The organism is Geopsychrobacter electrodiphilus DSM 16401, assembly GCF_000384395.1.
In the GTDB taxonomy this organism is placed as follows: Bacteria; Desulfobacterota; Desulfuromonadia; order Desulfuromonadales; family Geopsychrobacteraceae; genus Geopsychrobacter; species Geopsychrobacter electrodiphilus.
Map to the genome: position 1 here is coordinate 4,178,212 of NZ_ARWE01000001.1, position 55,973 is coordinate 4,234,184.

A 55,973-nucleotide genomic window follows, 5' to 3' on the forward strand; every position below is an offset into this window, starting at 1 on the left:
TGGTCGGATCCGGATTTAAACATGCGGGCAACCTCGTTCAGCAACGGCACCCGGTCTACAGCCATTGCCAGCGTCCAACGTTGCCACTTAACTTCCCGCAAGCAACAGCTGCAGCCCGGATACCTTGTCGTGGTCCGCTGACAGGATCGTCCCGTCAAAGGAGTGGAATTGATGCTTAGCAAGACACAAGATTTTATGACCGACTGGCAGCAGAGCTACCGTTCACGGATCACCACGCCAGAGGAGGCGGTCAAGGTCATCAAGTCCGGTGACCGGGTCTTTCTGACCGGCAATGCCTCGGTCCCTCTGCCGCTGCTGGACGCTCTGGTCAAGCGCGCACCCGAACTGCGGGATGTTGAGGTCTGTCACCCGCTGACGATCTGTCCGGCTGACTATGTCGCCCCGGCGATGGCGGGGCACCTGCGCATCAATTCGATGTTTATCAGCGCCAACGTCAGAAAGGCGGTTAACGAGGGGCGGGCCGATTTCACCCCGGTCATGCTCTCTGAGTTTCCCCTGCTCTTCAAAAATGGCCATCTGCCCCTGGATATCGCCCTGATCCATGTCTCGCCACCGGACAGGGACGGCTTCTGTTCTATGGGCGCGGAATCCGGCCTGACCATCTCGGCGGCCGAGGTCTCCAAAATTGTCATCGCTCAGGTTAACACCCAGATGCCGCGCACCCTGGGTGACACCGCCATGCATATCGATAAAATGCATCACATCATCCCATGCGATACCCCACTGTTTGAAATGCCGATGGGGGAGGATGCCGATCAGGCGATCGTCGAGCAGATTGCGGCGCATATTGCCTCGCTTATCCCCGATGGTGCCACCATGCAGCTCGGGATCGGCGCGCTGCCCAATGCCGTACTGAAATTTTTGTTTGATAAAAAGGACCTCGGCATTCATTCCGAACTGATCTCGGACGGCGTCATCGATCTGGTCGAAGCGGGGGTGGTGAACGGGTCGCGTAAAAGTCTGCACCCCGGCAAGATCATCTGCGGCTTCCTGCTCGGCACCAAACGGCTCTATGACTGGGTCGACAACAATCCGCTGGTCGAACTGCACCGCACCGAATACGTCAACGACCCCTTTGTGGTCGCGCAGAACGAGCGGATGGTAGCGATCAATTCGGCCATTGAAGTCGATCTGACCGGCCAGGTTTGCGCCGACAGCATCGGACCGAAGATGCACTCAGCGGTTGGCGGTCAACTGGATTTCATTTTCGGCTCCTCACGCTCCAAGGGCGGGGTGCCGATTATCGCCCTGCCGAGCACCTCGACCCTGCGCGACGGTACGGTCATCAGTAAAATTGTGCCGATGCTGAAACTCGGCGCGGGCGTGGTCACCAGCCGCAATCATGTGCACTTTGTCGTGACCGAATATGGGGTCGCGGATCTCTATGGCAAAACCGTTCGGCAGCGGGCCGCCGCCCTGGCCGACATCGCCCATCCGCGCTTCAGGGATGAGATCAGGGCGCAGGCCCGCGAGTTGAACTACCTTCAGGGCTAGCTGAACCGAAGGGAGAGGTAAAGATCAGGGGGGGGCGATTCTGCAGATCCGATGCGCCGCGATTGCGCACGGAGGCGGACTATTCAAATGTCAGGAAAGGGAGCAGATCATGGCGTGGAGTAAAGAGGAGACGATCAGTCGCGACGAGATGCAGGCGCTGCAGCTTGCGGGACTGCAGAAGACGGTCAGCTATGTTTATGAAAAAAATATCCATTATCGGCAGAAGCTTGATCATTTGGGGATTAAACCGGGTGACATCAAAAACCTGAATGATATCAGTTTCCTCCCCTTTACCACCAAACAGGAGCTGCGCGACAACTATCCTTTTAAAATGTTTACCGCCCCGTTGGTAGATATTATCGAGTATCACGCGACCTCCGGCACGACAGGCAAGCCGATTGCGGTCGGTTATACCCGCGAAGATCTTGATATCTGGTCCGAGGCGATGGCTCGAACCTATACGGGGGCCGGCATCGGCAGTACCGATGTGGTGCAGAACATCTTTGGTTACGGCCTGTTTACCGGCGGGCTGGGTGCCCATTACGGGGCGATCCGGGTCGGGGCGGGGGTTATTCCGATCTCCGGTGGCAATACCCACAAACAGATCATGTTGATGGAGGACTTCGGTACCACCGCGCTGACCTCGACGCCCTCTTTCTTGATGCATATCTTTGAAACCGGCGAGCAGATGGGGGTCGATTTCAAAAAGCTCAACCTCAAGTGGGCCCTCTGCGGGGCCGAGCCCTGGAGTGAATCGATGCGGCATTCGATTCAGCATCTGTTCGGCATCAAAGTCTGCGATATTTACGGCCTCTCGGAAATCACCGGGCCGGGGGTCTCTTTTGAATGTCATGAAGAGCAGAACGGTCTGCATGTCAATGAAGACTTTTTCTACCCGGAGATTATCGATCCCGTTACGGGCGAGGTTCTGCCGGCGGGGGCAGAGGGGGAACTGGTCTTTACCACGATCAACAAGTATGGGCAGCCGCTGCTGCGTTACAGGACCCGGGACATATCGCGATTGACCTATGGCGTCTGTTCCTGTGGTCGGACCCTGGTGAAGATGGCGCGGGTGAGCGGCCGCAGCGATGACATGCTGATTATCCGCGGGGTCAACGTGTTCCCCTCGCAGATCGAAGCGGTGATCCTCAAGCGCGAAGGGGTCTCCCCGCACTACATGGTGGTGATCGAGCGCAAGGGGGTGATGGATTCCCTGCGGGTCAAGGTCGAGGTCACCGAGGAATTCATGCTCAAGGCTGCTGCTGATGTGCTCAAGGGTGCCGAATACGATATTCTCGAAGATGTAACTGCGGTGCGCAGCAAGGTGAAAAACCTGCAGCACGATATTAAGGATATTATCGGCATCAGCGTCGAAGTTCATCTGGTGCCGCCGGGAAGCATTCCGCGCAGCGAAGGGAAGGCCAAGCGGATCGAAGACCGTCGGCCGAAATAGCTACTAGCGTCGTCAAGTCCGAAATCTTGACACTTTATCCGGCGCCCCATGGGCCGCCCATGACAAAGGTAAGTTTTGATGAAAAAAATAATTTCAGGCAATGAGGCCATCGCTCTGGGTTTTGGAGACGCGGGCGGGGTTTTCGCCTCCGGCTACCCCGGGACCCCCAGTACCGAAGTCCTCGAAGAGGTCGCGCGACTGGGCGAGGTTTACTGCGAGTGGGCGTCAAATGAAAAAGTCGCTCTGGAGTCAGCGATAGGCGGTTCTATTGCCGGCGGTCGGGCGCTCTCGACCATGAAACATGTTGGGGTCAACGTCGCGGCCGATGCGCTCCTGACCCTCTCCTATACCGGGATCAACGCCGGACTGATCCTGATGGTCGCCGATGATCCGGGGATGCATTCCTCACAGAACGAGCAGGACAGCCGCAACTACGCCAAGTTCGCCAAGGTGCCGATGCTTGATCCTTCGAACTCACAGGAAGCTTACGACATGGTGCGGGTCGGCTTCGAGATCTCAGAGCAGTTCGACACGCCGCTGATGCTGCGCACCACCACGCGGATCTCCCATGCCAAGGGGGTTGTGGTGCCGCAGGAGAAGATCGTTTCCCAGGTCAAAGCCTGGGAGAAGAACGTCCCCAAGTATGTCATGCTGCCCAACTTCGGCAAGCTGAAGCATATCGAGGTCGAAGCGCGTCTGCTCAAGCTGCAGGAATACGCCGAAACTACCCCCTTGAACCGGACTGAAATGCGCGATACCGAGATCGGCATTATCACCTCGGGAGTCGCCTATCAGCATGTACGTGAAGCCTTTCCGAATGCCTCGATCCTGAAGCTGGGGATGGTGCATCCGCTGCCGGCGCGCAAAATTGCCGAATTCGCAGCTCAGGTCAAGCGCTTGATGATTGTTGAAGAGATGGACGCCATCTTTGAAGAACAGATCCGGGCCATGGGGATCGCGGTTGAGATCGGCAAGAACAAGCTGCCGCTCTGCGGTGAGATCAGCGCCGACATCCTGCGCTTCGCCATTGGCGGCATCAAGAGTGAGACCAGCGCCCCGGTCGTCGGCCTGCCGCAGCGGCCGCCGGTCTTCTGTCCCAGCTGCGCACACCGCGGCCTGTTTACCATCCTCAGCAAGCTCAAGGTCTTTGTCTCCGGCGATATCGGCTGCTACACCCTGGGTGCGCTGCCGCCGATGAGTGCCATGCATTCGGTCATCGACATGGGCGCCAGCATCAGCGCCGCCCACGGCATGGCCAAGGTCAATGCCCTTGCCGGGCGGACCGAAAAGCCGGTGGCGGTGATCGGTGATTCGACCTTCTTCCATTCCGGCATGACCGGGCTGATGAGCATGGCCTATAACGGCGGCAACGCCCTGGTTATCATCATGGACAACCGCACCACCGGCATGACCGGTGGTCAGGAGAATCCCGGCACCGGCAACACCCTGCAAGGGGTGCCGTGTCGTCAGGTCGAGATGGTGCCGCTGGTCAAGGCGCTGGGGATCGATAATGTGTTCGAATTGAACGCCTACGATCTCAAGGAGACCGAAGCCGCAATCAAGAAGGGGCTCGAAACCCCGGGGCCCTACGTGCTGATCGACAGGAATCCCTGTATTCTGCGTTATAAAATCCGCAAGCAGGCGATGCATGTCGACCAGGAGAAATGCACTGGCTGTCGCGCCTGCCTCAAGGTGGCGTGCATGGCCCTGGGGCTGACTGCCTCCGGGGAAAAGCAGAAGGTGCGGGTCGATCCCAATGTCTGTAACGGCTGCGGGGTCTGCAAGCAGATGTGTAAATTCGATGCAATGCACACCATAGAAGGGGCCAACAATGCAAATCTTTAATATCGTTATTGCCGGTGTCGGTGGTCAGGGCGTGCTGATGGCCTCCAAAGTCCTCGCTGAAAGTGCGTTGGTCAGCAACATGGACGTCAAGCAGAACGAAGTCCACGGTATGGCCCAGCGTGGTGGCAGCGTCATCAGCTTTGTGCGCATCGGCGATGAGGTCGCTTCGCCGGTGGTCATGCCCGGCACCGCCGACATGCTGATCTCCTTTGAACCGCTGGAGGCGTTGCGCTACATCCATTATCTCAAGCCGGGCGGACGGCTGGTCTACAACAAGATCTCGATCAACCCGAGTACCGTGGCCGCCGGCATGGCAATCTACCCGGATGATGTGGAACAGCAGATTGCCGCTATCTGTCCGGACGCGCTGGGGATTGACGCCCTTGCCATCGCCCGTGAAGCGGGCAATGGCAAGGCGATGAATATGGTGATGGTCGGCACGGTGATGGAGCATCTACCCTTTAAGGATGAGGTCATTACTGCGGTCGTCAAGCAGATATCAAAAGGCAAAGGGGTCGAGGTTAACCTCAAGGCGCTGGCTGGCGGTGCTGCCGCTTGAGATTGATTTGTTGACTTGAGCAAACCGTTCTGTGTTTCGGTGAAGGCATCTGGGCAACCGCCGGCACCTGCGTCCCAACGTTGCCACTTGACTTCCCGCTGGCACCGGCGGTAGCCCAGATGCTGCAAGAGTCGTTATGGGTGCTGGAACATTTTCCAAAAAGTCGTTGTAACCGGGAGGGGGCAAGGGAGTCGCTTATGAAACTGAAGCAGATATCGATATTTCTCGAAAATTCCCCCGGGCGCCTGTACGCGGCGACCCAGGCGCTGGGCGAGGCCGGACTCAATCTGAGATCGCTCTCGATCAGTGACATTTCCGGGTTCGGGGTGCTGCGCGTGCTGGTCTCCGATGTCGCCAGGGCGCGTCAGGTGATCATGGCGAAGCAGCTCCCGGCGAGGGTTGACGAGGTGGTCGCAGCCGAGATTGACGATACCCCCGGCAGTCTGGCCCGAGCCCTTAAGGTGTTGATGGAGAGTAAGGTCAACGTTGATTATATGTACGCCCTGGCGGGGACCTCTTCGGGAAAAGCGGTCATGGTTTTTTGCTTCAGCGACAATGATCTGGCGATCAAACTGCTGCAGGAGCATAAGATCAAAATCCTTGATGCCGAATCTTTCGGAATTTTAGAAGGCCCGGTTTAGGCGGCCCACTCAGGGAGGTTGTGAGTATGGAGAAGTCAGATTATCGTCCGAAAAAATTTGCTGTCATCGGGGCTGGCCCCGTCGGTGGGATCGTGGCAGCCTTTCTGTCCAGGGGGGGCTACGAGGTCACGCTCTGTGATATTGTCCCGGCCCTGCTGACGCCAGCGCTGGCACCCGGGATTCTGCTCGAAGGTGCCGATAACTTTCAGGCCCGGGTGACGCGCACTACCACCAATATTGACGACTTGATCAATGATCCGCCCGACGTGATTTTCATCACCGTCAAGGCCACGGCTCTGCCCTTGATCGCCTCGGCTCTGGAGGGTTTTGTCGGCCCAGGGCGCTACGTGATCAGCTGGCAGAACGGCATAGACACCGAGCTGGAGCTGGCGAAGCATCTGGGGAACAAGGCGGTGATGCGTGGGGTGGTCAATTTTGGCTGTGTCCCGCTCAGCCCGGGGCATATACGTCTGGCTTTTCATAACCGTCCCCATTATTTACAGGAGCTCGATCCCGAATCAAAGGCTGCCGCCGAAGGAATTTGTCAGGTTTTGACCGAGTGCGGGCTTGATACCCTGCACACTGACCAGATTACCGACATGGTCTGGCGTAAGACGGTCTTGAATGCCTGCATGAATCCGATCTGTGCGGTGGCCGGTATGACCATGGGCGAGATTATTAATGATCCGGTCACCTTCAATCTGGTGGATGCGTTGATCAAAGAGGGGATCGCGGTGGCCCGTTTCAATGAATTTTCGCTGGGCTCGAACTATTACCCCTATGCGATCAACTACATCAAAAATGCCGGTAATCACAAGCCATCGATGCTGCAGGATATTGAGGCCAAGCGCCGCACCGAGGTCGATTTTATTAATGGCAAAATTATTAAATACGGGAAGCAGGTGGGCCTCCCTACCCCCTATAACGAAATGATTCGCGGGCTGGTCAAGGCGCTGGAACCCAAATAAGCCGAAGGATTGATTTTATGCCAAGGAAGTTATCCATGAAATTACAGCAGCTCTCCATCCCGCTTGAAAATTCCCCCGGTCGGCTGCATGAGGTCACCCGGGCGCTGGGGGATGCCGGGATCAACCTGCGGGCGCACTGTATATGCGACTCGGCCCACGATTTCGGCGTGCTGCGGATTCTGGTCTCGGATCTGGCGGCGGCGCGCGCGGTCATCATGGAAAAATATATTCCGGCCCGAGTTGAAGATGTAGTCGCGGTCGAGATTGAAGACGTCCCCGGAAGTCTGGCGGATCTGCTCGGTTTTTTTCTGGGGACCAGAGTCAATGTGGAATACATGTACGCCGTCGCCGGAGCGAATCTGGAAAAGGCCGTGATGGTTTTTCGGTTCAATGCCATCGATCAGGCGCTCGAAATTCTGCAAAAGAATGGGATCAGACTGCTCGATGCAAAATCGTTCGGCATTCTGGTGAAATAGGTTAACGATTTCAAGGATAGAACTTTTGCCACAGAATCGACGGGCCAGGTCTTGATCGCCTTTTTGATTCAGGGAGCTAGCAATGCAGGATAAAAGCAGTTACAGACCGCAGAAGTTCGCTGTTATCGGCGCTGGTCCGGTGGGGTGTATCGTGGCTGCGTTCCTCGCGCGCGGGGGCTACCAGGTGACGCTCTGTGATATTCAGCCGAGCCTGCTTGAGCCCGCGCTGAACCCTGGAATCGTTCTTTCTGGGGCCGAAGATTTTCAAGCACGGGTGACAAAAACCCTGACCCGGGTAGATGCCCTGGCCGAGGATCCCCCCGATGTGGTGATTGTAACAGTCAAGGCCACGGTGCTGCCGATCATCGCCTCGGCCCTGGAAGCGGTGGTCGGACCGGGACGTTATGTCGTCAGCTGGCAGAACGGAATCGACACCGAACTGGTACTGGCGGAACGGCTGGGGAAAAAACATGTCATGCGTGCGGTGGTTAACTACGGCTGCATCCTGGAGGGGCCGGCTGAAGTCAGGCTCGCTTTTCATCATCGGCCGCACTATCTGCAGGAGTTGGCGGCGGAATCGCGCGAGGCGGCTCTCGGGATCTGTCAGGCCTTGACCGCCTGTGGACTCGACACCCTGCACACCGACCAGATTCGCAACATGGTCTGGACCAAGACGGTCAATAACTCCTGCATGAATCCGGTCTGCGCCGTCACCGGCAAGACCATGTTCGAGGTCATCAATGATCCGATTGTCTTCAGTCTGGTCGAGGCGTTATTGAAAGAAGGGGTCAGGGTCGCGCGGGCGAATGAGCTTTTGCTGGGTGCGGATTTTTACCCGGAATGTCTCGACTATATCAAGGAGGCCGGTCAGCACAAACCGTCGATGTTGCAGGATATTGAAGCGAAACGGCGGACTGAAATCGATTATATCAATGGCAAAATCATGGAATACGGTGAACGGGCCGGGGTGCCGACCCCCTATAACATGGTCTTGCGCAGTCTGGTCAAGGCGCTTGAACCTTAGTCCGCAGGGGATAAACCACTGGCTTGAATGGAACGGTAATGACCATTCAGCAAATCTTAATGGTGAATCAAAACATACGGTTTAATTGACTAAAAATAAATAGAACGGGGTTATTTTCAAGTCCGGCATTCCTTGACGCAAGGGAGTTTTAACGCTACTCTTGCCGATATTTGAGCTTGTTTACGGTCTGTATGTTTGAGGATCAAACCCAACTTTCACCAATTCGTGGTGAAAGACTCACCACCCCGTAGGAGGTGTCCGATGAAGAGAACATTCGTTTTGTCCAATCTGCTTGCCCTGCTGATCGTCTGTTTGATGGCCAGCACGCTGTTCGCGGCTGGAGCGAAAAAAGATCCATTGGCCAACTGGAAGACAAAATTTGATTATTCGAAGGCCGAATATACCTATATTTTGTCGAATATTTCTCACCCGGTGATTGAAGGGGTTGCGAACGGTTACAACATTCGCGACTCATTGTGGAAAAAATCCAATGGCCGTATCTATGTCGACTACCGCCCGCTGGCCCAACTCGGTGGTGAGAAGGATGTTATCTCCAAACTGAAAATCGGTGCGGTTCAGGGGATGCTGGCTTCCTCAGTGGCTTCGGCCAACATTGCCGAGAAACTTGGCGTCGTCAACCTGCCTTATGTTGTCGATACCTATGATAAGCTCGACCAGTTTCGCGCTGACCCAGAACTCTGGGGGCCCTACAGCACCAGCGCTCTGTCGGCCGGGCTGATGGTGGTGGATATTGTCAATTATGGCGAGTACGGCTGGGCGACCACCACGCCGGTGCGTAACCTTGAGGATGCCAAAACGGTTAATTTCCGGATTGCCGAAGCACCGGTTAACATCGATGTTTATAAGGCCTGGGGCCTGAAATTTACCGTCATGCCCTGGCCGGACGTGCCGCAAGCCCTGCAGACTGGCGTTATCAACGGTCTCGACCATACGGCCATTGTCTGCAACATCACCAAAAAGTTTACCATCGCCAAATACTTTACCGAGTTGAACTACGCGCAGGGACTCTTTGTTCATCTGGTGAACAAGCGCTGGTTCGATAAACTGCCTGCCGACCTGCAAAAGATTTTCCTGGAAGTTGTCGCCGAGGAAAGCGCCAAGACCCGTGCCCTGACCCGTGTCCAGCATGATACCCAGATTGCCAAAGCCAAAGCGGCAGGGGTGGAATTTTTTCAACTCTCGCCAGCCGATAAGACAACCCTGATTAAGGAAGCGGCTCCAGTTTATGCCTCCTGGGGCAAGAAAATTGGCCCTGACTATCTGGCCAAAGTTCGCAGCAAGTTGGGCGATAATTAAACACTGAACTTTTTCGATTATCTGCTTGGGACCGGGGAGGATTGCTCCCCGGTCCCAAGCAGCCAGGGTGATGCCGCATGCTGAAAAAAACGTTTGAGACAATCGACCGAGTTTTCGGTTGGATCGAAGACTGGTCACTCCTGCTGTCGGTCATCATTGCGCTGCTGGTGGCCATGGCCAACGTATTGCTGCGCAAGTTCACCGCCGACTTCAACCTCTACTGGTCGGACGAAGTAGTACGCAAGACCATCTACGTCTCCACCTATATCGGCTGCGTTGTGGCGATCCGCAACCGTTCGATGATCCGCATTGATGCCCTGCCGCAAATGGTTCCCTGGTTAAAAAAACCGCTGACCGTGTTTTCCCATCTGGTCGTTCTGCTCTTCTCTGCCTGCATGATCTATCTGGGGGGAATGATGACCCATATGCAGTATCTGGATATCTACGCCAAAACATCCAGCCTGCGAATCCCCGAATGGATCTTTTATGCGGTGTTGCCGATGATGGGGGTGATGATGTTCGTACGCACCCTGATGGTGCTTGCCGACGACTGGAAGGAGGGGGCGAACAGCTGAGGATGGCCCGCCATCCTGACTGACCTGCCCGAACCCTTATGGAAACCTCTTACCTGCTTATTCTCGTATTACTCCTTGGCCTGATGGGAGCAACCGTCCCTGTTTTTATGGCCCTGTTTTTCACCGGCACCGTTGGCCTGGTTTTTTTACTCGGCATTGATCCGCAGATCGTGATCGAGGTGCTCTATCGCAGTATGGACAAGTTCGCCCTGGTGGTGGTGCTGTTCTTCATCCTCTGTGGCAATATCATGACCACCGGATCCATCGTCCAGAAACTGATCAAAACCGCCAACTGCCTGGTCGGGTTTTTACCCGGCGGACTGGCGATGGCGGGCATCCTGGCCTGCGGTTTCTTCGGTGCCATCTCAGGCTCGACGGTCGCCACCGTGGTCGCCATCGGCGGGTTCATGATCCCGGCGCTGATCGACAACGGCTACGATGAGCAATTCTCGGTTGGTATCATGACCACCGCGCCCAACCTGGGGATCATCATTCCGCCGTCGATTGCGATGATTTTGTACTCGATGGTCAGTAATGACCCGCTTGAGGCGTTGTTTCTCACTGGCTTCATCCCCGGCATCCTGATCATGGCAGCGATGAGCCTCTACGCCTACTTTTACTGCAAGCGTCGGAAGTACCCCACAATCCCGCGCCCCAGTTTTAAAGAGATTCTCGCTGTCCTGCGCGAGAGCGTCTGGGCGCTCTGCCTGCCGGTCTTGATTTTCGGTGGTATTTACTCGGGGCTGTTCACGGCCAACGAGGCAGCGGTGGTCGCCTGCTTCTATGCTTTTTTTGTTGAAATGTTCGTCCATAAAGACCTCAAACTGTCCGACGTGCGCAAGATCATCGTTTCTTCGTCGGTGACCTCGGCGACCCTGCTTTCGATTGTTGCCGGTGCCTCGGTCTTTGGTGAATACCTGACCTTCGAGCAGATTCCCAACAAGATCGCCAACGCCGTCGTCGATCAAATCCATTCCCCCTGGGTGTTTTTGCTGGCGGTCAATATTCTGCTGCTGATCGTTGGCATGTTTATGGATATTATCTCGGCCACCCTGATCCTGACCCCGATCTTTTTGCCGATGCTCGGACCTTTCGGCATCAACAGCATGCATTTCGGGCTGCTGATGACCATCAACCTGGGGATCGGGTACTGTACGCCACCGCTGGGGGTCAGCTTGTATATCTCCGGCGCGGCGGTCAACCGCAACCTGCTTTATGTCTCCCGAGCGGTGATGCCGACCCTGCTCATCCAGATCGCCGTTCTGTTAGTTTTGACCTATTGGCCAGATCTTGTCCTCTTCTTGCCGCGTCTGGTTTACGGCTGATGGTGTCGCAAAAAGTTCGTTTTGCAGCGTTGCCGCAGTTTTTTGATAGGGTCATTAAGAGAATTTCTCCACCAGGGAGGCGCAGATGAATGCACGAATTCTGATTCCGGTCGATGACACTGAAACCACCGAAAAGGCGATCAGCGGTTTTCTTCGCAACCAAACACATTTTGCGGACAGTGTGATTCTGCTGCATGTGCTGGAGGACAAACTCGCGTACCGGATGATCCCGCCTGAGCAGATTAAGATGATTCAGGAACGCTCCCGACAGGCTGCGCAGCAGATGCTGGAGCACTTCAGTGAGCGCTTCAAGGCCGCCGGATTTCATCCCGAACTGCGCATCAAAAGTGGTGATCCCATCGCGGTCATCAGGCGGATTATCACCGAAGAGGAGATTTTTCTGCTGGTCATGGCGCGGCATAAGGCGGGCGAGGTCAGCGATGTGCTGTTCGGCTCGGTGACCAACGCCTTGATGCACAAGGTGAACTGCCCGATGTTGTTGTTTTAAGGCCGCTTCCGGTGACCTGTGATCGAGGCCTGTTGCCTCCGTTGTGCTTCAGCTTCGCTGAGGCCAAAAGCATCCCCCTTCTCCTGTCTGCGTGACCTGAATGCTGGCGATCTGATGCGCAGACGCGCAGTTTACCTGAGAAGCGTGCCGCAAAGATTCAAGCAGTGAGGTTAAAATGCATATCAGACAGCGTGTCGAACAACTCTTAAAGCGCATGCATGAGCAGCCGCAGTACCCCAGCCAGGGTGCCGTGCTCTTCGTTGATCTTGAAAACCGCAGTTTTCAGCGTGGCTATTTGCCGCTGACGATGGTGCAGAATTTTCTGGCCGGGCGCGGTGGCAACATGGTGCTGCTTTACAACCTGCTGCAGGAAGAGAAGGACGCACTCGACCCCGAGGTACCGCTGATCTTCGGGGCCGGGGTCTTGACCAGCCATATGCCCGCGGCCACCCGCGGCAACGTCACCAGCCGCTCGCCGGAGAGTCGCGCGATCCTCGACAGCAACGCCGGCGATTACTTCCCCAGCTATCTCAAACGTCAGGGCTACGACCATCTGGTCTTGTATGGGCGTAATCCGCAGTGGACCCTGCTTAAAATTGAGCAGGAGCGGGTGTTATTTCTTGATGCCAGCCCCTATCACGGCATGGATAATATCGAATTTACAGCCGCAATCGAACGGGATTTTGTTTGTCATGAGCGCAAGGATCTGGCGATGGCGCGGATCAGTAGCGCCGGTGAAAATCAGGTGCTGTGCAGCGGGATCATGGCGGGTGAAAAAGCGATCTGGGGGCGCGGCGGCGGCGGCGCCAAGATGGGTTCCCTGCACCTGAAGGCGATCCTCATCCAGGGGAAACCCCCGGAATTTGAACTTTCGGCGGCGCACAAACAGCAGAACCGTGAACTGGGTAAAAAAATTCTCAGTGCGAGTGTGGTTCAGAACGCGCTGAAAAAGGTCGGTACGCCCTTCCTCTACAAGCCGAGCCGGGTGCTGGGGGCGATGGGGACAAAGAACAATCAGGAGACCACCTGGTTCGACAGCCTGGATGCGGATAACTTTGACCCCTATCGCCCGGGGATGAGCGGCTGCTACAGATGCCCGGTCTGTTGCCGGGCGAATAACGACATGCTCCCCGGTGGCAAAGGGGGCTGGGGTGCCAGCGCCTTGACCGGTCTCAACGGCAACGCCAGTTATGACAAAGAGCAGAGCGCCCTGGAACATCACAAGCGCCGCAGCTACAACGGCATTAACCACGATGGCAAGTTCGACAAGTACGACAAGGGGGAAGGACCCGAATATATCATCGTCGGTAAATTCGGACCCAATATCGGCATTAAGGAGCCCGAGCAGGTATTAAGGCTCAACAATATCATCAACGATCTGGCTCTCGACGCCAGCAGCACCGGCAGCGCCATCGCCTGGGCGATGGAACTTTATCAGCGCGGTATCATCGACCGGAAGACCACCGGTGGGCTGGATTTGCGTTGGGGGAACTATCCGGTCATCGAGCAGCTGCTGTTTCTGACCGCCAAATGCGAGGGCTTCGGCGCGACCATCGCCGCCTCCACGCGCGCCGTCGAAAAAGGGCTATATCCGCCCGAAGCCCTTGATTACTGCATGGCCTCCAAGGGGCTGTTTCAGTCCGACCCCCACGATGCACGGATCCTCAAGGCTTTCGCCCTGGGGTTGGCGGTGGCGACACGCGGCATGGACCATCTGCGCAACCGCGCGACCCTCGAGATCAACGCGCGGATCAACGATGACGCCGCCTTCAAGACCGCACTCTACGGAGGGCTGGTTTCGCCCGAACCGACCTCCTACCTTGGGAAGGAGTACGCGGTCCGGCGTTGTGAAAACACCTTTGCCGTCGGTGATGCGCTCGGCATGTGCCGCTTTAATACCAAGCTCTTTAATTCACCCAATACCCCTGACCTTGAAGACTTTGCCGAGCAGTTGACCGCCCTGACCGGCCTCGATTTTAGCGCTGCACAGTTGGATGAAATCGGGCGCAGCATCACTGGCCTCGAGCGGATGCTTAACTTTCGTCTCGGCCTGCGCGGAGCGGATGACAGTCTGCCGCCGCGCTGGTTCGAAGAGCCGATCAAGGTCGGTCCCTTTACCGGTGAAAAGCTTGATCGCCGGCAGTTTGCCGCGCTTAAACAGCGGTTCTATCAGCTGACCGGTCTGAACAGCGAGGGTGTTCCGACTCTGGACTGGCACCGTCAGATTGCCCAAATCGTGACCGGGTACCACATCACGGTCAAATTTCCCCATGAGCTTTTCGGCATCCCGGAACAGGGCATTATTGTCGATAAGCAGGTCGCAAATCTGGCCGAGTTGCGCCAGCTTTTGCGCCACAAGCTGCCTGAGGCCAGGACGCTCTTGAACGATGCGAACCTCAATATCATCCTCAACGGTCAGATGATTCTGGCGGGCGAAGACCAGACTGAAATTCCTAACGGGAGTGAAGTCTGTCTGCTCTCCTACGTGGCCGGAGGCTAGTACTCCCCATGCAGGAGACTCAGGGGTTTTTCTCCATTGATGGGCGGCAGCTCGAGTATCAGCTGTTCGCCCCGTCCAAACCCTGTGATCTGACCCTGGTGCTGCTGCATGAAGGGTTGGGCTGTGTCGCGATGTGGAAGGATTTTCCGCGTCAGCTTGCCGAACTGACTGGTTGTTCAGTGCTCAGCTACAGCCGCGCCGGGTATGGCGGCTCGGATCCTTGCCCCCTGCCCCGGCCCCTCAACTTCATGCACCATGAAGCGCTCGACGTTCTGCCGAAAATACTCACTGCTGCGGCAATAGAACAAGCCGTACTGATCGGTCACAGCGACGGGGCCTCTATCGCCCTGATCCACGCCGGCGGACTTGTCGACCCGCGCATTTTGGGGCTGGTTCTGATGGCCCCGCATGTCTTCGTCGAGGAGCTCACCCTGGCCAGTATTCGTGCGGCCAAAGTCGCCTACGAAAAAACAGATCTGCGCGCGCGGCTGACGCGTTATCATAACGCTAACGTCGATTGTGCCTTTTTCGGCTGGAATCAGGTCTGGCTCGATCCGGATTTTCGGGATTGGAATCTTGAAGCCTATCTGCCGCAGATTGAGGTTCCGGTGTTGCTGATCCAGGGTGAAGATGACAACTACGGTACTGTCCGACAGTTAGAAGCCATCCAGACGCAACTCTCAGGGAATGGGGAGCTGCTGCTCCTGCCTGAATGTGGACACTCTCCCAGTCGTGACCGGCCGGCAGAGACACTGCGGGCCATCACTGATTTTCTGCAGCATCATTTCAAGGTGGTCTCCTAGTCCTCGGGTCTTAAGGCCAGCAAACCGCACTCTTTTCAGAACTGCAGGTGACGGGCTGTATTGAGCTGAAAATCGCTGATCTTCCACCCGGCCAACTGAGAATCAACCCCCTGCAGCAAGGCCAGCTGTTAAGAAAAAAGATGGCAGTGATCAATATTCTGGGCGGCAGTGGGGGAATCAGCAAGCGGAACCACAATGCGCGGTATGGGTGCCTCCTTTTGAGGATGCAGGATTTTTTTTGGCAGAGTGTTACCGCAAGGGTTGAGTGCGATGGAGGCTTGACAGCGCAAATATTTTATATATATATTTGTTTGCATGTTAAGACTGAAGTCCGAGTCGTTCTAAAGCGACTGAAAAGATTTGAGCAGGATCATTGTCCCTGGCCCGAAGGAGAATTTTTTATGACCGTAAATCGTTATCTGCGTATGATCGCAGGTTTTTTTGTTGTATTGAGCGTTGTGCTCTCTCAGATATATTCCCCCAACTGGCTCTATTTTACTGGCTTTGTCGGATTGAATCTGTTTCAGAGCGCTTTTACTAAATGGTGTCCGATGATCAGTATCCTGCGGAAGCTGGGTGTTGCCGACGACTGATTCGGCCATGTTCATCGCTGCGCTGCAGGGCGTAAAAAAAATGGGCTGCCTTGTGAAAGGCAGCCCATTTTTTATCCAGGATCGGGGTGTTAGATCCTCAGTTATCAATGTTAAGTTTGAGCGAGCTTCCCATTTTATGCAGTTGTGAGGTCAGCTTTTCGAGTTCGGCAATTTCATCGGAGATTGCCGATGCGCGGGAAAGGTTTTTCCCGAGGCGTGTTTCTGCCGCATTGAAATGGCTGATCAGGCGCTGGGCGGCCTGCTGTTGAAACCGGTTCGCCTCATTCATGACGACAACCTGTTCTTCACGTTCGGCAAGGCCGCGGTCGAGTTCCCGGGTCGCTCTAACCTGCTCTTCCATGCCGCGGGTGACCTGATCTGCGGCAGACTTCATCTCGGTGACACCATCCTGAATCCGGCTGATACCGGTCCGCTGTTCCTTCACGGCGCGGGCGACTGCCCTGACCGAGCGCAGGCTGGTCACCGCGTCCTTAAGCAGATTTTGCGCTTCGCTCCCCTGACTGATGGTGAGTCGATTTATTTCATCGGTGGCCGAGGATGCGAGTACCACGGAGCTGACAATTTTCTGTAAGGCGCTGTCGGTGTTCAGGGCGAGCACGCGTCCCTGGGCGATTCGTTCTGCGGTGGTTTCAACCGCACCGAGGGCCACATCGGTATCTTGCCGGATTGCCTGAATAATCTGCTGGATATCCTGTGCGCTTGAGGTTGTCCGGTCGGCCAGGTCTTTGATCTCTTCAGCGACGACCGCAAAGCTCTTGCCCTCGTCCCCAGCTTTGGCGGCGATTATGGCGGCGTTAAAGGCGAGAAGTTCGGTGTCACTGACCAGATTCTTGATAACGCCGATGATTTTGCTGACCTGTTGGGCTTGTTTGGACAAGCGCTCCATCGCCGTCGTCGCCTGGGCGCTCTCGGCCACGATCTGTTCGGTCTCCTGCATCGATTGTTTCATCATCGCCAGACCGTTTTCGGCATCGGTCTTGACTTGTTGAACCGATTCGTTACTCAGCGCGGCCCCTTTACGGATCTTCTCGAAGGATTCACCGATAATATCCAGGGACTGGGCAGTCCCCTCGACCGAGCGTGTAATCTCATCCGCTTGATTGGCAACTTCCCGCACGCTGGCGGTCATCTCTTCGACCGCCGTGGTTGTTTCGAGAAATTTAACCGTTGAGTGATCCATCGCCATCGCCATCTCTTCGAGCGAGGCCGAGAGTTGTCGGGAGAGGGCCGCTTCATCCTGGGTGCGGTGTGAAAGCTGCTGCATCATGGCCTGCACATCGGATTGTTTTAATTCCATCACTTCCACATCTTTGCGCGTCGCCTTGGAGGCCAAAAGCCCATCTTTGGCCCGATCGACCAGGTAATAACTGGCCTCACCGAGACTGCGATAATATGGGATCAGCTGATCGGCGGTACTCAGCATCTTCTCGACAAGCGACTGTGTCTGCAGAACCCCTTTCTCCAGGGCACGCGACAGGCTTTCGATCGATTCGTCACTGATCTGAATTTCACCGGTCAAGGGCATCAACATGATTAGCTGTTGGCGAAGCTGTTTTTTGAGAGAGCTGCGTACAAACAGAAAGGATGAAACCGCCAGGCCATAGCCGAAAAAAATACAGAGAAGAATAAAAGGTGCCTGCAGGGCGGCTTCACCGACCATCAGACTGGCGATAAAAGGGAACAGAACCGCTGCAAGCAGGCCCATCAGATGGGTGAAGAAGAAGACCTTCTTCAGGTAGCTGATTTCGGCCTTTACTCTGAACCCCATAAACAGCTCCTGTGAAGAGGGAGGGATATCCGGTTTCTTGTCGACTTTTGGTGCCTAGCGGGATGTGACCTGAAAATGACGAATAATCCCAGTTAACTAGCACAAATATCCGCCCTCAGCAAGAGCTTCCCCTTCCGTCCAGCCGATGCCTGAGCTATGATACAGCAGACTTGTGCCCGTATCCTGAGATTTTAAACCCTAACCATCTGAAAGGATGGAGAAAATAAGAGAGATTTTTTATGCGCGCCTTCTTTTTTCTGCCACTGTTTGTGTTGCTCCTGTTGCCTCAGTCTCTGCTGGCGGCGACGGTAGATATTGCCCAGGCTCTGCGTCAGGATTATCCGAAGCTTAAATTTCAGAAGGTGACGCCTGGTCCCTTCGCCGGGATTTATCAGGTTGTTGTCGATGAGAGTGAGATCGTTTATTACGTCCCGGCCGGCGGCTATCTGGTGACCGGTGAAATCTGGACGCCCGATGCAAAAAATCTGACCCAGCAGGCCAAAGCCGAGTTAATGACCCAGAAGGCGGGGCTGTTCCCCCTCGACAAGGCGCTGGTGATCGGTAAGGGCCCCCATCAGGTGATCGAGATCGTCGATCCTGATTGCCCCTATTGTCGCGAAGGCTCAGCCTTTTTCGCCGGACGCAAAGATGTCACGCGTTATATCTATCTCTTTCCGCTCAATATCCATCCTCATGCTGAAGCGAAAGCAGCTTATATTCTCTCGGCCAAGGATCCGGCAAGCGCTTATGAAGATGTGATGGGCGGCGTCTTCGACACACAGCCTCTTCCGGACTATAAGGATAACGGCCTGCTGAAGGAGCATCAGCTCCTCGGCCAAAAGCTGGGCATCCACGGCACCCCGCAGTACTGGGTTGACGGGCGCTATGTGCCGGGGTCGAATCTGAAGTTGATCGCGCAGATATTAAGTGACAAACAGAACTGATGGCAAAAATTTCAACCCCGCAAAGGGCCGAACTGCTCGCCCCGGCCGGAAGTCTTGAAGCCTTTTTTGCCGCGATGGAAGCTGGCGCCGATGCGGTTTATGTCGGTCTGAAAGAGTTTTCCGCGCGCGCCAAGGCGAAAAATTTCTCCCTGCGCGAACTTGAGCTGGTCTGCCGCTATGTGCGGCGTGAGGGCCGCCGCGTCTATGTCACCCTGAACACTCTGATCAAGGAGCGCGAGCTTCCGCAACTGGTCGAAACCCTCGGTGCCCTGCAGCAGATGGGGATCGACGGGGTCATTGTGCAGGATCTGGCGATCTGGCAGCTGGTCCGGAACTTCTTCCCCGGCCTTGAACTGCATGCCTCGACCCAGATGACGGTGCATAACGCCGCCGGGGTCCAGATGCTTGAACGCATGGGCTTCACCCGCGCGGTCCTCTCCCGCGAACTGACCCTGGTCGAAATCGCCGAAATCCGCCGTCAGACGACTATCGAACTGGAACACTTTATCCACGGTGCCCTCTGTTTTTCCTTCTCCGGGCAGTGTTATTTCTCTTCCTTTCTGGGCGGGATGAGCGGTAATCGCGGCCGCTGCACCCAGCCATGTCGGCGTCAGCATCAGCAGCGCCAGCAGGAAGGGTACTACTTTTCGACTAATGATCTGTCGGCGATTGATCTGGTCCCGCAACTGCTTGAGGCTGGCGTGATGAGCCTCAAGATCGAGGGGCGGATGAAGAGCGCCGAGTACGTGCAGAATGTGGTCGGGGCTTATCGACTGGTCCTCGATGCGCCGCCTCATGGGCAAAAAACTGCGATTGAGGAGGCCAAGCAGCTCTTAAAATCCAGCTTTGGGCGCAAACCGACCAGGGGTTTTCTCAGTGGCAGTCAGCCCGAGGATATCGCAACTCCTGCGGTGAAAGGTGCGACCGGACAGTACCTGGGCGATGTCGAAGGTTTGAGCGGCCGCAACCTCAGTTTCCACAGCAGCGGGCCGGTCGAGATCGGCGATCGCTTGCGGATTCAGCCGCGCACTGATCGTGCCGGAACCGCTTTTACCCTGCGGAGTCTGCAGGTCGGTACGCGCAAGGTCAACCGCATTGAAAAGGGGCTGGTCAGCGTGCCGACCCCGTTCAGTGATCGGTTCAAGATTGGTGATTCGGTGTTCAAGGTTTCATCAAGCGCCGCCTTCAGTATGAGCGAGCAGGCATGCCGCAAAAAGTTGGAACAGCTCCCCGCCCAACGCGCGCCGCTCGATCTGGAAGTGAACATCAGTTCGACAGAGCTTAGTCTGAAGGCAGAAGGGCGGGGACAGGTCTGGCAGCGGGTTTATCCGATTGAGAGCTTCCCGGCCAGTGAGCGCGGGCTGGACACTCAGCTGCTGCACAAGACCTTTGTCGCCACCGATCAGGCCCCTTTCAGTTTGCGGCGGCTTCAGGCGCGGGTGGCCGAAAATCTGTTTGTGCCCCCCAAGCGGCTCAAGGAGATCCGGCGCCAGTTTTACGCGGAGGTCGAACTGGGTTGGCCGGCGGAGGCGAGCGGTCGACTCGCCAGCGTTAGCGCCGCACTTGCCGCGCTTTTGCCGGCAGCGCCACCGCGCGCGGGTGAACGCAAAGGCTTGCGCGTGCAGCTGCGAGAACCCTCAGAACAAAGGCTCTTGCAGGAGGTCGGGGTCGACCAGGTGATGTTGACCCTCAACGCGGCCAACCTGCATGGGGCGACCGTTCTGCGCAAGCGCGCCGATCAGGTCATCTGGGACCTCCCCTTTATCCTGATTGGTGCCGACTGGAACGCCTTGCAGCAGATGGTGCAACAGCTTTATCAGCAGGGGTTCTGCCGCTTCCGACTCAATAATCTGGGCGATTTTCCGCTCTTCGACCAGCTCGATGGGGTCCAGCTCTACAGCAGCTTCCGTCTCTTCTCCCTTAATCATCAGGCGCTGCTTGCCTGGCGTGAACTGGGGATTACCGAAGCCGAACTTTATATCGAGGATGATCGCGATAACATGGCCGATCTGCTGCGGCGTAATGCCGGGATCGGTGTGGCGTTGACGATCTACGCCAGCGTTCCGCTGTTGCGCTCGCGGATCGAGATCCGCCAATTGAAAGCGGGTCAACCGGTCGTCAGCGATCGCGGCGATGCCTATCGCGTCCAGCAGAAGCAGGGGGTCACCAGCCTCGACAGTCTGACCGACTTCTCGTTTAGTGCCGATCAGACCGAACTCGAAAGCTTCGGCTGTCGCCAGTTTGTGGTCGATCTTTCACATCTCGGCGCGCTCTCCAAGGCGGGTAAGGATGTTCTGGATGCCGTGCGTCGGCGCAGCGATCCGCCAGGGACGAGCAAGTTCAATTATCGACAGGGGATGGAATAATGAAAATTGTTGTGCTCGACGGTCATGCTGCGAATCCTGGAGATCTGAGCTGGGATGAGCTGGAAACCTGCGGTGAGTTGCAGGTCTATCCGCGCACCGCCCCGCACGAGCTGCTCGAGCGCGCACAGGGGGCCGAGATACTGCTGACCAACAAGGTCCTGCTGCTGCAGCCCGAGCTGGAGCAGTTGCCGGCGTTGCGCTACGTTGGCGTACTGGCCACCGGGGTTAATGTGGTGGATGTCGACTGCTGTCGTAAGCGGCACATCGCCGTGGCCAATATTCCCGGCTATAGTTCGGCCTCGGTTTGTCAGATGACCTTCGCCCTGATGCTGGGCCTTGCTCATCAATTGCGGCACCATGACGAGCTGGTGCATAATCGTGCCTGGAGTCGCAGCGCTGAGCCCTGTTTCATCGATCGTCCCCTGCTTGAGCTGGCCGGATTGAACCTCGGGCTGATTGGATTCGGTCAGATTGCGCGCGAGGTCGCGCGGGTGGCGCAAGCCTTCGGGATGCAGCTCCAGGTCTACACCACTCACCCTGAAAACTATCGCGAGGCCTGGCCGCAGGTCCGGTTTGTCGGGCTCGACCAGCTGGTCGACTGCAGTGATCTGATATCACTTCACTGCCCTCTGAATCCCCGGACCCGGACGCTGGTCGATGCAGATTTTATCACACGGATGAAGCCCGGCGCCCTGCTGATCAACACCGCGCGCGGATTGCTGGTTGATGAAATGGCGGTTGCCGCAGCACTAAAAGACGGACTTCTGGCCGGTTATGGCGCCGATGTGATGGGGACAGAACCTCCGCCGGCGGATCACCCGCTCCTGGATGCCCCGAACGCTCTGTTGACTTCGCACATCGCCTGGGGGACAGGCGCAGCGCGGCAGCGTTTGATGCGGGTTGCCAGCGAAAATGTCAAATCCTTTATGGCGGGGGGTCGACTAAACCGGATTGATTAACAGGCTGGTTTTGAATCTGGAAAAAAGCATGCAGCTTCTGCTGTTGCATAGACACTTCTAATGGTATATTGACGCATGAAACAAATCTTCCATTCTCTTCTGATCCTCGTCCTGCTTCTGAGTGGCTGTGTTCCCGCCGTGAATTCCCCTGTAAGCGACATTGCACACCCGACCGGAATCAGCGGACAGGTGACCGATCGCGCAGGTCATCCGGTTTCCGGAGCCTGGGTGTACGCCTATCGTAATACCAGCAGCAGCTTGCGCGGCCCGGCAGATTTCGGCGCGCGCACTGATAAGAATGGACACTATTATCTTGATCTGGTAAACGGCTCCTATTATCTGATAGCGCGCTGGCGAAAAGCTGGCGGCGAGGCGGGGCCACCCCAGGCGGGAGATGCCTGGGGACTGTTTGGTCAAAATCCGCTGCAGGTCGTCAGCGCCCGCATCAGCCGAGCCGACTTTCAACTGCGGGGGGTGCAGGCCGGTCAACCGGTGATGCTGCGCGGCAGCAGTCTCAGTCAGGGGAAAACAGGGTTCACCGGACTCCTCCTGGATGCGGCCGGAAAGCCGCTGCCGGGAGCTTTTGCGCTGGCCTATGCCAATCTTGATTTCAGACGAATGCCCGATTTCACCTCCGCAGTGGTCGGTGCGGATGGTCGGTTTCAGCTCTTCGTCCCCACCCTCGGCCGTTATTGTCTGGCGGCACGCACCCGCACCCGTGGGCAACCGATTGCCGGGGAGCCCTACGGACTCTTGGGAAACGGAGAGTCTGGATGTCTGGCGACAGTTAAAGACCGACTTATCGATGTCGGCGAAATTCACCTGAGCCCTTATCGTCACTGAACAGCTTTTTAAGTTATTTTTATCGGCATCACCGGAAGGATTTAATCCACCATGCAGCGTTTTAAAATACAAACCCGAATCCGCAACCTGATGTTGGCCAGCCTGTTGCTTCTGCTCGGCACGACACAGGTCTTTGCCGCACCTAGTTTTGATACTAACCGGGCGCGGCTGCTCGGTCATATGATTGAGCAGGAGTTGAGCCGTCATCATTACAGCGATAAGGCGCTCGACGATAATCTGTCAAAGGCGGCGTACGATCTTTACCTCAAGCAGCTTGATGGCCAGAAACGTTTTCTGCTGAAGGATGATATCAAGGAACTGTCGGCGTACAAACTGCTCATTGATGATGCGCTGCGTACTGGTCGTCTCGATCTGCCGGAGCTGGGGGAGCGGCTGCTTGATCGACGGATCACACAAGTTAAAGCGATTTGTCCTGAAATTCTGGCCAAGGGTTTTGATTTTGAGCGGGTCGATAAGATTGAAACCGATCCGGAAAAAATCGACTATGTTGAAAATGCTGAGCAACTGCATGAACGCTGGCGGCAGATTCTGAAATATCAGACGATCAACCGTTATCTTGGGTTGCTCGAAGATGAACTCAAAACCACCGACCCGCAGGCGTTAGCCAAGGCGAGCGTAGAAGTGCAGAAGCGGCTGCGTGGCGAAGCACGAAAAAAGGTGTTGAAGAGTCAGCTCAGCAGTCTCGATCGGATGCTCGAAGAGACCACCGAGGATCACTACGACCGCTATCTTAACTCCATAGCGCGTGCCTATGATCCACATACCGACTACCTGGCGCCGACCAGTAAGGAAGATTTTGACATCAGTATGAGCGGGTCCCTTGAAGGGATCGGCGCCACCTTGCGTGAAGATGACGGCTACATCAAGGTCGTGAAGATCATTCCCGGCAGTGCCGCTTATCGTCAGGGTCACCTCGAAGCAGATGACATCATCTTGAAGGTTGCCGAAGGGGCGAAGGGGGAACCGGTTGATATTACCGACACCCGTATCCGTGACGCAGTTACCCTGATCCGGGGTAAAAAGGGGACTGAAGTGCGTCTGACCGTGAAGAAACCGGACGGACGTCAGCTGGTAGTGCCGATTGTGCGCGATATCGTTGAAATTGAGGAGACCTTTGTTAAAGGGGAGCTGCTGGTTGATGAGGCGAGCAAGACCCGCTTCGGTTATCTTAAGGTTCCCTCCTTTTACCGGGATTACACCGGCAAGACCGGGCGCAATTGTACCGATGATATGCGCGCCGAAGTCCAGAAGCTGGTCGCTCAAAATATAGATGGTCTGATCATTGACCTGCGCAATAACGGCGGTGGCTCTCTTGGTGATGCCGTCGATACGACCGGTCTCTTTATCGACCAGGGACCGGTAGTCCAGGTTCGTAGCCGGGGTGGAAATATTCGCGAACTGAGTGATGAGAACAGCGGGGTTGAATACGCTGGACCAATACTGGTGCTGGTTAATCGCTTCAGCGCCTCGGCCTCCGAAATTTTTGCTGGCGCCTTGCAGGACTACAAACGAGCGTTGATCGTCGGAGACGAGCACACCCATGGCAAGGGAACGGTGCAGGCGATGCTCGATCTGGATCGTGCGGTGCGGCTGCAGGGGATGGAGAAATATCTCCCCCTGGGTGCCCTGAAAGTGACCATCCAAAAATTTTATCGGATCAGCGGAGAGTCGACTCAGGAGCGTGGCGTCATCCCTGATGTGATTCTCCCCTCACGCTTTGATGGTCTGAAGAGCGGCGAGAAGTACCTGCCGAATGCTCTGCCCTGGGACCACATCAAAAGTGCCGAGTATCAAACCTGGCCGAAGCCGATTGGTAATATTGAAGAGCTCAAAGCCGAAAGTGCCAGACGTGTCGCTGCTTCGAAGAAATTTAAGGAGATTGTCGAGATCGCGGCCAGGTCCAACGAGCGCCGTGCAGATAGCCGTCAGTCGCTCAAACTGGAGCAGATCATCAAGGAGCGCCAGGAACTTCTCGATCTTCAAGGCACCACGTCCGATTCGCCTCACGGCGGATTGAAGCCGAAGAAGAATGAGAGCAAGGACGAGCCCTCACTTAAAGAGAAACTTAAGGACGACCCTTATGTTGCAGAAGCGGAGAAATTATTGTTGACGGTTTTGCACCCGGAGAAAAATTAATTGGTAAGGTATTGAGATTTTAAGGGGCTGCTCTGGTGCAGAAAGCTATTCAGCCTCTAAGTATTGACCCGCAAATCGCACCCGGTTTTTGATGGTTGAGCCCTGTGCTACAGGGTTTTCATAACCGCATCGTATGAACCGTTAATTTCGGAGACCTTGTCATTTGCGAACTTGATAAACTCCGGCGGCAGGCCCTTCCCTTCAATCTTGTCGGGGTGGAACTCAGAAACTTTCAGGCGGTAGGCTTTTTTGATTTCGGCCTTGCTCGCTCCCTGGGGGACACCCAGCACCGCATAGTGTTTTTCAAGACTTAAGGGGCTGGCCGCGCCGGCGCCGGAATGACGACTGCGGATTGTTTGATAGACGCTGTCGGGCAAGCGAAAGGCTTGCTTGGCCTGCAGCAGCATCTCCTCTTCAGCCGGATGCAGTTTGCCATCGGCCAGCGCCACCTCAAACAGAAAATTCATCATGAAGCTGCATAACTGCTGTTCCTGCCAGAAGAGGCCTCCGAACTGCCCGGCATAGTCAGCGAAGCTTTCGTGGCTGTCTTTGGCCCGACTGAAAACGCCGAGGGCAAATTTACGTGTTTGGTCATCAAGGCCCAGTGCCTCGCGTGAAATGCGTTCAATCGTCGCGATTTCATCCTCACAGACCCGCCCATCGGCCTTGGCCAGTTTGCCGACCATCGAAAAGGCCGCAGTGAAGAAGAGCGCCTGCTTGCGTTGGGCGTTTGAAAAACCGATACTGTTCCCCGGTTGCGTATTTCCCCCGCCCATGTTGGCGCCGATCGCCGCGCCGATTAACGCTCCGAAAGGGCCCGCTATCATCGCTCCGATACCGCCCCCGATTATTCCAGAAAGCCAGCTCATGTTGCATCTCCTTGGTGTTTTTACTGTCAACGTCAGGGTTTATAACACGTGAGGCAGGATAAATTGAAGCGGATTGCTGGCAGGTTGCATTCCGGTTCGGGGAAGATTACTCTGCGGGATAAATTCTAATAAAAGGAGAACCAGCAGATGCCGATAATCACTCTGGAAGGTCCAAAAATAGCCAATCTTGACACCCGTCGGGAATTTATTCGTGATCTCACTGATGCTGCGGTCAAGGCCTACGCACTGCCGCAGGAGAAGATTATTGTTATTCTGCATGAAAATAGTCGCGAACAGGTCGGGGTCGGTGGTGAACTGCTCGTAGATAAGGGTTGAATTCCGAAGCGGTGCTTTCACCTTGATTTAGAGGGGAACCGTGAGCCTCCTCACCTTAAGCAGTAAAACTATCATACACGCACTTAGGGTGAGGAGGCTGAAACGCCTAAAATGTCCGGTTTGGAACCACAAAGAACATCTTGAGCTCGATCCCCACGACGAAAGGTATGCGCAAAATTTATTGGAGTGCGGTGATCTTGGAGCCCTGTGTACTAGGTTCTGTACGTCGTCCTTCCGGTGGTGATTCAGGGGGTGCGAAGCCTGGGAGACTGGAACTGTTCGCCAACCGACAACAGGCGATAGAGCATATCGACCTGCGGCATCTGAGTGCCGGCGGTCAGGGCGCGTTGCAGCGGGATGGCGTAGATCGCTTCGAGTTCCAGTTGGCGGCCTTCGAGGCGGTCGATCATCATGCTCGGTCGATAGCCGGTCATGGGATCGCTGAAGGCAAGCATGTGCTCGACAAAGGGCTCAGCCTCAATCGCAATTTTGAGCCCCTGCTGATTCGCTGCCCTGATCACCTCGTGCATCATGCTCGCTATCAGTTGCCGAGTTGGCGGGTGTTGCAGCAATTCGGTTACCGTCTTGCCGGTTAAGGCACAAAGCCCGTTGAAAGGGATATTCCAGACTAACTTTTCCCAGCGGGTGCGGATCAGGTCATCACTTGTTTCGCAGGCAACGCCTGCCGCTTTAAAGTGCGCTGCGAGTTGTTGACTCCTGATTGACGGTTGGTTGGTCCATTCCCCCAGGTGGATACGGCCCTCGCCGAGGTGATGGACTTCGCCCGGTTCGCCGCGATTGCTGCAGAGAAAGGCGACCCCGCCCAGAACCTTGTCCTCACCGAAGGCCGCCGCCAGAAGGTCTTCATTCCCCACGCCATTTTGCAGGGTAAGAATCGCCGTCTCCCGACCAACCAGCGGCCGGACCAGTTCGATCAACTGCTGATTCGCAAAGGTTTTCAGGCCGATCAAAACAAGATCAACCGGTCCAATTTCGGCCGAGGTTCGGTAGCCCTTGATGGTCGGGAGTTCAAAGTCACCGTCAATAGAAAAGACCTTCAGTCCACGGGCGTTGATCGCCTCGAAATCGCTCCGCAGCAAAAATCGGACATCATGCCCTGCGCGCTGTAGCATGGCTCCGTAAAAAAGACCCAGGGCCCCTGCCCCGATGACGCCGATTCGCATGTCGACTCCTTATAAAACCCAAAAGGTCCAGGTTAAAATCGATAATTCAAGACCACCATCGGTACTTGCGGGAGCATGCCCAACTGCAGGTTGAGGCGGGAGCGCATCTGGTGTTTGAAGTCGTTCTTGGTCCGTTGATTAAACTTATGCGCATTGTTGGTCGCATTATAAATATTGCCGCCGTACCAGCCAAGTTCGAAGAAGAGCAGAATTCCCCCGGCCGCATAATTTTGATTATGGATGGCCTCGACTGCGCCGAGAATAAAGGCGCCGTTGAGTAGAAACGCGAGAGTCGCCTGCCGCACGCGACCGGTATAGAGTTGACCTAACCCTGGGAGCAGCGCGGACAGGGTCCCGGCGAGGCGTGGGGATTTTAATTTAAGGGACTGGTAGTTTTCAAGGTCGGTAGCTAATTGATTGCGCTGGGGTTCGGGTAGCAGGCTGAAGCTCCTGGCTGACTGCTGCGGTCGGTCCTGTTCGAGCAGGGACCAGCCGATGCGAAAATTGGCGTAATTGATGGTTGGGGGATCGGTGACCTCTTTCAAGAGGGCACGATAACGTTCGCGCGCCAGGCCGAACTCACCCCTCTCATAGGCGCTGTCGGCATATATGCGCCGCCCCTTGGCGGCTTCAGGGCTTTGTGGATAAAGGCGAAACAGCTCTTCAAGGCTGTTGTCGGCCTGGCTCCAGCGGTGACCGGCAAGCAGGTTTTTAGCAATGGAAAGTTGCGCACGCGGTCGCAGCTCGGAATCAGGATTCAAAAAGAGAAAGCGCTTGTATTCGGTGATAGCGCGATAGTGATCACCCTCGCTGGCCAGGCTGTCGGCAAATTGCAATTGTGTGGGCAAATCAGCGGCATGGGTGAGCGTCGGGAAGAACAGGAGCAGCAGCAAGAGAAATCGGATCATTGGGGTCATTTCTCCGGGGTGGATTTAGGATTGAAAAATGAGATCGCATTCTAGCATGAACCGGGGTAACCCTGCAGAGAAAAAGCGTTTTATCTCTTCGTAACAGCCCATATTCCTTGACCATCGGGGGCTGCCATGATATGCTATGTTTTTGCAAAAGGAGAAAGCTATTGTTTAAAAAAGGGGACATGGCAGTCTACCCGACTCAAGGGGTAGGGGTTATCGAAGATATTGAGACTCGCGAATTCTCTGGCCATAGCCAGAGTTTTTATGTGCTGCGCATCGTCGGTAGCGATATGACGATCATGGTACCCACCAATAACGTAGCAAACGTTGGAATGCGTGGCCTGATAGAGCGCAAGAACATCCCTGCGGTTTTTGACGTCCTTGGCGTTCCGGGGGTGGGTGGCAAAATCGCTTCCTGGAGCCGCCGACAGCGTGAATATCAAGACAAACTCAAGTCGGGTGATCTCCACGAAGTCGCCGAAGTCCTGCGTGAACTCTACCTGATCAGTGACAACAAAGATCTTTCCTATGGTGAGAAGAAGGTTCTGGAGCAGGCGCGGCGTCTGCTGGTGACCGAGGTGGCTCTTTCGCAAGGGTCCAAGGAAGAATCTGTCATCGACCAACTGGAGCAGATTTTTCACTGAGGCCGCTTTCAGCTAGGCGAGATTAAGACCGGGTGCTACAGGGCCTGGTCTTCCTTTTTCGAGCGGCATAAACAGGGACGAGAGATCGTTCCTTTTTTTGTGGGCAAAAGATGAACACAACAGTTTTGGTCCCTGCTGCGGGCATGGGGCGGCGCATGGGCGCAGCAATCAACAAACAATACCTTGAGCTTGGCGGTCGTCCGATTCTGGCGCGCACCCTGGAGTTGTTTCAACAGCACCCCGCAATCAGTCGTATCTATCCGATTATACCGGCGGATGAAATTCCTTTTTTTACCAACGAGATTCTCCCGCAGCTTGACCTGCCCAAACTGGCTGGGATCATTCCCGGCGGTAAAGAGCGTCAGGATTCGGTCCGTAATGGTCTGCAGCAATTGCGTCTGTCCGGGACAGCATCCGATTCGGTCGTCCTGGTGCATGATGGGGTGCGTCCCCTGCTGAATCCTGAATTGATCACTATCCTGGTCGAGCTGGCGGTGCTAAAAGGTGGAGCTGTGGTGGGGGTGCCGGTCAAGGACACGATCAAAGAGGTGGAGAACGGACTCATCCTGGGGACTCCAGATCGTCGCCGTTTGTGGCAAGTGCAAACCCCCCAGGCCTTCCGCTTTGACATTCTGTGGAAGGCCTACCAGAAGGCCGCCGAAGATGATTTTTGCGGGACCGATGATGCCTCGCTGGTCGAACGTCTTGGCCTCTCGGTGGCGATGGTCGAAGGGGATTATCGCAATATCAAAATTACCACGCCGGAGGATCTGCTGATCGCCGAGGCCTTGTTGACTCTGGGGAGAAAAAAATGATGCGGATCGGTCACGGTTTTGATGTGCATAGGCTGGTTGCCGGCCGCAGGTTGATCCTGGGGGGGGTCGATATCCCTCATGAACTGGGTCTGCTCGGTCATTCGGATGCCGATGTCCTGTTGCACGCTATCTGTGATGCGCTGCTCGGGGCCCTGGCCGCGGGCGATATCGGCAAGCATTTTCCCGATACCGATCCTGCCTTCAAGGGGATCGACAGCCGCGTGCTGTTGCGGCAGGTGGTTGCCTTGCTGCATGGGAGAGGGTATGTGCTGGGCAATCTGGATGCGACCATCCTTTGTCAGCAACCGAAACTGGCAGCGCATATCCCTCAGATGTGCCTGAATATTGCCGAAGATTGCGGGGTTGCACCAGACCAGGTGAATGTGAAGGCGACGACCACGGAAACCCTTGGTTTTGAAGGGCGAAAAGAAGGCATTTCGGCGCATGCTGTGGTCCTTGTGCGTAAAAGTTAGTCAGCCCCCTGGATTTTTCCCTTGCCCAACCCGCCTTGTGCCAGAGATACTGCCACACTTAGCTGTCATGAATTGTTTAAGTTACAAAATCTCCGGCACTGCTGCCGGAGTTGCCTGAAGTGAGAATGACCAGGATGAGCCAGGAACCGACCAGTAATTTTATCCGCACCATCATCGATGAAGATCTCGCCACTGGCCGTCGTCAGCAGGTGATTACCCGCTTTCCGCCCGAGCCGAACGGCTATCTGCATATCGGTCACGCCAAGAGTATCTGTCTTAACTTCGGCCTCGCCCAGAGCTACGGCGGGCGCTGTCACCTGCGTTTCGACGATACCAATCCGTCCAAAGAGGAGCTGGAGTATGTCGAGTCGATCAAGGCCGACGTGGCATGGCTCGGCTTCGACTGGGGGGAGCATCTTTATTTTGCCTCCGATTATTTTAATCAGCTTTACCAGTGGGCCCTGCTTCTGATCAAAGCCGGGAAGGCCTATGTCGACAGCCAGAGCGCCGAAGAGATGCGCGCCAAGCGCGGCACCCTGACCGAGCCCGGCATCGCCAGCCCTTATCGTGAGCGCAGTGTGGAGGAGAATCTCGAGCTGTTCGAACGCATGAAGAGTGGCGAGTTTGCCGACGGTGCCCATATTCTGCGCGCCAAAATCGACATGGCTGCGCCCAACATGAACCTGCGTGATCCGGCGATGTACCGCATTTTGCATGCCCATCACCATCGCACCGGGGATAAATGGTGCATCTACCCGATGTACGATTTCGCGCACGGCCAGGAGGACTCCATCGAAGGGGTGACCCATTCGATCTGTACCCTCGAGTTTGCCGATCACCGCCCGCTCTACGAATGGTTTCTGCAGGAGCTCGAGATTCACGCGCCGCAGCAGATCGAATTCGCGCGCTTGAATCTTTCGTATACCGTGATGAGCAAGCGCAAGCTGCTGCAACTGGTCAACGACAGGCATGTTGAAGGCTGGGACGACCCACGGATGCCGACTGTTTCCGGAATGCGACGGCGCGGTTATCCGGCGGCTGCGATTCGTAATTTCTGCGACAAGATCGGGGTCGGCAAGGCCCATTCGTGGATCGAGATGTCAGTGCTCGAAGAGACGGTCCGTGAGGTCTTGAACGAGACCGCCCAAAGACGCATGGCAGTGCTTGATCCACTGAAAGTCACCATCACCAACCTGCCGGCCGATCACCTTGAAGAGCTGCAGGCGCCCAATCATCCGCAACAGCCGGAGCTCGGCAGCCGGATGATCCCTTTCAGTCATGAACTCTATATCGAGCGTGAAGACTTTATGCTGGAACCGCCGAAGAAATTCTTCCGGCTCGGCCCGGGCTGTGAGGTCCGGTTGCGTAATGCTTATATCATTCGCTGCGATGAGGTCGTCAAAGATGCGAGCGGCGAAGTCATTGAACTGAAATGCAGCGCTGACCTTGACACCCTGGGCAAAAACCCGGCAGACGGGCACAAGGTCAAAGGGATTATCCACTGGGTGTCGGCCGCACAGGCGCAGCGCCTGCCGGTGCGTATCTACGACCGGTTATTCAGCCAGGAGAACCCTGACAAGGCTGAGAACTACCTGCAGGCCCTGAATCCGGCCTCACGCCAGTTGGTCGAAGCTCTGGCTGAACCCAGTCTGCTGAACGTCAGGTGCGGTGAGACCTTTCAGTTTGAGCGGGTCGGATATTTCTGTGTCGACAGCAAGGAATCCAGCGCCGGTCAACCGGTGTTCAACCGCACGGTCACCCTGCGCGACAGCAGGGGCGGCGGAAATTAACAGGCTTGGAGATTTAAGATGAGTTTACGGGTTTACAACACCCTTAAAGGGAAAAAAGAAGATTTTGTCCCCCTGGAGCCGGGTAAGGTCAAAATGTACGTCTGTGGCGTGACGGTATATGACTACTGTCATATCGGCCATGCGCGCGCCAATATCGTGTTCGACATCATCTACCGCTACCTGCAGTTTGCCGGTTTTGATGTCATCTATGTGCGCAATTACACCGATGTCGATGACAAGATCATCAAGCGCGCCAACGAACGCGGTATCAGCAGCAAGGCGCTCTCCGAGGAGTTTATTCAGGCCTTTGATGAGGATATGGCGACCCTGGGGCTGGCGCTGCCGACCCATCAGCCGAAGGCGACGGAGTATATTCCGCAGATTCTTGAGATCTGTCAGAAGTTGATCGACAAGGGGCTCGCCTACGCGTCGGGTGGCGACGTTTACTACAGCGTCAACAAGTTTCCTGATTATCTCAAACTCAGCAAACGCAAAATGGATGAGATGCAGGCCGGGGCGCGCATCGCGCCGGGGGAGCAGAAGCAAGATCCGATGGACTTCGCACTCTGGAAAGCCGCCAAACCGGATGAACCAAGCTGGGAATCCCCCTGGGGGCCAGGACGCCCCGGCTGGCATATTGAATGTTCGGCGATGAGTTCCTCGCTGCTGGGTGAGACTTTCGATATCCATGGCGGCGGTCGAGATCTGATCTTCCCGCACCATGAAAACGAGATCGCCCAGTCCGAAGGGGCGAGCGGCAAACCCTTCGTCAACTACTGGCTGCATAACGGCTTCGTTAATATCAATCAGGAGAAGATGAGCAAGTCCCTCGGCAACTTCTTCACCATTCGCGACATCCTTAAACGCTATAACCCCGAGGTGCTGCGCTTCTTTATCCTGAGCGCGCACTATCGTTCGCCGATCGATTTTTCCGATCAGAATCTGATCGAGGCCGAAAGCGGGCTCAGTCGCTTCTATGAGGCCCTGCTCGCCGGCGATGAAGCCATTGCCGGAGCGGATGCCGCAAGCCCTGCGGAAGATGGTACAAAGCTTGAAGAGAATTTCCGTGCCGCGATGGACGATGATTTCAACAGCGCGCTGGCCATCGGCCATCTGTTTGAAGCGGTGCGCACGATAAACCGGCTGGTCGCGACCAAAAAGTTCAGTAAACAAGGGGGCTTGGTAGCCACAGTCGCCGATCTGCTGCAGCGCATCCGGTGCTATGCCGGGGTACTGGGGATTCTGCAGATCGATCCAGAGTCCTGGTTAACGCAACAGAAAGTTGCCGGTTTGGCCGATTTGGGGATTAATCTCAGCGAGATCGCGGCAGCAATCACGGCACGCCTGCAGGCGCGGGCGGACAAGGATTACGCCCGCGGCGACGAAATTCGTGACGAACTCGATGCTCGCGGTATCCTGCTGCTCGACACGCCACGTGGGACAACCTGGAAGTTGAAATGATCTGCCGTTATCGAGATGAGCCAAGCATCTCGATTTTACGTTGACTGCTGTGGAGTGATTAATGATGATTCGGACAAGCTTGTTATGCGGTATCGGTCTGTTGTTGTGCGCCACTCTTGCATTGGCCTTTGACCCACCGGTGATCGTGAAGATGAAGACGCCGCAGGGGGATGTGCTGTTTCATCACCAGGCACATCAGTCGGCGGTCAATGGCTGCACCGACTGTCATCACATGGGGGTCGAGGCCGGGGGCTGTCGTGATTGTCATGGCGTTAAACGGGGGGTGCCGAGCGTGAAACATGCTTTTCATCGCCAGTGTCGCAACTGTCACATCAAGAATGGTGGTCCGACTGCGTGTGATACCTGCCATCACAAAGAATAGGCGGGCATTCCCCGTTCAGCACAAATGACAAGGGCCACCAGATACTGGTGGCCCTTGTCGGTTAAACACTCGTCTGGATGCCACCGTGGCGGATGATATCGCCATCAACCAGGTAGACAACATCCTCAGCGATATTAGTCGCCAGATCGGCCATTCGTTCCAGATAGCGTGAAATCGAAAGATAGAGGACCAAACCATCAAGATTGTTCAGATCTTGCCGGATTGCTTCTTTGACGTTGGTAAAGTTAGCCTTGTGCATTTTATCGACATCATCGTCGAGATGGATCGTCTGGCGGGCCAAATCGGTGTCTCTCTCTACCAGGGAGTCGAGGGCCATCTTGAGCATTTTTTCAACCAGTTCGGCCATGGTCGCAATGTCGTAGGGGCACTTCAGGCGGGGTTCATTGTCTAAATCGATCGATCGCTGTGCAATATTTACAGACAGATCGGCGACGCGCTCAAGATCGTTATTGATCTTCAAGATCGTAACAATAAAACGCAGGTCGGTCGCCACCGGCTGGTGCAGAGCCAAAACCTTGAGGCATTCTTCCTCGAGGGCGACTTCCAGATTGTCAATTATTGCGTCCCCGCCCTTAACCTTTCCCGCCAATTTGCGATCTCGGGTCAACAGTGCTTGAACCGCCTGAATAACGCGTCCTTCGACCTCGGCGCTTAGGGATAAAAGCATTTTTTTAAGTGTATCAAGCTCTTTTTGCATTAAAGCGGTCATGCCCTCCATCCTTTCATGATGTCAGATCAGCCGAAACGGCCGGTAACATAATCCTCGGTCTGTTTTTTGGCCGGGTTGGTAAAGATTTTCGTCGTCGGTCCGAACTCGACAATCAGCCCCTGATAAAAGAAGGCCGTATAGTCTGAGATCCGCGCAGCCTGTTGCATGTTGTGCGTGACGATGACGATGGTGTAGTTGTCTTTGAGCGAAGCGATCAAATCTTCAATCTTGGCAGTCGCCACCGGATCGATGGCCGAGGTCGGTTCATCCATCAGCAGGACTTCCGGCTCAACGGCGATCGCTCGGGCGATACACAGCCGTTGTTGCTGGCCACCGGAGAGCGCCAGACCCGGCTTGTCGAGTTTCTCCTTGACCTCTTCCCACAGCGCCGCCTGACGCAGAGCGGTTTCGATGCGGCCCTGCAGTTCGCTGCGGCTCATGCGGTAATGCAGGCGCAGCCCATAGGCGACATTATCGAAGATACTCATGGAGAAGGGGGTCGGTTTCTGAAAAATCATCCCCACGCGGCGCCGCAATTCCAGAATATCCCAATCGGGATCAAGCAGATTCTTGCCGTCGAGCAGAATTTCGCCGCTGACACGTTGATGGCGATAGAGCTGGAAGATGCGGTTGTAGGTGCGCAGATGAGTTGATTTACCGCAACCTGAAGGTCCAATGATAGCAGTGACCTTGTTGCTGGCGATGTCGAGGTTATTATCAGTCAATGCCTGATTTTCGCCGTAGTAGAAATTGAGGTTGCGCACCGAGATCTTCACCTCGGGCTTTTTCTCCGGCCGCGCGGCAGACCGGGCCGATATGACCGAGGATTGAGGCTCATCGATCGGGGTTGGGTTATTCGTCTGAGTTGTTGTTTTATCCATTATTTATGACTCCAGAACCACAACAGGGAACGGGTGAAGATGGTAGCACCGAGCACCCCCGCCGTGATCAGAAAGGAGGCCCCCCAGGCCATGGCTTGCCAGTCGGGATAAGGGGACATGGCGTAGTTAAAGATGGTAACCGTCAGGTTACTCGTCGGTTCGTTGAGTGATGAAATCCAGTAGGGGCTGTTGAGGGCGGTGAACAGCAGCGGGGCGGTTTCACCGCTGACCCGGGCGACCGCAAGCAGAATGCCGGTGACCAGACCGTTGCGGGCGGCGCGGAAGACCACGTTCAGGGTCACTTTCCAGCGGGGTGCGCCCAGGGCCAGGGCTGATTCGCGCAACGCGCTCGGGACCAGGTTGAGCATATCCTCGGTGGTCCGGGTGACCACCGGCAGCATGATGATCGCCAGTGAGACGGCGCCGGCGTAGCCGGAGAAGTTTTTCATCGGTACAACGATGATGATGTAGACGAAGATACCGATGATAATCGACGGTGTTCCCATCAGCATGTTGGTGGTGAAGCGGACCCATCCCCCCAGGCGGGTATGCTGGCCGAATTCGGCGAGGTAAACCCCGGCCATCAGTCCCGTCGGCACCCCGATCAACATCGCCAGACCGGTCATGACCAGGGTGCCGACGATTGCGCTCGCGACACCCCCACCAGCCATTCCTGGAGGGGCCGGATTCTCGGTAAAGAAATCCCAGTTTATGGCGCTGATGCCGTGGGCCAGGACCACATACAGGATCCAAACCAGAAAGGCGATCCCGACAAAGGCCGCCAGACTCGCCAGGCAGCGAACCAGCAGGTCCCTGAGGCGTCGTCCAACCATCGAGCGTTCTCTCATCAGGCCACCCCCATCTTGCTTTTGGTCCGTTTTAACCACCACTGTGCCAGCAGCTCCAGCAGGAAGGTGACCCCAAACAGCACCAGTCCAAGCTCGACCAGCGAACTGAGGTAGATCGGTTCGGAGGCCTCGTTGAATTCATTGGCCAGGGTCGAGGCGATACTGTTGGCGGCTGAGAAGAGTGAGGCGGAAATTTCGTGGCGGTTGCCGATGACGAAGGTGACCGCCATGGTCTCGCCGATGGCCCGGGCCAGACCGAGGAAGCAGGCGCCGAGAATCCCCTGAATTCCGTAGGGGATGGTGACCTTGCGGCTGACCTCCCAGGTTGTTGAGCCCATGCCGTAGGCCGACTCCTTGACCACCGCCGGTACCATCAGAAAGATAGCGCGGGTCACAGACGTTATAAAAGGGAGGATCATCAAGGCCAGGATGATCCCGGCGGTGAGCATGCCGATCCCCATTTTTGCGCCACTGAAAAAGGGCAGGCCGCCACCGATTCTGGCCAGAAACGGCTGCACATAATCGGCCATAAACGGGGCGAAGACGAACAGGCCCCACATGCCGAAGATGATACTGGGAATGGCCGCCAGAAGTTCGATGGCCGCACCGACAAAGCGGCTGAGCCAGGGCGGAGCCAGTTCAACCAGAAACAGGGCGATGATCAAGCTCAGCGGCACGGCAATACACATGGCGATGGCGGTTGAAACCAGGGTGCCAAAAATACTGCTCGCTGCACCAAAATCCCCCGTCACCGGATTCCATGCCTGGGAAAAGAGAAAGCCGATTCCGAATTTGGCCAGAGAGAGTTGAGAACCGCGGATCAGTTCCCAAAAAATACCGACGACTATAATCAGAACCAGCACGCCACTGAGAGTCGCAATCCAGCGGAAGGCTGGATCAAAGTTTTTTTGCCGATGCAGTTCCATCAGGGACCCTTATGTAAAGGTTAGGTTTGGTTCCACGCGCGCGGCGGATAATTCTTCGATATTCCCCGGTTCCACCGAACGGAAACAAGCCGGCATGAAGCTGGATTGATCCGCTTCATGCCGACTTTACATCTATTTACGAGTGAGTTTCTTCCCGCTTAAGGGATCGAACGGTGAATCCGTTATTTCCAGACTTGCTGACCCTTGGCACGGATATCCTTGGCCCAGGTTTTCTCAACCATGGTGATGACAGCTTCCGGCATCGGCACATAATCAAGTTTCAGCGCAGTCGGCTGACCATTTTTGTAGCACCAGGCGAAGAAGTCAAGGACCGTCTTGGCGGTTTGCGGGTTCGCCTGATCCTTGTAGACCAGAATGAACGAAGCGCCGGTGATCGGCCAGCTCTGCGCCCCGGGCTGATCGGTCAGGACCATGTAATAACCTGCGGCATGTGCCCAGTCGGCGTTGGCGGCGGCTGCCTGGAAGGCTTCGCTGGTCGGTGCGACGAACTGACCGGCATGGTTTTGCAGCAGGACATAGTTCATTTTATTCTGCAGGGCGTAAGCGTATTCGACGTAACCGATTGAGCCTTTGACGCGCTGGACATAAGCGGCAACTCCTTCGTTCCCTTTACCGCCGACACCGGCAGGCCAGGCCACGGCTTTATCATTGCCGACTTTGCTCGCCCAGGCCGGAGAGACCTTGGTCAGGTAGTTGGTGAAGATCCAGGTGGTCCCGGAACCATCGGCACGATGGACTACGGTGATATCCTGGTTGGGGAGTTTCAGTGCTTTGTTTTCGGCTGCGATTCTGGCATCGTTCCACTTGGTGATCTTACCCAGATAAATGTCGGCGAGCAGATCGGCCGAAAGGCGCAGTTGCCCCGGTTTGATCCCTTCGACATGCACCACCGGGACGACACCACCCATGATCATCGGGAACTGCATCAGGCCTGCGGCGTTCAAGGCTTCGGCGGTAAGCGGCGCATCGGACGCGCCAAAGTCAACGGTCTTGGCTTTGATCTGCTTGATCCCGCCGCCCGAACCGATCGACTGGTAGTTGAGACGCACTCCGGTCTCTTTTTCGTAGAGATAAGCCCACTGACCATAGACCGGGAAGGGGAAGGTCGCGCCTGCACCGTTGATGGTGGTGGCGGCATGCGCTGGTGTCATGGGGACGGTGACAAACAGACTGCAGACAGTCAGCGTCATCAGTAGAATCTTGAAGAACTGGGTACCTTTTTTCATCAGGGTTAATCTCCTTGATAGCAATATTTGTGGTTGTCGATTGTCTTACAGTGGCCATTATGGCCAGTAATGTTAGGATTCGGTGAGCATCAGGTTAGAACTTTTCCTGCATACAAATTTTTTTATCATCACCTTCGCCTGACCTCTTCTCCTCCTGATCCGGGGAAAGCATCCTGAGGCGTTCCTCCGAGCAAGTAAAAGTCAGCTGATTGTAAATTTTTGTTTGTTATCAGCCTCGGCGGGGTCAGTTCCGTGCAGAGGAGAAATGGAGATCCAGACAAACACCAATAACCTCCCTGCTTGAGGTTTGGCTGAGGCTAAGGGGTCAATGTTTCTGTTTTGTTATTAATGTGTCAGGAGTTCGTGAAATCTTTGACGTGGTAAGGCTCTGGCCTCAGGGATTTTCGGCGGGCTCTTCTGGCTGGTGGATAATCAGACGATCGCCTGGGTGCAGCGGGCTGTTGAGGTCGATGCGGTTCCAGATCAGGATCGCGGCCAGAGGGACGCGAAATTGATCGGCAATGGTTGAGAGGTTATCTCCCGGCTGGACAATATAAATCCGCTCCTGCCGCTTCTGTCGCCATTCTGCGTGCAGCTTCTGGAAGCGTTCTTTAAATCCCGGCGGGGTCTTTTCGGGGAGGGCTAAACGGTAGGTTCCCGCGGCCAGATAATGTCCGCGCAACTCCGGGTTCAAATCCTTGATCCGCTTGAAATCAGTCCGGGCCGCCTCTGCCACCACGGTCAAGCTGGTCTCTTCATAGCTGGTCAAATCGATGGTCGTGAACCTGAGGGGAGGATAATAGTCGCTTTTTTGCAGGTGGAAGCCGAAACGCTCCGGTTGCGTCAGAATCAGTTTCGCCGAAAGAACCCGGAAGAGGTAACGCTGGGTCTCCAGGGACAGGTAAAGACGATAGAAGTTGCTGACGTGCTGGGCCAGAATTTCCGCCTGCAGACCCTCTTCCCCCATGTTGAATGCCGTTGCCGCGAGGCTCCAGGAGCCAAATTTATTAAACAGCTCCGTATAATACGCCGCCGCCGCCCTGGTCGAGGCGTCGAGGTTCCGACGTTGGTCGATGGATTCATTGACCGTCAAGCCATAACGTCGGGCGGTCTCCGGCAAAAACTGCCAGAAGCCGATGGCGCCCTTCGCCGATCCGGCATGCGGGCGCAGGGCGCTCTCCGCCAGGGCGATGTATTTCAGGTCATCTGGCAGCCCGGCCCTGGAGAGCGCGGCCTCGATCGTTGGAAAATAACGGGTGGAGCGCTTCAGCCATAGAATGGCCTGATCACGGTCCCAGAGCGAGAGCAGGAGCTCCTTCTCGAGACGCTCACGCACATCGGGATCGTCCAGCGGGACAGGCTCGCCACAAAAGGTTAAAGACTGTTCGAGGTGCAGGCTTTCCAGCAAGGGCGGAATCGTATCCTTTTGGGCCAGTGCGCGGGTGGGCGCGCTGAACAACAGGTATGCTGCGAGCCAGCCGATGATCCAGAAACGCAAAAACATGGGTACTCCTTAAGGGCTGGGCCTCAGGTCTTGTCATGCCGCACCGATGACAGCCTATGCCTTTAGTTTCTGAACCAGCCCGAAGTCTGAGTGGCGGATCTCTATCGTCAATATGGTATTGACCGTTGGTTGATTCTATCATCTGAAGCAGATCAAATGTCCACCCGGCGATCAAACAAAACGGTTTAGTCAGGACTGGGTGAACTCTTCCTGGGAAAGGCTGGTAAAATTCTAACATTTCACACATTTAAACTGAATATTCGCATCTTGGTTTGCCTAACACGATGGAGGCGACATTGAACGAAGTTCGAATAAACAGCTGGGCCGAACTGCAGGATGAACTTTTTGTCGACGCCTGGAATCAGGAGCTGGGTCGTTTCCGCTCGCGCTTCGCCTTTCGCGGCCTGTCCGACGCCAGCTACCAGCTGGACACCACCCTGATCCGGCTGGGCGGCGATTTTGTGTCCCTGGAACATCATCTGTTGCGCAACTTTAAAAAATACGCCCGCCGCACCGTGGTCGAGCAGGATTCGGTCTGGGACTGGCTTTCGGTGGCCCAGCATTACGGGCTGCCGACCCGTCTGCTCGACTGGACCTACTCACCTTATGTGGCCCTGCATTTTGCCACCGCCAACCTCGAACGCTTCGACACCGACGGCGCCATTTGGGCGGTCAACTATTTAAAAGCCCATCAGCTCTTGCCACAACGCCTGCGCGACAAGCTGGACGATGAAGGCGCCAATGTCTTTACCGTCGAGATGCTCTCCGAAACCATCACCAGCCTGGCGGAATTTGGTCGGATCACGCCGCACGACTACTGTATTTTTCTCGAACCCCCCTCCATCGACGATCGGATCACCAATCAGTTCGGGTTCTTCTCGGTCATGCCTGACGCAGGCCGTGCCCTCGATAGCTGGCTGAATCTGCATCCTCATCTGTGGCGCCGGATTATCATCCCCGCCGCGCTCAAATGGGAGATCCGCGACAAACTCGATCAGGCCAATATCACCGAAAGGGTGCTTTTCCCGGGGCTGGATGGCTTGAGTCGCTGGCTGAAACGCCAATACAGCCCCAAAGCCGGGCTCTGATCTGACTCCTGTTGCCCGATGACTCGGGAGAGGAAACGTGAACGGATCTGCACGGGGTTTTGGGCTGGTAACATTTTTATCGGCTGACCTTTCTGAAAGGGCCAACTTGACTGGTAGCAACAGGCATGTCGTTGACAAACATGATCAAGGTATCATTCAATATTAAAACTGTGGGCGACCTGGGTTTTCAGCGGGTTTTCCCTGTAGCGCCGGTATGACAGGGAGTCAGGTTTTTGCCAAAGGCTCTATGTAGATATCTATTTTTCTCGTGTCATCAACAAATGAAATGGCTGAAAAAATGGAGCAATTATTTCAGGATGAGATGGAGAAGGCCAAACATGAAGAGGCTATCGAGCGATTATGCAGTGAATTTCCGGATCGGTCTGACTTTGTTCGTAGTTGTTATTTAGAAGTTCTCGGAAAAGTTGCAACCGATGCCACTATCCGCACTTACCTCCCCGTTTTAATCACCCGCGAAGTCAAAACATTGCTCAAAATTCAGGAATTGACCAATTCGGATTGAAGACCTTGTTTAATAACCGATCATCTTTCCGAAGACAATTAATGGCCATCCCGAAAAGCGGAGTGGCCATAATCTTTTTTCAGAGTTAGTGGTGAAAGCCCACCAAATCAGGTCTTTCTGGCCGACATGACCCCGGCACCGTTAGGCAAATCCAGCTCGAGGCGCTCAACCTGCTCCAAACCTGCCTGCTGTAACAGGCTCGCCAGTTCCGGTTCGCTGTAGGCCTGTCCTTGCGGGGTGCCGGCGAGCATATTCAAAGAAAAAAGTGCCGGGAAGAGCGGGGCAGCACGATCAGCCTGCAGGATGAACTCCTGCACCAGCAGCAGACCGCCCGGTTCGAGGGCTGCCGCGGCCTTGGCGAGCAACTGCGCACAGTTCTGCGGCCCTTCGCTGTGCAGCACATGCGACAACCAGACAACGTCGAAGCTGCCCGGGAGGGGCGTCGTCTGAAAATCACCCGGGCAGAAGCTGATCCGCTCCGTCATGTCGACCCGCTTCAGGGTCTTTTCGGCGAAGGGACGGGTTGTCGGCAGATCAAAGATCACCCCCTGCAACTCGGGATTCTGCCGGCAGAAATGAATGGCATAGGTCCCCGGTCCGCCGCCCAGATCGAGCAGGCGCCGGCGACCTGACAGGTCAATGCTGGCGGCAATGCCGGGCGCGATAAGCATCGCCAGATTGAACATCCCCATCAGAAAGCTTTCCCGTTCTTCTTCCTCGGCCTCGTGCGAAACACGGCTGCGCACCGGGCTGCCGCTGCTGACGGCCTCGTCGAGTCGGCTCCAGCTTTCGACCAGGTGGTGATGGTGGAGAATGATATGGCCCAGATAACCGGAAGCGGTACGGCTGAGAAAGGTCGCAGCAAAGGGGGTTGCCGTGTAGCGATCATTCTGCTTGTTCAAGAGTTCAAGCGCCGTCAGGGCATCCAGCAGCATTGACAGTCCGCGGGCAGGAAGGCTCAGCTCGGTGGCCAGTTCGGCGGCCGTAAGCGGGCGTGCCGCCAGGGGGGTGAAGAGGTCAAGCTTGACGCCGGCGTGCAGCGTACAGGTGCTCCAGTAACCTCCCGAGAGTTTCAGCAGTTCGGCCGGGGACCAGGTGAACGTTTCCATAGGGTCTTTCCTCCGTAGGCAGGCAAAAGGATTTTCCCTTTTATAGCATTTCTGCCGATAATTTCAGCTATTGATCACCAGCGCCGAGGAAATTGCGGCCATCCTGGTTGATCTGGTCGTCACTTGTCACCGTGCTCTGCACCCGTGAGTCCTTTCTCCTCGGCAGGCACTCCACCCTTATGGAGACAGATCGCCTGCCGCGTCCGCCCGATAAAGGCGCCGTGGGTATAGCCGACTACAGTAAAATCCTGAGACAGGCGTAGGGCCAGTGCCTCATAGTTGTCACTCTTGGCACGCATACAGCTGGAGAGATGCACGACATCGACGCCGAGCTCTATCAGCTTGGCAATCTTCTTTTCGAGGTCACCGCTGTCCTGGGTAAAACCGACCAGCTGGGTCTTCTCGTCATAGGCGGCAAAGGCATCGAGCCGCTGAAAAAAGGCCTTCAGGCAGCCCTTGCCGGTGCACTTATCCAGAGTTGCGTTGCGTACGATAATGGCAATTTTCATTTGAATTGACGTTCCTGACAGAAGAGGTGATCGGGTTGGGAACAGTGACAAATTCGGTCAACAAAAGCAACAGCTTGTCAGATGGGTGGAGCAATGGCTGTCACCTCGCTAAAGCTTAATCCGTTAAGCGCCAACGTCCCTTTGCCCCCAAGAGTCCGACGGTATCACCAGTTAACAGTGAAGCGGGATTATCCATGAACAAGCGATTTAAAATGTGCTCTGTGACCTAATTCCGCGGGGCCTGGTCCATTCTTGAATAATCTATTCAGCCGGCCTCGCATGCCGGCATTAGTGAGCGAGCTGCAGTTTATCGTATCTACCGGCAAGATGTTGAGCCACGACTGCTCCGGGCGATGTCTTCACGAACTTCTTTGACACTGCGCTGGTAGATGATCTCGCGGCCCATAATGCTTCCAACGTAGGCCAGGAGATTGCGGGTCGGCTCCAGCTTGCATTTGCTGCTGTGCGGGCCCTCACCGATCAGTATCCAGATGGCATCAGGCTGAAGACTGGTGACTTGCACGTTGATGACCTGACCGGACTCGGTCTCTACTTTGATTCTGTCGGCATTTTGCATAGGGAGAGCTCCGTAAGAGAGGGGTCAAAAATCGATCGGGCTGGAGTTAAGTATCAGACTGGAGGGGCTTTCGGAGCTGCGAGCAAGGCCGGCGGCACCTGGGCCTCGCAGGGGATCTTGACCTGGCAGAGGCCGCAGGGCGTGGCACCGGTGCCGTAGTTTCGGGTGGCGTAGGGTGTGGTTGTCTCGCGGATGTAGTTGAAGCAGGCCCCCTTGTCATGCCCCGCGCCGGTAGTGATGGCATCGGCCGGGCAGCGCTTGGCGCAGGCGCCGCAGGTCCCTTTGGCATACCAGAGGCACCAGGCGCGAGGATCATCGCCGTAGGCCCGCGCAGTCACCGGTAGCTCGATACGCGCCACCACCGAGCCGAATCGCACCGCCTTTCCCCAGCGGGTGATCATGGCATCTGAGAGGCTGAAGGTGCCGTGGCCGGCGATGAAGGCCGCATGGCGCTCCGACCAGTTGGAGGCCAGGCCGAAGCGCTCCGACTGCTGGTAGGCGAACCCGGGCAGACGCTCGGGCGCCACCGCCGGGTACCCGGCCCGGGTGAGGCTCTCGGCCAGGTGCAGACGCAGGGCGCAGTTGAACTCTTCGCCATGGAACCGCGAACGCGCCCAGCGTTCGGTCGGCAGGGTCTGTTCCCGACGCTGGTCGGCACGGGTCTGAGGGGTTTGTGGCAACACATAGCTGATGACCCGCAGTTCGTCGGCCGGCGCCGGGGCCTCGGGGAAGGCCAGGGCGTAGGCCTCTTCCGGAGTCCAGAGGAAGGGGCCGATCAGCTCTTTGTGGTGTAGGAACAGCGGATCATCCCCGCGCGCGATGGCGACATGCGGCTCAGCCCAGGCCTTCTCGCCGCTTGGGAGATGCAGGCTGTTACTCGGGGCGCTGGCCCAGAAGTCGTGGATGATCGTTTCGACCTGAATAACCGAATCCATTGCCAAGCTCTCTCTCTCCATCCCTGCGCTAGACCTCAAACCGAAACATCATCAAATGACATTCGCTTCAATAAGGATTCGACAGATTACCTGCAAAGGCAGAGCTGAAGCAAACTCGAATCACGAACGCAGACGCGCCACCCAGTTCTGCAGCGCACCAAGCTGCTCAATGACCATCCCTTGTATTTTCTCATTGATCAGATTGCCCTTTTCGTCGTAACTGCCGTCGAAGGCGCTACTGAAGACTTCCGGTTTATTGTACAGGTGCAGGTTGAGAAACACACAGACCTGGCGCAGGTGGTATTGGGCGCGCGCAGTCCCCATGCCGCCGCCGGCACCCATGATCGCGGCAGGCTTGCCGGCGAGAAGATAATTGTCGGTTTCACGCGAGGCCCAGTCCAGCGCGTTCTTCAACGCTGGAGCCAGGGAGTAATTGTATTCCGGGCAGGCGAGCAAGAGAGCATCGGCCTGTTTGATGTCGGCTAACAACGCCTGAACCGCGGCAGGTTTTTGTTTGAGGTCCGCATTGTAGAAGGGGACCTCCCCCAGTGCCGCAATATTGATCTCCATCCCTGCAGGGGCATGCTCCCGGGCAAAACGCAACAGGCCCATGTTGGTGGAGGCCGCACGCAAACTGCCGCAAATTCCCAGAACTTTTATCGGCTTCATATGTTTCTCCTATCTCATTCTGCAATTAATGCAGCGGGACATCTATACACAGGATTTCGGCCTGACTCAGCGCCTTGACCTGCACCTGACCCTCATCGCCATCAGTCGTCAAACCGAGGGCATCGCGTCTGTCGAGTTTAGTGCCCTCGATTTCGACCGAGCCCTCTATGATAAAAAAGTACAGGCCATTTCCGGTGCGCTGCTTCAAGTAACTGAGAGAAGTCCCCGCATCGAGATTTGTCATGGAGAACCAGGCCTGCTGGTTGATCCAGATCGCATCACCCTCCTTCTGTGGAGAAACCAACGTCTGAAAGCGGTTGTGCCGGTTCGCCTTGTCGAAACGTTTCTGTCCGTAGCGGGGAGTGATGTTCTTCACTTCAGGGAAGACCCAGATCTGCAGAAAATTGACCTCCTCCTGATCCGAGTTGTTGTATTCCGAGTGGGTCAGGCCGCTACCGGCCGACATGATCTGGACCTCACCGGCGGTGATCATGTGCTTGTTGCCCATGCTGTCCTGATGGCGCAAGGCACCGGACAGCGGGATCGAGACGATCTCCATATTTTCGTGGGGATGGGTGCCGAAACCCATGGCGGGCTGGACAATGTCATCGTTTATCACGCGCAGCATGCCGAAGTGCATCCGCGCCGGATTGTGATAGTTGGCGAAGCTGAAGGTATGTCGACTTACCAGCCAGCCGTGATCGGCCAGTCCGCGCGAGTCGGCCTTATGCAGGATATGCGTCATGGTTTCATCCCTTCTTTATTGAGGCGGCCCCTAAGTTGGCGCGGCCAATTTTTTTGAGTAATTGAGCCAGCTGCTGTTGCTCCTCCGCGGACAAAACCGCGAATTCCTCCGTGATGATCTCCACATGCCGGGGAAAGACCCTGGCGATCAGGCGCTCTCCGGCCGGGGTCAGCCGCACGGTCACACGCCGCCGGTCATTATCGGTGCGATCCCGCACTACCAGACGCTTCTTCTCCAGGCTGTCGACCACGGTGGTGAGGTTGGCGTTGCTCTTGAGAATCTTCTTGCCCAGGTCGCCCTGACAGAGCGGGCCCAGATGATAGAGGGCCTCTATGACGGCAAACTGACTGTGGGTCAGATTGTCGCCCTGCAGATGACGGTGGGCGTCAGTCGTCAGGCGATTGCTTGCCCGCATCAGTTTGACGAAACAGTTAAGCGCCCGGCGTTGGCTTTCGTTGAGTTGGGGACCTTTCATCTTTTCTCCATTTAATTCGATATCGAAACATTTGATCTAAAAATACCACCGTTGAGGTTATAATTCAACCCTTGACAAAAAACCAGCGAGTGCAAGACTTGCGAGATACACCATCCCGGCCAGGGGACAATATCGGCGCTGAGGGATTTAGTCCAACGCCCCGATCCCGGTGGTAATTCCTGGCCGCAAAAGGAGAGATCGATGAAACTTTTCAGCAGCTATCAACTTGGAGCTATCGCCCTTAAAAACCGCCTGGTCATGGCACCGATGACCCGCTGTCGCGCCCTGGGCAACCTGGCCAACCCGTTGATGGCCGAATATTACCAGCAACGTGCCGGAGCGGGGTTGATCGTCACTGAGGGGACTTCGCCTTCACCAAACGGACTCGGCTACGCGCGCATCCCGGGACTGTACAACACCGCGCAGGCGGATTCCTGGAGACAGGTCAGCGCGGCAGTTCATGCTGCCGGGGGTAAGATTTTCCTCCAGTTGATGCACTGTGGCCGGGTCAGCCATCTTATCAACCTGCCGCAAGGGGCAGAGGTTCTGGCTCCTTCGGCGGTCACCTTCGGCGGCAAGATGTGGACTGATACACAGGGGGAGCTCCCCTGTTCACCGCCCCGGGCGATGACTGCCGCCGAGGTCCATGGCGCGATTGCCGAGTATGTCGAGGCCGCGCGCCTGGCGATAGACGCCGGTTTTGATGGGATAGAATTGCATGGCGCCAACGGCTACCTGATCAATCAGTTTCTCGATCAGGCGACCAATCAGCGCGCGGATGACTACGGCGGCAGCTGGCAAAACCGCAACCGGTTCGCCTTCGAAGTGGCCTCTGCGGTGGTCGCAGCCATTGGCGCCGGACGCACCGGCATCCGTCTTTCTCCGCACGGCGTCTTTAATGACATGACCGAGTATGCCGATCTCACCGCGCAGTATGCCGCCCTGGCCAACGGACTGGGGAAGCTGGGCCTGGCCTACATCCACCTGGTTGATCAGTCGGCACTGGGCATGGCCAAGCCCTTACAGAAAACCACCGATGCTGTGCGCGAAGGCTTCAGAGCGGCCGGTGGCGGCGCGCTGATTCTGTCGGGTGGTTATGACCGTGAGCGCGCCGAGGCCGATCTGCAAAGCGGGGCCGCTGACCTGATCGCCTTCGGTCGTCCCTACCTTGCCAATCCTGATCTTGAGACGCGTCTCGAAGCTATGGCCGAGTTAAACCCCTATGATGAGGCGACTTTCTACATGCCGGATGAAAAGGGCTATGTTGATTACCCCTTTTTAGCGCAGTAATCGCAGCCAGAAATGGAGAGAACCAAGATGCCGGAGGTATTGACCAGGTTTTTAAAAAAAGAATCTGCCGTCGGGATTCTGCTGATGATCGCCACTCTGTTGGCGTTGTTGCTGGCTAACTCGCCACTTCACGGGTTTTATGAATATGTCCTGGAGACCCCGCTTGAATTTCGGCTGGGTCGCCATCTTCAGGTAGCAAAGCCGCTGCTACTCTGGATTAACGATGGGCTGATGGCGGTCTTTTTTCTGTTCATCGGTCTGGAAGTTAAACGCGAGGTTCTGGTCGGCCAGCTTTCCAGCAAAGCACAGATTATCCTCCCCGGAGTCGCGGCGCTGGGCGGCATGATCGTGCCGGCGCTCCTCTATGCGGCGATCAATCGGGGTGATCCGGCCGCCCTGGATGGTTGGGCCATCCCGGCGGCCACCGATATCGCCTTTGCCCTTGGAGTCCTGGCTCTGCTCGGCGAGCGCGTACCCTCCTCCCTCAAAATCTTTCTGCTGGCATTGGCGATCATGGATGATCTGGGAGCCATAGTGATTATCGCCCTGTTTTATTCCAGTGATCTGTCCGTGACCATGCTCGTGCTCGCGGCAATTTGTGTGGCGTTGCTCTTTATGCTCAATCGTCTGCAGGTTGAAAATATTGCACCTTATCTCTGGGTCGGGGCTTTTCTGTGGATTTTCGTGTTAAAATCCGGCGTACATGCAACCCTGGCCGGGGTGGCTCTTGCCTTTGCCATTCCGATCCAGAGTCGAAAAAATCCTGCCTATTCGCCACTGACGTCTCTCGAGCACAGCCTGCATCCCTGGGTGAACTACCTGATCCTGCCGGTCTTCGCCTTCGCAAATGCGGGGATTCCGCTGGCGGACATGGGGATCACTGACCTTTTTCACCCAGTCCCTCTTGGGATTATGCTTGGACTGGTGGTCGGAAAGCTGCTCGGAGTTTTTGGTTTTTCACTGATCGCAATAAAGCTTGGACTCGCCAGTCTTCCGCAGAACGCGAACCTCAGGCACCTGCTCGGCGTCGCTGCTCTCTGCGGGATCGGTTTTACCATGAGTCTGTTTATCGGCGGTCTGGCCTTTGAACATATCGGCGGTGACGCGGTTGCTTATCTGACCACGCATCGGCTCGGTATTCTCTCCGGGTCTCTGGTTTCGGGGCTCCTCGGGTACTCGATTCTGTCTTTAAATAAAAACAGCTAGGAGCTTGTCGGAGGATGGGAGTTGAAACGAAAATCAGGATGGTTGAGATCAGATTTTGGCGCGTTGGTACGTCCATAGCCATGGCTATGGCTATGGCTATGGGGCAAAAAGGAGCTGAAATCTGGGCCAAATCGTCGGATTCGCAGTCAGCTCATGGATAGCCCGACTGTCTCCTCGGAGGCTTATGGAGAAGAGTGGCGAAATCACACTGTCTGAGCAAGAGGCGGTGCAAAGGGGAAGAGGATGAAAATAAAATTAGACGCTGGCAGAATTAAAGTTTTAACCGAAAAGACCCAGGTCTATTTCAGAAACGAGCATGATGAGTCGATTGGTGAGTTAAAAGCGAATATGATCATGGAATTTTTTATCCGGGAGCTGGGGCCTCAAATTTATAATCAGGCGATAGCCGACGCCTATGCGTTTATTCAAGATAAAATTATCGATCTTGAAGGGACGCTTTATGTCCCGGAATAATAGTCCCTGATTGCACAGATTGGTGGCGGCACGGAATCCGGGCGTGCTATTCTGTTGTCTAGATGCCACTTTTTAAGAAAGATACGCCTATGAGCCACCCCTTCGATGGTCTGAACCCCGATCTGATCATGGATGCGGTTGAAACCCTCGGTTATCGCTGCGACTGTCGGATCTTTCCGCTCAACAGCTATGAGAATCGGGTCTATCGGGTCGGGGTAGAGGATGGCGAGCCGCTGATTGCCAAGTTTTATCGCCCCGAACGTTGGAGTATTAAGCAGTTACAGGAAGAACAGGATTTCTGCTTCGAGCTGCAAACCGAGGAGTTGCCGATTCTCGCTCCGCTAAAAATAGCGGGAAAGAGTCTTCATAAACACAAGGGGTACTCCTTCAGCCTGTTCCCCTTGCAGGGTGGTTACGCACCCGAATTCTCCCGCCCTGACACGCTCAAAGCCCTGGGGAGGCTGGTGGCGAGGCTGCATAATGTCGGACGTCGTCAGAGCTACAAGTACCGGCCCACGCTGGACATTGTCTCTTTCGGCCATAATTCGGCTGAATTCATGCTTGATTCTGACTTGATCCCCGAAACCTACCGTCAGGCCTACGAAAGTTTGATCCGCGACCTTTTACAGGCAATCGAGCAGAAATTTGCTCTTATCAGTTCAACCCCGTTGAGGGTGCATGGCGACTGTCATGTCGGTAATTTTTTAGAGCGCAACGAGCGTTTTTATCTGGTTGACTTTGACGATTCTCGCATGAGTTATGCGATTCAGGATCTATGGATGTTTTTGTCAGGTGATGCAAACCAGCAACAGCGGCAGTTAGAGACGCTGCTTGAGGGATATCAGACTTTTGCCGACTTTAACCCGGCCGAATTGCAATTGATCGAAGCCTATCGCAGTTTGCGGATCGTCCATTACGCCGCCTGGTTGGCCCGGCGTCAGGATGACCCGGCGTTTCAACGCTACTTCCCCTGGTTCGGCACCCCTCAATATTGGGGTGAACACATTCTTGAACTCCGTGAGCAGTACGCGGCTTTGAACGAGGGTCCGCTGGAGTATTGACCCAGCTTCCCCCGTTTGGGTCCCCTGTTTTTCCATCCCCACTCTCTCTACATGAAACTCATCCTTTTACTCAGGTTCGCATGGTGACACCTATTGCCTGATCCGTTTCGCCGCGTAGAATCAGAGCCAATAAAAAATGCGTTCAAAGGATTGACAACTCACCCGAGAAAGAGGTTCATTAACAGATGAAAGGTGTTGCGTTATGGGAATAACTGAAAATATGCGACATATTTTGGACGGTATTGAAGAAGCTAAGCGGGGGAACACCTCTTTAGGGCTGCAGTTGCTGGAACGGTCGAAAAAGATCTCGACGCTGCCTGAGGCCAAGGCTTGGTATGGCTACTGTCTGGCCAGAGAGAGAAACGACATCAGGCTGGGCCTTTCCCTGTGTCATGAGGCGCGGCAGTGCTACCCGGCCAGTTCAGATATCTGTCTGGCGCTTGGTCGGATCTATCTGCTGGCGGATCTCAGGGAATCGGCCGTCAAAGTCCTGAATCTGGGACTGAGGACGGATAAAAACCCGGAGATAGCCCGACTGCTGAAGAGTATTGGCGTTCGCAAACCGCCGGTTTTTCCTTTCATAGCTCGAAACCGCAGGGTCAATGTCGCTTCCGGAAGGTTACTCTCCAGAATAGGCATACGTTAGGTTGAAACGAAGGGCTTTATAAGAATCAACGTTCTTATGCCTTCTCCATCTCCTGCGCAGAGTCCTCCTGCTCCCTCCCACTCCAGATCGACCGCCACGCAACCTCGCTACTGAGCAGCATGAGCACATCATCGGCATGAGTTAAGCCAAGGGAACCAAATTAAGATGTTTCGGAGTGAAGGTCAGATTTTGCTCGGAAACCGCAGCCAGATACGCGTGAGTCGCTGATCGCTTGAGGCTCCAACCTGGCCGCCATGCGCTTCTACCAGCTGCTTGACGATTGACAGGCCGATGCCGGCGCCACCATGTTCACGTGAACGGGAGCGGTCGGCGCGAAAGAAGCGTTCGAAGATATACGGGAGGTCGGCGGCATCGATCCCGTCTCCACTGTTGCTGATGGCAACTTCAATCCGGTTTTCGACCATGCGACAGCAGATGCTGACCTGACCGCCCTCGGGGGTGTAACGCAAGGCATTTTCGAGCAGATTGCGCAGTGCCTGCAGCAGCTTGTCATGATCAGCGTTAAGTTTCAGCGCGGGCGGTTCGATCACCACCTGAAGCTCTATCCCCTTGGCCGTGAAGCGCTGATCGAATAGCGCCCGCAGCTGTCCAATGACCGTCGTGAGAGACAGCTCCTGACGTTGCAGAAAGGCCCGGGCCGAATCGGCTTTGGTCAGCTGTTGCAGATCGTCGACCAGATGAACCAGGCGCAGGATTTCGCTCTCAAGAATCTGGAAGGTTTCCGGTGAAGGGGGGACCACCTGATCGCTCAAGCCTTCCAAATAGCCGCGCAGATTGGTCAGCGGGGTCCGCAGCTCGTGGGCGAGGTCGCTGACCATCTTCTTGCGCAGCTTTTCGAGGTGGTCGAGGCTGTCGGCCATGCGGTTGAACGCCAGCCCGAGCTGACCGACTTCATCGGCCGAGACGACTTCGACCCGGCTGGTATAGTTGCCGTCGGCCAGTTCCTGTGAAATGCGCGACATCTGCGACAGCGGGCGCAGTACGCGCTTGGTCAGCAGGTAGTTAAGCAGCAGCGCCAGCACCAGCGCCGCCAGCGCCGCCCAGATCAGATAGCGATGAACCGCTTCAAGGAACATTCGATGGCTTTCCAGCGGCGCGATCGAATAGTTCTCCATCAGGCGCATAAAGTACGTCGCGGCCAGCTTGTCGATCGCCAGCCAGACCACCAGAATGGTCACCGCGATGATCGGCACGATGTTGAGCAGCAGTTTCCACAGCAGGTGCCGTTTCATTGCCAACGCTCTTCGGCTGTGTCTGATTCGGCAAAACGATAGCCGAATCCGCGCACGGTTTCGATGTAGCGGGGGTGAGCGGGATCGGTTTCGATCTTTTGCCGCAGTTTGTTGACATGCACATCGATCACCCGCTCGACCACCGCATCCTCATTATCGTAAAAGCGGCTCAAGAGTTCGCTGCGCGAAAAGACCCGCCCCGGGGCCGCCATCAGCGTCTGCAGTAACTTGTATTCGGAGCCGGTCAGGCTGACTTCTTCCCCCCTGAGGCTGACCCTGTGTTTTTGCGGATCGAGGGTCAGACCCCCCTGTCGGAACACCGCCTCCGGTTTCGACCCGGGTGGCCGCACCCGGCGCAGAATCGCTTTGACCCGCTCTACCAGTTCCCGCGGACTGAACGGTTTGACCACATAATCGTCGGCCCCCAGCGAGAACCCGAGCACCCGGTCGATCTCCTCCTCGCGCGCGGTCAGCATCAGGATCGGCACGTCCGAAGTGGCCCGCAGCCGCTTGCATATTTCGAGGCCATCAATTCCCGGCAGCATCAAATCCAGAATCACCAGCCCCGGGTGCCTGAGCTGAGCGGTCAGCAGGCCACGCTCGCCATCGTTTTCGATCAGGGTTGCAAACCCCTCACGTTGCAGATAGGTTGCAACCAGATTGGCCGTGTTCGGATCATCTTCAACGATCAGCACGCTCAGTTGGGTGGGTGACATCGGTTCTCTCCGCCGCAAATAATTTTCTACATCCAATTCTAGCAGGCTTGTTATTTCCGTGCAGGTCAAGACGGTATAACGCCTGCTCGCCGCAAGCCTGTCTCTTCTGTTACAATGAAGAAGTCTCTTCTCGTCACAATGATTAGCCCGCAGGAGGTCTCCGATGCTCGATCTATCTACCCCTTATATGGGCCTGAATTTAGCGAACCCGCTGGTTGTTTCCAGCAGCAGCCTGACCGGAAACCTGAACGGGGTGAAACAGGCCGCCGCAGCAGGGGCCGGTGCCATCGTCTTGAAATCTCTGTTTGAAGAACAGATTGCGGCCGAAACCGCCGCCCTGGGGAAACATGCCGAGCAGGCCGGACACACCGAGGCCGCCGAATATTTGCAGGGCTACGGCAAAGAATTGGGTCCGCAGGCCTATCTTCAATTGATCAGGGATGCGGTCAAGACGGTGGATGTGCCGATTATCGCCAGCCTTAACTGTTTTTCTCGCGATAGTTGGTCCGATTACGCCAAAAAAATGGAGTCAGCCGGCGCGGCAGCGCTGGAATTGAATATTGGGCTCCTCCCGAGTAACAGCGGCCAGCAGGGGCGAGCGATTGAAGAGCGATACTACCAGATTCTGCATGAGGTCAAAACAAAGGTCAAAATTCCGGTCGCGCTGAAGATCGGCCCATATTTTTCATCCTTTGGCGAGGTCGCCGCGCATCTGGGGCATGACCGTGCCGAAGCCCCGGCCTTTTCGGTCGGCTGGTGCGGGCCGGGCGCAACCAAAACCAAAATCGTCTGGCGCAAGGCCGATGCCCTGGTGCTGTTTAATCGTTTTTATCAGCTGGATATCGACATCGAGAACCTGGAACTGGTGGCGGGCAACCCCTTAAGCAGTTCCAGCGAGATCAACACCTCGCTGCGTTGGATTGCTCTGCTTTATCAACGGGTTGAATCAGACCTGGCCGCCACCACCGGCATTCATGACAGCCGCGATGTGATCAAGCAGTTGCTCGCCGGTGCGACGGTGGTTCAGCTCTGTTCCACCCTGATGAAGAACGGCTTCGGCCAGATTGAACGTATCCGCAAGGAGCTGGAAACCTGGATGCAGGCTCACGATTTCAGCCGTATCGACCAGTTCCGTGGTCGCCTCAGCCAGGCCCGGAGTCAGCATCCGGCAAATTACGAACGCCTGCAATACATCAAGCTGTTTGTCGGGTTGGACTAGGAGACTGTCGGATGATTGACGCTCTGGTGCTAACCCCGGCTGAACGGCCAGTGTTTCCAGTGTGAACCAACTCACCGGTCTGATCAAAGCCGACGCCGGCGGCTCGGAGGGTCAAACTTCAGCTTGCTAAAGCTTCGCCAACGCCCGTCGCACATCCTCCTGCAGGTCGGTGACATCTTCCAGGCCGACATTCAAACGCACCATCCAGCGATCATGGTAGCGGGAGCTCTCCGACTGGGCAAACTTGCCGGCGGTGACCAGGCTTTTGAAACCGCCCCAGCTGTAGCCGATGGCGAACAGCTCGAGGCTGTCGACAAAACGTGAGAGTGCCTCTTCAGCGTATTGCGGTTTTAAAACAAAAGAGAAAATCCCTGCGGATCCATCGAAGTCCCGTTGCCAGATGGCATGTTCCGGGTGGCTTAAAAGGGCGGGGTGCAGTACCGCATCGACGGCGGGCTGTGCTTCGAGCCAGGTTGCCAGCGCGAGGGCCGAAGCTTCATGCTGTTTCAGGCGAATTGTTAAGGTTTTCAAGCCGCGCAATGCCAGGTAACAGGCATCCTGAGAGGCGAAAATCTCGAGGGACCGGCAGAGTTTGTGAAATGTGGCGTAGCAGGCCTCACTCACCGTTGCGCTGCCGAGCAGCACATCGGAATGGCCCGAGATGTACTTGGTCACCGAATGGATCGAGATATCAACACCATGTCTGAAGGGGCTGAAAAAGAGCGGTGTCGCCCAGGTGTTGTCGATAGCGGTGAGAATTCCGTGCTCGCGCGCCAGCTTGACAATCGCCGGCACATCCTGGATTTCAAAGGTGTTGGAGCCGGGAGACTCGAGCAGAATCAGTCGGGTTTCAGGCCTGATGTAATTGGCGATGTCCGCACCGGCATTGGCCGGGAAATAGCTGGTCGTAACCCCGAATTTTTCCAACAGGTTCTTCGCGAAGCGGCGCACCGGGCCGTAGACGCTGTTGCAGACAAGAAGATGGTCGCCGCTCTGCAAAAAAGCCTGCAACACGCTGGTAATCGCCAGCAGTCCTGAAGGGAAGGCCTTGGTCCAGTAGCCGCCTTCCAGTTCGGTTATGGCCTGCTCAAATGCGCGCTGGGTGGGGCTGCCGTCGGTGCCGTAGGTAAAACCGTCATACTGGCCCTGCCCCACGGCCTTGAGCTCAGCATAGTCGTCGAAGAGCACGGTCGAGGCATGGTAAATTGGTGGATTGATCGAATGGTAACGTTCAAGGCTGGTGCTCTTGCCGCTATAGCCGCTGGCGATAATCTGGGTCGATTTTCCCTTCATGTTTTGGCCTTTTCCCGTCTG

The 55,973-nt window shown here is 55.9% G+C and carries 56 protein-coding genes (1 of these 56 running past the window's edge); 36 read left to right on the forward strand and 20 right to left on the reverse strand.

Annotated features, from left to right (window positions below; genetic code table 11):
* From D888_RS0119835 to D888_RS0119910, 16 genes are all read left to right on the forward strand, one after another.
* Nucleotides 1-19, forward strand: partial view of an acetate--CoA ligase family protein gene (locus D888_RS0119835; RefSeq protein WP_020678324.1) — the 3' portion only. Its footprint begins 2,069 nt before the window's first position; 19 of the gene's 2,088 nt are visible here — the last part of the coding sequence; its start codon lies off the left edge, out of view; its stop codon occupies nt 17-19.
* Between the two features lie 152 nt (nt 20-171).
* A complete protein-coding gene (locus D888_RS0119840; RefSeq protein ID WP_020678325.1) occupies nt 172-1,515 on the forward strand; it encodes an acetyl-CoA hydrolase/transferase family protein in 1,344 nt (447 codons plus the stop codon).
* Between the two features lie 109 nt (nt 1,516-1,624).
* A complete protein-coding gene (locus D888_RS0119845; protein WP_020678326.1) occupies nt 1,625-2,968 on the forward strand; it encodes a phenylacetate--CoA ligase family protein in 1,344 nt (447 codons plus the stop codon).
* 78 nt (nt 2,969-3,046) lie between these two features.
* Nucleotides 3,047-4,813: an indolepyruvate ferredoxin oxidoreductase subunit alpha gene (gene iorA / locus D888_RS0119850; RefSeq protein ID WP_020678327.1), complete on the forward strand. Its 1,767-nt coding sequence runs from the start codon at nt 3,047-3,049 to the stop codon at nt 4,811-4,813.
* Entirely contained in the window at nt 4,800-5,372 is a 573-nt protein-coding gene (locus D888_RS0119855; protein WP_020678328.1) for an indolepyruvate oxidoreductase subunit beta, read from the forward strand. Before iorA ends, D888_RS0119855 begins: the two co-directional genes overlap by 14 nt.
* Nucleotides 5,373-5,569: 197 nt before the next feature.
* On the forward strand, nt 5,570-6,013 hold the full coding sequence (locus D888_RS0119860; protein ID WP_020678329.1) for an ACT domain-containing protein: 444 nt from the start codon (nt 5,570-5,572) through the stop codon (nt 6,011-6,013).
* Nucleotides 6,014-6,039: 26 nt separating this feature from the next.
* Nucleotides 6,040-6,981, forward strand: a complete 942-nt coding sequence (locus tag D888_RS0119865; RefSeq protein WP_020678330.1) for a ketopantoate reductase family protein — start codon at nt 6,040-6,042, stop codon at nt 6,979-6,981.
* A 35-nt stretch (nt 6,982-7,016) separates the two neighbouring features.
* Nucleotides 7,017-7,457, forward strand: coding sequence for a hypothetical protein (locus D888_RS0119870; RefSeq protein ID WP_020678331.1), 441 nt, complete (start codon nt 7,017-7,019; stop codon nt 7,455-7,457).
* 82 nt (nt 7,458-7,539) lie between these two features.
* Nucleotides 7,540-8,481, forward strand: a complete 942-nt coding sequence (locus D888_RS0119875) for a ketopantoate reductase family protein (RefSeq protein WP_020678332.1) — start codon at nt 7,540-7,542, stop codon at nt 8,479-8,481.
* 261 nt (nt 8,482-8,742) lie between these two features.
* Nucleotides 8,743-9,798 carry a TRAP transporter substrate-binding protein gene (locus tag D888_RS0119880; RefSeq protein WP_020678333.1) on the forward strand — a complete coding sequence of 352 codons (1,056 nt, stop codon included), beginning with the start codon at nt 8,743-8,745 and terminating at the stop codon, nt 9,796-9,798.
* Between the two features lie 77 nt (nt 9,799-9,875).
* The gene (locus D888_RS0119885) at nt 9,876-10,373 is read left to right on the forward strand and encodes a TRAP transporter small permease (RefSeq protein ID WP_020678334.1); all 498 of its coding nucleotides are present in this window, start codon (nt 9,876-9,878) and stop codon (nt 10,371-10,373) included.
* Between the two features lie 38 nt (nt 10,374-10,411).
* On the forward strand, nt 10,412-11,698 hold the full coding sequence (locus tag D888_RS0119890; RefSeq protein WP_020678335.1) for a TRAP transporter large permease: 1,287 nt from the start codon (nt 10,412-10,414) through the stop codon (nt 11,696-11,698).
* 85 nt (nt 11,699-11,783) lie between these two features.
* Complete coding sequence (locus D888_RS0119895; protein WP_020678336.1) at nt 11,784-12,206, forward strand: universal stress protein; 423 nt, start codon at nt 11,784-11,786, stop codon at nt 12,204-12,206.
* A gap of 175 nt (nt 12,207-12,381) precedes the next feature.
* On the forward strand, nt 12,382-14,706 hold the full coding sequence (locus tag D888_RS0119900) for an aldehyde ferredoxin oxidoreductase C-terminal domain-containing protein (protein ID WP_020678337.1): 2,325 nt from the start codon (nt 12,382-12,384) through the stop codon (nt 14,704-14,706).
* Nucleotides 14,707-14,714: 8 nt separating this feature from the next.
* Nucleotides 14,715-15,509: an alpha/beta fold hydrolase gene (locus D888_RS0119905; RefSeq protein ID WP_020678338.1), complete on the forward strand. Its 795-nt coding sequence runs from the start codon at nt 14,715-14,717 to the stop codon at nt 15,507-15,509.
* Nucleotides 15,510-15,910: 401 nt separating this feature from the next.
* Nucleotides 15,911-16,102: a YgaP family membrane protein gene (locus tag D888_RS0119910; protein WP_026362520.1), complete on the forward strand. Its 192-nt coding sequence runs from the start codon at nt 15,911-15,913 to the stop codon at nt 16,100-16,102.
* 97 nt (nt 16,103-16,199) lie between these two features.
* Here D888_RS0119910 and D888_RS0119915 read toward each other — a convergent pair whose 3' ends face one another.
* Nucleotides 16,200-17,891, reverse strand: coding sequence for a methyl-accepting chemotaxis protein (locus D888_RS0119915; RefSeq protein ID WP_020678340.1), 1,692 nt, complete (start codon nt 17,889-17,891; stop codon nt 16,200-16,202).
* 239 nt (nt 17,892-18,130) lie between these two features.
* Between D888_RS0119915 and D888_RS22595 the strand changes: the two genes are divergently transcribed.
* The 5 genes from D888_RS22595 (at nt 18,131) to D888_RS22600 (ending at nt 25,160) form a co-directional block, all read left to right on the forward strand.
* The gene (locus D888_RS22595) at nt 18,131-18,835 is read left to right on the forward strand and encodes a DsbC family protein (protein WP_020678341.1); all 705 of its coding nucleotides are present in this window, start codon (nt 18,131-18,133) and stop codon (nt 18,833-18,835) included.
* A complete protein-coding gene (locus D888_RS0119925; protein WP_020678342.1) occupies nt 18,835-21,201 on the forward strand; it encodes a peptidase U32 family protein in 2,367 nt (788 codons plus the stop codon). Before D888_RS22595 ends, D888_RS0119925 begins: the two co-directional genes overlap by 1 nt.
* The gene (locus D888_RS0119930) at nt 21,201-22,160 is read left to right on the forward strand and encodes a D-2-hydroxyacid dehydrogenase (RefSeq protein ID WP_020678343.1); all 960 of its coding nucleotides are present in this window, start codon (nt 21,201-21,203) and stop codon (nt 22,158-22,160) included. The genes D888_RS0119925 and D888_RS0119930 overlap by 1 nt, the downstream gene beginning before the upstream one ends.
* A gap of 75 nt (nt 22,161-22,235) precedes the next feature.
* Nucleotides 22,236-23,003, forward strand: a complete 768-nt coding sequence (locus D888_RS0119935; RefSeq protein ID WP_020678344.1) for a carboxypeptidase regulatory-like domain-containing protein — start codon at nt 22,236-22,238, stop codon at nt 23,001-23,003.
* A gap of 51 nt (nt 23,004-23,054) precedes the next feature.
* Nucleotides 23,055-25,160: a carboxy terminal-processing peptidase gene (locus D888_RS22600; RefSeq protein WP_020678345.1), complete on the forward strand. Its 2,106-nt coding sequence runs from the start codon at nt 23,055-23,057 to the stop codon at nt 25,158-25,160.
* 107 nt (nt 25,161-25,267) lie between these two features.
* On the opposite strand, the gene djlA is transcribed toward D888_RS22600, so the two are convergent.
* Complete coding sequence (djlA, locus tag D888_RS0119945) at nt 25,268-26,029, reverse strand: co-chaperone DjlA (RefSeq protein ID WP_020678346.1); 762 nt, start codon at nt 26,027-26,029, stop codon at nt 25,268-25,270.
* Between the two features lie 147 nt (nt 26,030-26,176).
* Between djlA and dmpI the strand changes: the two genes are divergently transcribed.
* Complete coding sequence (dmpI, locus tag D888_RS0119950) at nt 26,177-26,365, forward strand: 4-oxalocrotonate tautomerase DmpI (protein WP_020678347.1); 189 nt, start codon at nt 26,177-26,179, stop codon at nt 26,363-26,365.
* 245 nt (nt 26,366-26,610) lie between these two features.
* Here the strand turns inward: dmpI and D888_RS0119955 are convergent, their stop codons facing one another.
* Nucleotides 26,611-27,549 carry a putative 2-dehydropantoate 2-reductase gene (locus D888_RS0119955; RefSeq protein ID WP_020678348.1) on the reverse strand — a complete coding sequence of 313 codons (939 nt, stop codon included), beginning with the start codon at nt 27,547-27,549 and terminating at the stop codon, nt 26,611-26,613.
* Nucleotides 27,550-27,581: 32 nt separating this feature from the next.
* Nucleotides 27,582-28,457, reverse strand: a complete 876-nt coding sequence (locus tag D888_RS0119960; protein ID WP_020678349.1) for a tetratricopeptide repeat protein — start codon at nt 28,455-28,457, stop codon at nt 27,582-27,584.
* A 170-nt stretch (nt 28,458-28,627) separates the two neighbouring features.
* Between D888_RS0119960 and D888_RS0119965 the strand changes: the two genes are divergently transcribed.
* The 6 genes from D888_RS0119965 to D888_RS0119990 all read left to right on the forward strand — a co-directional run bounded on the left by D888_RS0119965 (nt 28,628) and on the right by D888_RS0119990 (nt 34,028).
* Nucleotides 28,628-29,107, forward strand: a complete 480-nt coding sequence (locus tag D888_RS0119965) for a CarD family transcriptional regulator (RefSeq protein ID WP_020678350.1) — start codon at nt 28,628-28,630, stop codon at nt 29,105-29,107.
* Between the two features lie 110 nt (nt 29,108-29,217).
* Nucleotides 29,218-29,922 carry a 2-C-methyl-D-erythritol 4-phosphate cytidylyltransferase gene (ispD, locus tag D888_RS0119970; RefSeq protein WP_026362521.1) on the forward strand — a complete coding sequence of 235 codons (705 nt, stop codon included), beginning with the start codon at nt 29,218-29,220 and terminating at the stop codon, nt 29,920-29,922.
* Nucleotides 29,922-30,395, forward strand: a complete 474-nt coding sequence (gene ispF, locus D888_RS0119975; protein WP_026362522.1) for a 2-C-methyl-D-erythritol 2,4-cyclodiphosphate synthase — start codon at nt 29,922-29,924, stop codon at nt 30,393-30,395. The genes ispD and ispF overlap by 1 nt, the downstream gene beginning before the upstream one ends.
* 125 nt (nt 30,396-30,520) lie before the next feature.
* Nucleotides 30,521-32,185: a glutamine--tRNA ligase/YqeY domain fusion protein gene (locus tag D888_RS0119980; RefSeq protein WP_026362523.1), complete on the forward strand. Its 1,665-nt coding sequence runs from the start codon at nt 30,521-30,523 to the stop codon at nt 32,183-32,185.
* An 18-nt stretch (nt 32,186-32,203) separates the two neighbouring features.
* Complete coding sequence (gene cysS, locus D888_RS0119985; RefSeq protein WP_020678354.1) at nt 32,204-33,646, forward strand: cysteine--tRNA ligase; 1,443 nt, start codon at nt 32,204-32,206, stop codon at nt 33,644-33,646.
* A 61-nt stretch (nt 33,647-33,707) separates the two neighbouring features.
* Nucleotides 33,708-34,028 carry a cytochrome c3 family protein gene (locus D888_RS0119990; protein ID WP_020678355.1) on the forward strand — a complete coding sequence of 107 codons (321 nt, stop codon included), beginning with the start codon at nt 33,708-33,710 and terminating at the stop codon, nt 34,026-34,028.
* A 61-nt stretch (nt 34,029-34,089) separates the two neighbouring features.
* On the opposite strand, the gene phoU is transcribed toward D888_RS0119990, so the two are convergent.
* The 6 genes from phoU to D888_RS0120025 form a co-directional block, all read right to left on the reverse strand.
* Nucleotides 34,090-34,758, reverse strand: coding sequence for a phosphate signaling complex protein PhoU (gene phoU / locus D888_RS0119995; RefSeq protein WP_020678356.1), 669 nt, complete (start codon nt 34,756-34,758; stop codon nt 34,090-34,092).
* 26 nt (nt 34,759-34,784) lie between these two features.
* The gene (pstB, locus tag D888_RS0120000; RefSeq protein ID WP_020678357.1) at nt 34,785-35,639 is read right to left on the reverse strand and encodes a phosphate ABC transporter ATP-binding protein PstB; all 855 of its coding nucleotides are present in this window, start codon (nt 35,637-35,639) and stop codon (nt 34,785-34,787) included.
* A complete protein-coding gene (gene pstA / locus D888_RS0120005; RefSeq protein ID WP_020678358.1) occupies nt 35,639-36,487 on the reverse strand; it encodes a phosphate ABC transporter permease PstA in 849 nt (282 codons plus the stop codon). Before pstA ends, pstB begins: the two co-directional genes overlap by 1 nt.
* Nucleotides 36,487-37,413: a phosphate ABC transporter permease subunit PstC gene (pstC, locus tag D888_RS0120010; protein ID WP_020678359.1), complete on the reverse strand. Its 927-nt coding sequence runs from the start codon at nt 37,411-37,413 to the stop codon at nt 36,487-36,489. Before pstC ends, pstA begins: the two co-directional genes overlap by 1 nt.
* A gap of 182 nt (nt 37,414-37,595) precedes the next feature.
* Nucleotides 37,596-38,660: a phosphate ABC transporter substrate-binding protein PstS gene (gene pstS / locus D888_RS0120015; RefSeq protein ID WP_020678360.1), complete on the reverse strand. Its 1,065-nt coding sequence runs from the start codon at nt 38,658-38,660 to the stop codon at nt 37,596-37,598.
* A gap of 394 nt (nt 38,661-39,054) precedes the next feature.
* Nucleotides 39,055-40,164: a lytic transglycosylase domain-containing protein gene (locus D888_RS0120025; protein WP_020678361.1), complete on the reverse strand. Its 1,110-nt coding sequence runs from the start codon at nt 40,162-40,164 to the stop codon at nt 39,055-39,057.
* Nucleotides 40,165-40,460: 296 nt separating this feature from the next.
* Between D888_RS0120025 and D888_RS0120030 the strand changes: the two genes are divergently transcribed.
* Both D888_RS0120030 and D888_RS0120035 read left to right on the forward strand, forming a co-directional pair.
* Nucleotides 40,461-41,252, forward strand: coding sequence for an FRG domain-containing protein (locus D888_RS0120030; protein WP_020678362.1), 792 nt, complete (start codon nt 40,461-40,463; stop codon nt 41,250-41,252).
* A gap of 286 nt (nt 41,253-41,538) precedes the next feature.
* Nucleotides 41,539-41,775, forward strand: coding sequence for a three-helix bundle dimerization domain-containing protein (locus D888_RS0120035; protein WP_020678363.1), 237 nt, complete (start codon nt 41,539-41,541; stop codon nt 41,773-41,775).
* 107 nt (nt 41,776-41,882) lie between these two features.
* Here D888_RS0120035 and D888_RS0120040 read toward each other — a convergent pair whose 3' ends face one another.
* The 7 genes from D888_RS0120040 to D888_RS0120070 all read right to left on the reverse strand — a co-directional run bounded on the left by D888_RS0120040 (nt 41,883) and on the right by D888_RS0120070 (nt 46,794).
* Nucleotides 41,883-42,884 carry a methyltransferase gene (locus tag D888_RS0120040; protein WP_020678364.1) on the reverse strand — a complete coding sequence of 334 codons (1,002 nt, stop codon included), beginning with the start codon at nt 42,882-42,884 and terminating at the stop codon, nt 41,883-41,885.
* A gap of 119 nt (nt 42,885-43,003) precedes the next feature.
* Nucleotides 43,004-43,393, reverse strand: coding sequence for a CGGC domain-containing protein (locus D888_RS0120045; protein WP_020678365.1), 390 nt, complete (start codon nt 43,391-43,393; stop codon nt 43,004-43,006).
* A 316-nt stretch (nt 43,394-43,709) separates the two neighbouring features.
* Complete coding sequence (locus D888_RS0120050; RefSeq protein ID WP_020678366.1) at nt 43,710-43,970, reverse strand: hypothetical protein; 261 nt, start codon at nt 43,968-43,970, stop codon at nt 43,710-43,712.
* Nucleotides 43,971-44,023: 53 nt separating this feature from the next.
* Nucleotides 44,024-44,944, reverse strand: coding sequence for a 4Fe-4S ferredoxin (locus D888_RS0120055; RefSeq protein ID WP_245555029.1), 921 nt, complete (start codon nt 44,942-44,944; stop codon nt 44,024-44,026).
* Nucleotides 44,945-45,025: 81 nt separating this feature from the next.
* Nucleotides 45,026-45,574, reverse strand: coding sequence for an NADPH-dependent FMN reductase (locus tag D888_RS0120060; protein WP_020678368.1), 549 nt, complete (start codon nt 45,572-45,574; stop codon nt 45,026-45,028).
* A gap of 25 nt (nt 45,575-45,599) precedes the next feature.
* Nucleotides 45,600-46,319: a pirin family protein gene (locus D888_RS0120065; protein WP_020678369.1), complete on the reverse strand. Its 720-nt coding sequence runs from the start codon at nt 46,317-46,319 to the stop codon at nt 45,600-45,602.
* Nucleotides 46,320-46,323: 4 nt separating this feature from the next.
* Nucleotides 46,324-46,794: a MarR family winged helix-turn-helix transcriptional regulator gene (locus D888_RS0120070; protein WP_020678370.1), complete on the reverse strand. Its 471-nt coding sequence runs from the start codon at nt 46,792-46,794 to the stop codon at nt 46,324-46,326.
* 201 nt (nt 46,795-46,995) lie between these two features.
* Between D888_RS0120070 and D888_RS0120075 the strand changes: the two genes are divergently transcribed.
* From D888_RS0120075 to D888_RS22605, 5 genes are all read left to right on the forward strand, one after another.
* Nucleotides 46,996-48,084, forward strand: a complete 1,089-nt coding sequence (locus D888_RS0120075) for an alkene reductase (RefSeq protein ID WP_020678371.1) — start codon at nt 46,996-46,998, stop codon at nt 48,082-48,084.
* A 27-nt stretch (nt 48,085-48,111) separates the two neighbouring features.
* On the forward strand, nt 48,112-49,290 hold the full coding sequence (nhaA, locus tag D888_RS0120080; protein WP_020678372.1) for a Na+/H+ antiporter NhaA: 1,179 nt from the start codon (nt 48,112-48,114) through the stop codon (nt 49,288-49,290).
* Nucleotides 49,291-49,533: 243 nt separating this feature from the next.
* A complete protein-coding gene (locus D888_RS0120090; RefSeq protein WP_020678374.1) occupies nt 49,534-49,764 on the forward strand; it encodes a DUF2164 domain-containing protein in 231 nt (76 codons plus the stop codon).
* Nucleotides 49,765-49,853: 89 nt separating this feature from the next.
* Nucleotides 49,854-50,825, forward strand: coding sequence for a serine/threonine protein kinase (locus D888_RS0120095; protein WP_020678375.1), 972 nt, complete (start codon nt 49,854-49,856; stop codon nt 50,823-50,825).
* Nucleotides 50,826-51,027: 202 nt separating this feature from the next.
* On the forward strand, nt 51,028-51,471 hold the full coding sequence (locus tag D888_RS22605) for a tetratricopeptide repeat protein (RefSeq protein WP_020678376.1): 444 nt from the start codon (nt 51,028-51,030) through the stop codon (nt 51,469-51,471).
* A 182-nt stretch (nt 51,472-51,653) separates the two neighbouring features.
* Here D888_RS22605 and D888_RS22610 read toward each other — a convergent pair whose 3' ends face one another.
* Both D888_RS22610 and D888_RS0120110 read right to left on the reverse strand, forming a co-directional pair.
* Nucleotides 51,654-52,724 carry a sensor histidine kinase gene (locus D888_RS22610; protein ID WP_020678377.1) on the reverse strand — a complete coding sequence of 357 codons (1,071 nt, stop codon included), beginning with the start codon at nt 52,722-52,724 and terminating at the stop codon, nt 51,654-51,656.
* The gene (locus tag D888_RS0120110) at nt 52,721-53,440 is read right to left on the reverse strand and encodes a response regulator transcription factor (protein ID WP_020678378.1); all 720 of its coding nucleotides are present in this window, start codon (nt 53,438-53,440) and stop codon (nt 52,721-52,723) included. The genes D888_RS22610 and D888_RS0120110 overlap by 4 nt, the downstream gene beginning before the upstream one ends.
* Before the next feature lie 163 nt (nt 53,441-53,603).
* On the opposite strand from D888_RS0120110, the gene D888_RS0120115 reads away from it, so the two are divergent.
* Nucleotides 53,604-54,659 (forward strand): dihydroorotate dehydrogenase-like protein, encoded by a 1,056-nt coding sequence (locus D888_RS0120115; RefSeq protein ID WP_020678379.1) that lies wholly within the window; start codon nt 53,604-53,606, stop codon nt 54,657-54,659.
* Nucleotides 54,660-54,785: 126 nt separating this feature from the next.
* Here the strand turns inward: D888_RS0120115 and metC are convergent, their stop codons facing one another.
* Nucleotides 54,786-55,952, reverse strand: coding sequence for a cystathionine beta-lyase (metC, locus tag D888_RS0120120; protein WP_020678380.1), 1,167 nt, complete (start codon nt 55,950-55,952; stop codon nt 54,786-54,788).
* Between the last annotated feature and the right edge of the window lie 21 nt (nt 55,953-55,973).

What these genes read in the sequence shown, in the direction of transcription:
- D888_RS0119840 (WP_020678325.1), top strand. Translation starts at nt 172, where the DNA reads ATGCTTAGCAAGACACAAGATTTTATGACCGACTGGCAGCAGAGCTAC.
- D888_RS0119845 (WP_020678326.1), top strand. Translation starts at nt 1,625, where the DNA reads ATGGCGTGGAGTAAAGAGGAGACGATCAGTCGCGACGAGATGCAGGCG.
- iorA (WP_020678327.1), top strand. Translation starts at nt 3,047, where the DNA reads ATGAAAAAAATAATTTCAGGCAATGAGGCCATCGCTCTGGGTTTTGGA.
- D888_RS0119855 (WP_020678328.1), top strand. Translation starts at nt 4,800, where the DNA reads ATGCAAATCTTTAATATCGTTATTGCCGGTGTCGGTGGTCAGGGCGTG.
- D888_RS0119860 (WP_020678329.1), top strand. Translation starts at nt 5,570, where the DNA reads ATGAAACTGAAGCAGATATCGATATTTCTCGAAAATTCCCCCGGGCGC.
- D888_RS0119865 (WP_020678330.1), top strand. Translation starts at nt 6,040, where the DNA reads ATGGAGAAGTCAGATTATCGTCCGAAAAAATTTGCTGTCATCGGGGCT.
- D888_RS0119870 (WP_020678331.1), top strand. Translation starts at nt 7,017, where the DNA reads ATGAAATTACAGCAGCTCTCCATCCCGCTTGAAAATTCCCCCGGTCGG.
- D888_RS0119875 (WP_020678332.1), top strand. Translation starts at nt 7,540, where the DNA reads ATGCAGGATAAAAGCAGTTACAGACCGCAGAAGTTCGCTGTTATCGGC.
- D888_RS0119880 (WP_020678333.1), top strand. Translation starts at nt 8,743, where the DNA reads ATGAAGAGAACATTCGTTTTGTCCAATCTGCTTGCCCTGCTGATCGTC.
- D888_RS0119885 (WP_020678334.1), top strand. Translation starts at nt 9,876, where the DNA reads ATGCTGAAAAAAACGTTTGAGACAATCGACCGAGTTTTCGGTTGGATC.
- D888_RS0119890 (WP_020678335.1), top strand. Translation starts at nt 10,412, where the DNA reads ATGGAAACCTCTTACCTGCTTATTCTCGTATTACTCCTTGGCCTGATG.
- D888_RS0119895 (WP_020678336.1), top strand. Translation starts at nt 11,784, where the DNA reads ATGAATGCACGAATTCTGATTCCGGTCGATGACACTGAAACCACCGAA.
- D888_RS0119900 (WP_020678337.1), top strand. Translation starts at nt 12,382, where the DNA reads ATGCATATCAGACAGCGTGTCGAACAACTCTTAAAGCGCATGCATGAG.
- D888_RS0119905 (WP_020678338.1), top strand. Translation starts at nt 14,715, where the DNA reads ATGCAGGAGACTCAGGGGTTTTTCTCCATTGATGGGCGGCAGCTCGAG.
- D888_RS0119910 (WP_026362520.1), top strand. Translation starts at nt 15,911, where the DNA reads ATGACCGTAAATCGTTATCTGCGTATGATCGCAGGTTTTTTTGTTGTA.
- D888_RS0119915 (WP_020678340.1), bottom strand. Translation starts at nt 17,891, where the DNA reads ATGGGGTTCAGAGTAAAGGCCGAAATCAGCTACCTGAAGAAGGTCTTC.
- D888_RS22595 (WP_020678341.1), top strand. Translation starts at nt 18,131, where the DNA reads ATGCGCGCCTTCTTTTTTCTGCCACTGTTTGTGTTGCTCCTGTTGCCT.
- D888_RS0119925 (WP_020678342.1), top strand. Translation starts at nt 18,835, where the DNA reads ATGGCAAAAATTTCAACCCCGCAAAGGGCCGAACTGCTCGCCCCGGCC.
- D888_RS0119930 (WP_020678343.1), top strand. Translation starts at nt 21,201, where the DNA reads ATGAAAATTGTTGTGCTCGACGGTCATGCTGCGAATCCTGGAGATCTG.
- D888_RS0119935 (WP_020678344.1), top strand. Translation starts at nt 22,236, where the DNA reads ATGAAACAAATCTTCCATTCTCTTCTGATCCTCGTCCTGCTTCTGAGT.
- D888_RS22600 (WP_020678345.1), top strand. Translation starts at nt 23,055, where the DNA reads ATGCAGCGTTTTAAAATACAAACCCGAATCCGCAACCTGATGTTGGCC.
- djlA (WP_020678346.1), bottom strand. Translation starts at nt 26,029, where the DNA reads ATGAGCTGGCTTTCTGGAATAATCGGGGGCGGTATCGGAGCGATGATA.
- dmpI (WP_020678347.1), top strand. Translation starts at nt 26,177, where the DNA reads ATGCCGATAATCACTCTGGAAGGTCCAAAAATAGCCAATCTTGACACC.
- D888_RS0119955 (WP_020678348.1), bottom strand. Translation starts at nt 27,549, where the DNA reads ATGCGAATCGGCGTCATCGGGGCAGGGGCCCTGGGTCTTTTTTACGGA.
- D888_RS0119960 (WP_020678349.1), bottom strand. Translation starts at nt 28,457, where the DNA reads ATGATCCGATTTCTCTTGCTGCTGCTCCTGTTCTTCCCGACGCTCACC.
- ispD (WP_026362521.1), top strand. Translation starts at nt 29,218, where the DNA reads ATGAACACAACAGTTTTGGTCCCTGCTGCGGGCATGGGGCGGCGCATG.
- ispF (WP_026362522.1), top strand. Translation starts at nt 29,922, where the DNA reads ATGCGGATCGGTCACGGTTTTGATGTGCATAGGCTGGTTGCCGGCCGC.
- D888_RS0119980 (WP_026362523.1), top strand. Translation starts at nt 30,521, where the DNA reads ATGACCAGGATGAGCCAGGAACCGACCAGTAATTTTATCCGCACCATC.
- cysS (WP_020678354.1), top strand. Translation starts at nt 32,204, where the DNA reads ATGAGTTTACGGGTTTACAACACCCTTAAAGGGAAAAAAGAAGATTTT.
- D888_RS0119990 (WP_020678355.1), top strand. Translation starts at nt 33,708, where the DNA reads ATGATGATTCGGACAAGCTTGTTATGCGGTATCGGTCTGTTGTTGTGC.
- phoU (WP_020678356.1), bottom strand. Translation starts at nt 34,758, where the DNA reads ATGACCGCTTTAATGCAAAAAGAGCTTGATACACTTAAAAAAATGCTT.
- pstB (WP_020678357.1), bottom strand. Translation starts at nt 35,639, where the DNA reads ATGGATAAAACAACAACTCAGACGAATAACCCAACCCCGATCGATGAG.
- pstA (WP_020678358.1), bottom strand. Translation starts at nt 36,487, where the DNA reads ATGAGAGAACGCTCGATGGTTGGACGACGCCTCAGGGACCTGCTGGTT.
- pstC (WP_020678359.1), bottom strand. Translation starts at nt 37,413, where the DNA reads ATGGAACTGCATCGGCAAAAAAACTTTGATCCAGCCTTCCGCTGGATT.
- pstS (WP_020678360.1), bottom strand. Translation starts at nt 38,660, where the DNA reads ATGAAAAAAGGTACCCAGTTCTTCAAGATTCTACTGATGACGCTGACT.
- D888_RS0120025 (WP_020678361.1), bottom strand. Translation starts at nt 40,164, where the DNA reads ATGTTTTTGCGTTTCTGGATCATCGGCTGGCTCGCAGCATACCTGTTG.
- D888_RS0120035 (WP_020678363.1), top strand. Translation starts at nt 41,539, where the DNA reads ATGGCTGAAAAAATGGAGCAATTATTTCAGGATGAGATGGAGAAGGCC.
- D888_RS0120040 (WP_020678364.1), bottom strand. Translation starts at nt 42,884, where the DNA reads ATGGAAACGTTCACCTGGTCCCCGGCCGAACTGCTGAAACTCTCGGGA.
- D888_RS0120045 (WP_020678365.1), bottom strand. Translation starts at nt 43,393, where the DNA reads ATGAAAATTGCCATTATCGTACGCAACGCAACTCTGGATAAGTGCACC.
- D888_RS0120050 (WP_020678366.1), bottom strand. Translation starts at nt 43,970, where the DNA reads ATGCAAAATGCCGACAGAATCAAAGTAGAGACCGAGTCCGGTCAGGTC.
- D888_RS0120060 (WP_020678368.1), bottom strand. Translation starts at nt 45,574, where the DNA reads ATGAAGCCGATAAAAGTTCTGGGAATTTGCGGCAGTTTGCGTGCGGCC.
- D888_RS0120065 (WP_020678369.1), bottom strand. Translation starts at nt 46,319, where the DNA reads ATGACGCATATCCTGCATAAGGCCGACTCGCGCGGACTGGCCGATCAC.
- D888_RS0120070 (WP_020678370.1), bottom strand. Translation starts at nt 46,794, where the DNA reads ATGAAAGGTCCCCAACTCAACGAAAGCCAACGCCGGGCGCTTAACTGT.
- D888_RS0120075 (WP_020678371.1), top strand. Translation starts at nt 46,996, where the DNA reads ATGAAACTTTTCAGCAGCTATCAACTTGGAGCTATCGCCCTTAAAAAC.
- nhaA (WP_020678372.1), top strand. Translation starts at nt 48,112, where the DNA reads ATGCCGGAGGTATTGACCAGGTTTTTAAAAAAAGAATCTGCCGTCGGG.
- D888_RS0120090 (WP_020678374.1), top strand. Translation starts at nt 49,534, where the DNA reads ATGAAAATAAAATTAGACGCTGGCAGAATTAAAGTTTTAACCGAAAAG.
- D888_RS0120095 (WP_020678375.1), top strand. Translation starts at nt 49,854, where the DNA reads ATGAGCCACCCCTTCGATGGTCTGAACCCCGATCTGATCATGGATGCG.
- D888_RS22605 (WP_020678376.1), top strand. Translation starts at nt 51,028, where the DNA reads ATGGGAATAACTGAAAATATGCGACATATTTTGGACGGTATTGAAGAA.
- D888_RS22610 (WP_020678377.1), bottom strand. Translation starts at nt 52,724, where the DNA reads ATGAAACGGCACCTGCTGTGGAAACTGCTGCTCAACATCGTGCCGATC.
- D888_RS0120110 (WP_020678378.1), bottom strand. Translation starts at nt 53,440, where the DNA reads ATGTCACCCACCCAACTGAGCGTGCTGATCGTTGAAGATGATCCGAAC.
- D888_RS0120115 (WP_020678379.1), top strand. Translation starts at nt 53,604, where the DNA reads ATGCTCGATCTATCTACCCCTTATATGGGCCTGAATTTAGCGAACCCG.
- metC (WP_020678380.1), bottom strand. Translation starts at nt 55,952, where the DNA reads ATGAAGGGAAAATCGACCCAGATTATCGCCAGCGGCTATAGCGGCAAG.